Source organism: Stenotrophomonas sp. CASM101, from assembly GCF_049384845.1.
GTDB classification, from domain to species: Bacteria; Pseudomonadota; Gammaproteobacteria; order Xanthomonadales; family Xanthomonadaceae; genus Stenotrophomonas; species Stenotrophomonas hibiscicola.
Map to the genome: position 1 here is coordinate 1 of NZ_JBMRFR010000004.1, position 56,840 is coordinate 56,840.

The window sequence follows — 56,840 nt, forward strand, 5'->3', positions numbered from 1 at the left end:
CCCCCCCCCCCCCCCCCCCCCCCCCGGCCCCTGACAGTTTCCTGCGCGGCCCGCCACGGAATGGAAGAAGAAAATCAAAGGCAAGAGCGGGTCGCGCGCTGCGCTTGCTCGTGTAGAGCCGAGCCCACGCTCGGCTTGCTGTTGCCCACGCCCAAAAGCAGCCGAGCACGGGCTCGGCTCTACAAAAGACCCTCAAACAAAGACGGACGCGGCGAAGCCGCGTCCCTCTTTCAAATTCCGCCCCGACAACCCCACGCTCTTCGATCCGTCACCGGAAATCTGTCAGAGGTGGGGCGGGAGGGGTCAGCGGGACCGTTGGCGCCATGGATGGCGCCATCGAGCCCCCATGGATGGGTTTACGGCGTGTCCCGCTGGCCCCTCCCGGCCCGCCCAGCTAGCAGCAATCCAGAGCCGCTCTTGACGTTGCTATTGCTGTTGCCGTTGCCGTTGCCTGCCGCAGGCAGCGCCCGCGGCCGCCGCCGCAACGGAAACCTCTTAGATCTTCTTCGCCAGCGACTCGGCCAGGCCGGTGTAGCTGCCCGGGGTCATCTCCAGCAGGCGCTGCTTCGCATCCGCCGGCAGCTCCAGCCCCTGCACGAACGCACGCATCGACTCGGCCGTGATGCCCTGGCCGCGGGTCAGCGCCTTCAGCTGCTCGTACGGGTTCGGCAGGCCATGGCGGCGCATCACCGTCTGCACGGCCTCGGCCAGCACTTCCCAGGCCGCGTCCAGATCGGCATCCAGGCGCTGCGGGTTCACTTCCAGCTTGCCCAGGCCCTTGGCCAGCGAATCCAGCGCCACCTGGCTGTGGCCGAACGCGGTGCCCAGTGCACGCAGCACGGTGGAATCGGTCAGGTCACGCTGCCAGCGGCTGATCGGCAGCTTCGCGCTGAAGTGCTCAAACAGCGCGTTGGCGATGCCGAAGTTGCCTTCGGCATTCTCGAAATCGATCGGGTTGACCTTGTGCGGCATCGTCGACGAGCCGACTTCGCCTTCCTTCAGGCGCTGCTTGAAATAGCCCAGCGAGATGTAGCCCCAGATGTCGCGGGCCAGATCGATCAGGATGATGTTGGCGCGGCGTGCGGCATCGCCGATCTCGGCCACGTTGTCGTGCGGCTCGATCTGCGTGGTGTACGGGTTGAATACCAGGCCCAGGCCGGTCACGAAGCGCTCGGCGAAGGCCGGCCAGTCCACGTCCGGGTAGCTGGCCACGTGGGCGTTGTAGTTGCCGACGGCACCGTTGATCTTGCCGGTCAGTTCGACCGCGGCGATCTGCCGGCGCTGGCGTTCCAGGCGAGCGACCACGTTGGCCAGTTCCTTGCCCAAAGTGGTCGGCGAGGCGGTCTGGCCGTGGGTGCGCGACAGCATCGGCTGGCCGGCCTGGGCGTGGGCCAGGGTGCGCAGGGTGCTGGCGATGCCGTCCAGGGTCGGCAGCAGCACCTCGCGGCGGGCCTGTTCCAGCATCAGGCCGTAGCTGAGGTTGTTGATGTCTTCGCTGGTGCAGGCGAAATGCACGAATTCCAGCGCCGGCGCCAGCTCGGCGTCATCCTTCAGCTGTTCCTTGATGAAGTACTCCACCGCCTTGACGTCATGGTTGGTGGTGCGCTCGATCTCCTTCACGCGCGCGGCCTGGGCCGGGCTGAAGCGGGCGGCCAGGTCGCGCAGGCGGGCGACGGCGGCGTCGGAGAACGGCGCCAGTTCGACGATGCCCGGTTCGGCGGCCAGCGCCAGCAGCCATTCCACCTCGACCGTGATGCGGGCCTTGATCAGGCCGTATTCGGAGAAGATCGGGCGCAGCGCGTCGACCTTGCCGGCATAGCGGCCATCGAGCGGGGACAGGGCGAGCAGGGCGGAATCGGACATGTCGGCAGGGCTGGGACGAGCGGCGGGGCCGATATTCTACGACGTGCCGGCGGGGCGTGCCCTGTAGAGCCGAGCCCACGCTCGGCTGCTTCGGAGAATCCGGCGCCCTGCGGGAAGCCGAGCATGGGCTCGGCTCTACAACACGGCCCTGCGGACGGAACGTTCTGGCCCGTCCTCGTCATCCCACGCTGCGGGCAAGGGAGTATCGTTGGCGCAGCCGCCAGCCCGGGAAGCGACACCCTGCCAGCCGCCGCTTCCCTTTCCCCAACTGAAGTAGTGCGGAGTTGATGCAATGAGCAAAGCTGCAAGCAAGGGTTTCAGAATCGAACACGACAGCATGGGCGAGCTGCAGGTGCCTGCGGACGCCCTGTGGGGCGCCCAGACCCAGCGTGCCGTGCAGAATTTCCCGGTGTCGGGCCAGCGCATGCCGCGCGGTTTCATCCGTGCCCTGGGCCTGGTCAAGGGCGCTGCCGCCGGCGTCAACGCCGAGCTGGGCCACCTGCCGAAGAACGTGGCCAAGGCCATCCAGACCGCTGCTGCCGAAGTGGCCGCCGGCAACTGGGACGCGCACTTCCCGATCGACGTCTACCAGACCGGTTCGGGCACGTCGTCGAACATGAATGCCAATGAGGTCATCGCCACCCTGGCCAACCGTGCCGGCAAGGCGGGCAAGACCACCGTGCATCCCAATGACCACGTCAACCAGGGGCAGAGCTCCAACGACGTGATCCCGACCGCGCTGCGCGTGTCGGCGGTGCTGGCGACGCACGAACAGCTGCTGCCGGCGCTGGTGCACCTGCGCAAGACCCTCGACAAGAAGGGCCGCAGCCTGCGCAAGGTGGTCAAGACCGGCCGTACCCACCTGATGGACGCGATGCCACTGACCTTCGAGCAGGAGTTCGGCGCATGGTCGGCGCAGCTGGCCTCGGCGCAGGAGCGCATCGAAGACAGCCTCAAGCGCGTGCGCCGCCTGCCGCTGGGTGGCACCGCCATCGGCACCGGCATCAACGCCGACCCGCGTTTTGGCGCGCAGGTAGCCAAGGCACTGAAGCAACAGACCGGTTTCAAGTTCGACAGCGCCGAGAACAAGTTCGAAGGCCTGGCCGCGCAGGACGATGCAGTGGAGTTGTCCGGCCAGCTCAATGCACTGGCGGTGGCGCTGATCAAGATCGCCAATGATCTTCGCTGGATGAACGCCGGTCCGCTGGCCGGGCTGGGCGAGATCGAACTGCCGGCACTGCAGCCGGGCAGCTCGATCATGCCGGGCAAGGTCAACCCGGTGATTCCGGAAGCAACCGTGATGGCGTGCGCGCAGGTGATTGGCCACCACACCGCGATCACCGTGGCCGGGCAGACCGGCAACTTCCAGCTCAACGTCACCCTGCCGCTGATCGCGGTGAACCTGCTCGATGGCATCGGCCTGCTGGCCAATGTGTCGCGGCTGCTGGCCGACAGCGCGATTGCCGGGCTGAAGGTGCGCCAAGACCGTGTTGCCGAGGCGCTGTCGCGCAATCCCATCCTGGTCACGGCGCTGAACCCGATCATCGGCTACGAGAAGGCAGCGGCCATTGCCAAGCGTGCCTACAAGGAACAGCGCCCGGTGCTGGACGTAGCGCTGGAAGACAGCGGCCTGGAGGAGGCCGAATTGCGGCGCCTGCTGGATCCGACCGCACTGACCGCAGGTGGCATCCACGCGGGGGGCGGTGGCGGCGGCGGTTGATGCGCCGGTCGTAGGGCCGAGCCCATGCTCGGCTGCTTCCTGGACCTGAACCGGGCATGGGCTCGGCTCTACAAGAGGAAACGCCGCCCTGGGGCGGCGTTTCTGCTTCAGCGACGGTCGGCGACGATGTTGCCGAAGGTGTCGGTGTAGTCCTTGAACTCGGGGATGCGCTGGACCAGGTCGGCCGGGATCACTTCCATGCCTTCCGGCGGCTGGATCTTCACCGGTTGCATGTTGGGATCGGCCGGGGCGGCGACCAGGGTGTTCTGGCGCAGTACCTGCAGCCGGCCGAACATCGTCTGCAGCATCTGCTTCTGCCCTTCGTCGAGCGGGATCTGGATCTCGTCCACCTTCATCGTGCCATCGCCGAGGATGATGATGTTCGGTGCCGGCGGGCGACGCACGGTCACCATCCCTTCGCTGACGGAAATCTTGGGCTTGCCGCGCTCGGCGCGGTGGTTGCGGTAATCCTTGTCACAGCCGACCAGGCCCAGGCAGAGCAGGGCGGCCAGCAGCAGGAACAACTTCTTCATGGCATTCGGTTCGGGGGCGTCCGGGGCCGACATTGTAAGCCGGTCGGCACGTTACGGCCGGCAGCGGGGCGCCACTGCCGGCCGGGTGCGCTGATCTGTCACAGGCCTAGCGCTGGACCACGGCGTCCTTGCCGCAGTCGTCGACGTCACTCTGGTCCATCGTGGCGTACGGCCTGAACGCGGGCAGCGATGCGGCCAGCGCCTGCTGGCTGGCCAGCATCGCCGGCATGCGGTTGCAGATGCGCTTGGCCTGGGCTTCGATCTTCTCCGCCTCGGCATTGATCCGCTTCTCGATGCCCTCGCTGTCGCCGCTGAAGATGCCCTTCAGGGCCTCTCCGGCAGCACTGGCGCCGAGCTTGGCACCGGCCAGGCCGACATCCATGCCGTCCATTGCAATGGCAACGACGTGGCCGCGGTATTCCAGCAGCTGCCGGCGCTGGGCCTCATCGGCCGGCACTTCCTTGCCGCCGATCAGCAGCCGCCCGTCCGGCGTGATCTCCGCACGCGGCTGCTTGTCGGCCGAGATCTTGATGTTGCCCTGGGCGATGTCCTTGCGGGCATCGTCCATGGCCTCCTTGACCGTCTGGCCGACCCCGCTGGTCGCCTCGGCCACGCTTTTGCCGACGGTGGTATCAGGCGTGGAGGACGTGCCGCCGCAGGCGATCAGCGGCAGGCACAGCAGGGTGGCAGGCAGCGGGCGCAACAGGTTCATGGTGTTCCCCTGGTAGTGTCTGGAAAAGGGTTACTTGCTGCGCGGCAGGGTGACCCGGCCGCTGACGTTGCGATGATCGACGTCACCGCTGCCGCTGCGATCGACGGTCAGGGTGCCGCGCACCCCGTCGACGTGGATGTCGCCCGAACCGTGGCTGCGGACATGCACATTGCCGCCGATATCGGCCAGATCGACCCCGCCGGAGCCGACCACGCCCACTTCAACGCTGCCCTGCACACGCTTGAACTCGATGTCACCCGAGCCCACGGTATCCAGCCGCGCGTTGCCACGCACATCGGTGATCTTCAGGTCACCGGAGCCGACGGTACCGGTGCTGGCGTCGCCGGTGATGTTGCGTACGGTGACGTCGCCGGAACCCAGCGAGAGCAGGTTCAGGGAGCCGCCGCCATCGATGTTGAGGTCGCCCGAACCCACTGCGGCGTGAATGCTGCCACGGGTTCCGCGGGCCACGGCGTCACCGGAACCGACGTCCACGCTGAGTGACTGCGCGTTTTCCACGCTGGCATCGCCGGAGCCGACCTTGAGCTGCAGCGGCAGGTTGTCCGGCACGCTGCCACGGATGTCCAGCCAGGCATAGCTGCTGCCCAGGCTGATGCCGCTGTCGCGGCCTTCGCGGCGCAGGCTGACCACCAGCTTGTCGCCTTCCTTCCGCTGATCCAGCACCAGCTGGTCCAACCATTCCTGGCTGGAGGCGCAGGCGCGACCATCCAGCTGGCCACCGCCCTTGCTGGCGACCACCTTCAGGTCATGCTGGTTCACCTCGAACACCACCGCCTTGGCGCCGGATGTCTCCAGCTTCAACGTACGGGCAGCGGTGAACTTGCAGTTAGGGGCATCGGCGGCCAGCGCCGACAGCGGCAACAGCAACAACGCAGAACAGGCGAGCAGGGAACGCATGGGTGGTGCCTCCGGATGGGTGGAGTCAGATCTCGCCGGCGCGCTTGCGCAGGCGGATGGCGAGGAAGATGAACACTGCACCGACGGCCGCACCGATCCACAGTTCCGGCATCGCCAGCGACTTCAGCTGCGAGGCAGGGGACATCAGGCTGACCACCGAGTCCAGATCGCGGCGCGACCCTTCACCTGCGCCGAGGCGATACAGCAGGTCCATGCCGGGTACGCCGCCCAGCAGCAGGCGGCCGACGATGTTCTGCCAGAACCAGCCGGTGGTCAGACCGAACAGCGGCATGATCTTGGTGGTGCTGACGATGACGCCGGCAAACAGCGGCAGCATCACCGCCCACAGGAACGGCTTGCTCTTGGCCCAGGCCGAGCACAGCAGCAGCCAGCCGGCGGTGGGCAGGGCCCACAGCGCGTAGACCGGAATCCAGCTCAGGTGGCCGGCAGCCAGGGTCAACGGGCTGGCCGGGCCCCAGATCAGGGTCATCGGGCTGCCACCGTGCATCAGCGCGACGATGCTGATGACCAGCATGAAGCCGAGCATGGTGATGATGCCAGCGATCACCGCGATCAGCGGGGCCACGATCAGCGCACTGATCAGCTTGGACAGCACCGTCTGGGTGTCCGACAGCGGCAGCGACTTCCAGAACAGGATGCTGCGGTCGCGGCGGTCATCGTACAGGGCGCCCAGGCAGTAGAAGAACACCACGAAGGCCAGGACCAGGAATGGCCACGCCGAGCTGAGCACGAGGGTCAGGTCGAGGCCGTTACCGAGATCGGCCAGGTCCTTGGCACTGATGTCGCGGGTGAGCAGCGCCAGGTCCAGGCCATTGATGTTCACATCTTCGCCGTCGATGTGCAGGCCGCCGTCGCGCGCGGCACGATGCAGCGCGAACAGGCCGAACGCGATGCCGATGGTGCTCATCACCAGCGAGATCAGTCCGGCGATCAACGGTGCATAGAGGAAGCCGCCGCGGTTCTCCCAATACTCGCGCTTGAGCAGCCAGCGCAGGGTGCCGATCGGGCTGACGGGGTGGTTGACGGCGTTCATGCGTAGGTCCCCTTCATGATGGCGACGAACAGGTCGGCCAGGCCCGGGATGCGGGTCTCGCCGAGGGAGGAAAGCTGGGCGCGCGGCACGCCATCGAACAGCATCACCGTCTTGCCGAACGCCAGGCTGCGCTCGTCGATCGGCTTCAATGCGCGGGCGGTGTCCAGCTGTTCGGCATTGACCAGCAGCTCGGTATAGCGCTGGCCGACGTCGTCCATTTCAGCGTCGAGCACGATGCGGCCATCACGGATGAACATGACGTCGCTGAGGATATGCTCGATTTCCTCCACCTGGTGGGTAGTGACGATGATCGTCTTCTGTTCGTCGAAGTAGTCTTCCAGCAGGCGCTGGTAGAACTCCTTGCGGTACAGGATGTCCAGGCCCAGTGTCGGCTCGTCCAGCACCAGGATGCGGGCATCGATGGCCATCACCAGCGCCAGGTGCAGCTGCACGATCATGCCCTTGGACAGCTCCCGCACGCGCTGCTTCGGCTGCAGCTTGGTGTTGGCCAGGAAGCGTTCGCAACGGGCGCGGTCGAAGCGCGGGTGAACGCCAGCGACGAAGTCGATCGCTTCGCGGACCTTCAACCAGCGCGGCAGCACGGCGACATCAGCGATGAAGCAGATGTCATTCATCAGTTCGTCGCGGTGCAGTCGCGGGTCACGCCCGAGCACGCTCAGGTCCCCCTCCACCGAGGTCAGGCCAAGAATGGCCTTCAGCGCGGTGGTCTTGCCGGCGCCATTGGGCCCGATCAGGCCGACGATGCGCCCGCTCGGGATGCTGAAGCTGGCGTTGTCGAGGGCGACCGTGGTCTTGTAGGCCTTGCGCAGGCCTCCGGCGGTGATGACCGCTTCACTTGCAGTGCTCTTCATCAGACTTTCCCCTGGGGCAGCAATTCGTCGAGGCTCAGGCCCAGGCGCTGGATGCGCTCCAGGACCGCCGGCCATTCTTCGTTGAGGAAACGGTCGCGCTCGCTGCTTCGCAGCTGCGTAGCCGCCTGCTCGGTCATGAACATGCCCAGGCCGCGGCGCTTCTCCACCAGGCCTTCGTCAGCCAGTTCCTGGTAGGCGCGCGAAACGGTGATGGGGTTGAGTTGATAGTCGGCGGCCACCTGGCGCACCGAAGGCAGGGCATCGCCCGGCTTGAGGATTCCGTCGAGCATCATGGCGATCACGCGCTCCTTCAACTGACGGTAGATGGGAGCGCCGTCGCTCCACTGGATGTCGCTCATGTTCAGCTCCGTGGGATCAGCGGCTGGGCGAACGAGAAATACGGCATGGACAGCGCGCTGTGCAGCCGACGCGGGGGAGGGGGGGAGGAGGGGGTGGCATTCCCTGCCGGGGAGAGCGTCGCGTCCTGCGCACTTTCGACAGCGGCAGAAGCAGGGGCGGTGGGCGTGGCCCACCAGGCCAGCACGAGCAGGGTCGAAACAGCGACGGCCGCGTGTGCGGTGAGGTTGCGACGGATCCGGACGTTCATGGCTTCCCCCTGTCTCAGGTGACTGGTGTTGTATGCAACTATAACACCGGCACGCCGGGGTGCAAGCCCCCACATCACCCAACTGATGGCAGGGGCGGTCAAGAACGCGCCATATCCATCCAGACAATTGATAATAAAGGAAAAATTGGTTGTGAAACCGGCTTCCCTGACCGCCTTCCATTCAGTCACGTCAATCCTATGTCAATGACGACGCGCCGCGGCCGTTTCCCACAGGCTGTCGCCAAGCCCGGCAAAGCTGTGCCACGGCGGGGCCGACAGGTGCCACAGGGCCCGGTGCTATAGTTCGGCCGATTCCCGGCCGATGCTGGCCGGACCCTTGAAACGGCTATTGCGGAACGTTCCCATGCCCCTGTCGACCGCCTTCCCGCACCGCTTCCGCGGCCTGTCCCTGTTGACTCTGCTGGCCCTCGGCCTGGCAGCCTCGGCCAATGCGCTGGCCGCCGACCTGCTCGACGTCAGCTACCGGCCGCTGGCTGGCAAGCAGCAGGTCAACCTGCAGCAGCGCTACCACGGCCAGGTGCTGCTGGTGGTCAATACCGCCAGCAAGTGTGGCTATACCCCTCAGTACGAAGGCCTGGAGGCGCTGCACAGGCAGTACGCCGGCAAGGGCTTCGCGGTGCTCGGCTTCCCGTCCAACGATTTCAAGGGCCAGGAGCCCGGTGACGAGAAGCAGATCCAGGACTTCTGCACCCTGACCTACGGCGTCAGGTTCCCGATGTTCGAGAAAGTGCATGTGGTCGGTCAGCAGGCCACGCCGCTGTACCAGCGGCTGACCGCAGCGACCGGCGTTGCGCCGGCCTGGAACTTCCACAAGTACCTCGTGGGCCGCGATGGGAAGGTCATCGCCCAGTTCGCCAGCAAGGTGACGCCGGACGATCCGCAGCTGATCGCGGCCATCGACAAGGCGCTGGCGGCCGCCGCCACGCATTGATATCCGGCACGCATGCCTCGACATCGACGGCATGCGTGCGACAATGATCCTTTTCGCGCCGACGTCGGCGCCCAGACACTTCCAGGAATGCAGCGAATGAAGATGGGAATGCGCGGCGCCGCGGCGTCGGTTCTGATTCTGGCGATGGGCACTTCGGGTGTCGCTCTGTCGCAACAACCGGCTGCCCCCGCAGCCGCCAAGGAGACCGCAACCTTGAGTTCCCCCAAGCAGAAGCTGGGCTACGCCATCGGCCTGGACGTGGCCAAGTCGTTCACTCCGATCGCCGATGAGATCGACGTGGCCGCGCTGCGCACCGCCGTGGAGCGTTCGTTCGAAGGCCTGCAGCCGCAGATCACCCAGGAACAGGCCAAGGCCACCGACGCGGCCCTGCGCCAGGTCGTGATGGCCCGCAGCGGCCAGCAGGTGCCGGGCGTGGCGCCGGGTTCGCAGCCGCCGAAGGTCGACCGCGTCAAGGTCTCGCAGATGATCGGTTCCTACTCGGTGGGCCCGTCGCTGGCGCAACTGAAGGATGACATCGACGTCGCCTCGCTGTTTGACGCGATCAGCACCGGCCTGAGCAAGGGACAGCCGAAGATGACGGAAGCTGACGCGACCGCCACCATTCAGGCCTTCATGGGCAGCAAGCAGGCCGAAATGCAGGCCAAGGCCGCCGCCGCTGCGCAGACCAACCGCGAGGAAGGCAATGCGTTCCTGGCCAAGAACAAGACCCAGCCGGGCGTGGTGACCACCGCGTCGGGCCTGCAGTACCAGGTGATCCGCCCGGGTAGCGGCGAGCGTCCGCTGCCGAGCAGCAAGGTGCGCGTGAACTACGAAGGCAAGCTGCTCAACGGCACCGTGTTCGACAGTTCCTACGGCCGCCAGCCGGCTGAGTTCGGCCTGGACCAGGTGATCAAGGGCTGGACCGAAGGCGTTGCGCTGATGCCGGTCGGTTCGAAGTACCGCTTCTGGATCCCGGGCGAACTCGCCTACGGTGAGAACGGCACTCCCGGCGGCCCGATCGGCCCGAACGCGACTTTGACGTTCGACGTCGAGCTGCTGGGCGTCCTGCCGTAAGTCATCGAGGAGCGAATACGGATATGCGCGTTGCGATTTTTGGTACGGGTTACGTTGGACTGGTGACCGGTACCTGCCTGGCCGATGTCGGTCATCAGGTGGTCTGCGTCGATATCGACCAGGCCAAGGTAGATGGCCTCAACCAGGGCGTCATTCCCATCTATGAGCCTGGCCTGGAGCCGATGGTGAAGGCCAACCACGCCGCGTCGCGGCTGGCATTCACTACCGATGCCGCGTCGGCGATCGCGCATGGCCAGGTAGTGTTCATCGCCGTGGGTACCCCGCCGGACGAGGATGGCAGCGCCGATCTGCAGTACGTGCTGGCCGTTGCCCGTACCATCGGCCGGCACATGAGCGTGCCCACCGTGGTGGTCAACAAGTCGACGGTGCCGGTGGGTACCGCCGACAAGGTGCGCGCCGCCATTGCCGAAGAGCTGGCCGCGCGTGGCGCGGACATCACCTTCGACGTGGTGTCCAATCCGGAATTCCTGAAGGAAGGCGACGCAGTCGCCGATTGCATGCGCCCGGACCGCATCATCATCGGTGCGACCAGCGATGAGTCGGTAGCGGTAATGCGCCGCCTGTACGCGCCGTTCAACCGCAACCACGACCGCGTGGTCGAGATGGACGTGCGTTCGGCCGAGCTGACCAAGTACGCCGCCAATGCGATGCTGGCAACCAAGATTTCATTCATGAACGAAATCGCCAACATTGCCGAACGCGTCGGTGCCGACGTCGAGCAGGTCCGCCAGGGCATCGGCTCGGACCCGCGCATTGGCTGGCACTTCATCTACCCGGGCGCCGGCTACGGCGGCTCGTGCTTCCCGAAGGACGTGCAGGCATTGGCCCGTACCGCCCAGCAGCATGGCCTGGAGCCGAAGCTGCTCAATGCAGTGGAAGCGGTCAACGATGCACAGAAGGGCCATCTGTTCGCCCTCATCCAGCGTCATTACGACAAGGGCGAGGACGAAGGGGTGCGCGGCAAGACCTTCGCCGTGTGGGGCCTGGCCTTCAAGCCGAACACTGATGACATGCGTGAAGCCTCCAGCCGTCGCCTGCTGGCGCAGCTGTGGGAAGGCGGTGCCACGGTGCGTGCCTACGATCCGGAAGCGATGCACGAATCGCAGCGCATCTTCGGCGAACGCGATGACCTGGTGTTCTGCAGCAATGCTGACGAAGCGCTGCAGGGCGCGGATGCCCTGGTCGTGGTGACCGAGTGGAAGCAGTTCCGCAGTCCCGATTTCCAGAAGCTGCGCGAGCAGCTGAAGGACGCGGTGGTGTTCGACGGCCGCAACCTCTATGAGCCGGCCGAAGTGGAAGCCGCCGGCCTGGCGTACTACGGCATCGGCCGGGGGCGTTCGCTGCATGTCTGATCTACCGACCGAACGCGAGCAGGCGCTGGAAGCGCGCCTGGTCGAGTTGGAGATGCGCGTGTCCTTCCAGGAACAGGCGCTGGCCGAGTTGAGCGATGCGCTGGCTGATGCCCGCATGCAGGGCATGCGCAATGCCGATGTGCTGCGCGTCCTGCTGGAGGACCTGGGCAAGGTCCGCAACGCACTGAATTCTTCCGATCCGGCGAGCGAACCGCCGCCGCCGCACTACTGATCCGAATCCTATGAGCGATACCCTCCGCGACCAGCTGATGGGCCTGGGCTTCAAGCCCGCGCCCAAGCCCGAGCGCAAGAATGATGGCCCCCGCCGTGACGGCCGCCCGCAGGGCAAGGGTGGCAACGGCAATGCAAAGCCGCAGGGCGCAGGCAAGGGCGAGCACAAGCCCGGCGAGCGTCGCGGGCATGGCCATGGTGGGGCGGGCAAGCCCGGTGGGCAGGCGCGTGGTGGCCAAGGGCAGCAGGGGCCGCGCAAGCCGCGCAGCGCCGAAGAGATGGACCTGGCCAAGGCCTATGCGATCCGTGCGCAGCGGGAGAAGGAAGAGCGCATCGAGGCCGAGCGCCTGAAGCAGGAAGAAGCACGCGTGCGCCGTGAGGCGAAGGCCAAGCTGGAAGCGCTGCTGCAGGGCAAAAGCCTCAATGCCGAGGAGGCGGACATTGCCCGCCACTTCCCGTACGGCGGCAAGATCAAGCGCATCTACGTGACCGCCGAACAGCTGACCGCGCTCAATGCCGGTGAACTGGGCGTGGTCCAGCTCAACGGCCGCTACCTGCTGGTGACCGCCGAGGTGCTGGCACAGTGCGAGGCAGTGTTCGCCCCGTCGGTGGCGCTGAAGGTCGATCCGAATGCGCCGGCCGAGGAAGATCCGTACGCGGACCCGCAGTACCAGGTGCCGGACGACCTGGTCTGGTAACTGCATCTGCCGCATGATGAAAACGCCGGGCCCTGCCCGGCGTTTTCGTTACCGGGCGCACGCAGTTCTGCGGCGCGCGCGTATCAGCGGCAGGCTCAGCGCGAAGAAGCAGAGCAGGGCGCCGATCAGGGCAAACCCGCTAGCCGCCAGGAATGCGGTGCGGCCATCGTCGATCTTCCACAGCTGGCCGGCAATAAGCGCGCCCAGCACCCCGCCGACACCCGACGAGAATCCATAGAGCAGTCCCTGGCCGTGGCCATTGAGACGACCGGGGAAGTAGGTCGCCAGCATCTGCATCGCCGCCGCAAAGAACGCGGCAAAGCCCAGCGCGTGCGCGGTCTGCGCCAGCAGCATTACCGGCAGGTTCTCCGGGAACAATGCGGTCACGGCCCAGCGCAGGCAGGAACTGACCAGTGCGATCAGCAGCATCCAGCTGGCGTCGTAGCGGCGGAAGAAGCGGCCGATGGTGAAGAACACGCCCACTTCGAAGACCACGCCGATGGTCCACAGCAGGCCCAGGGCGGAGGTACGGTAACCGTGATGGTCCATGTAGACCGAGAAGAACGTGTAGTACGGGCCGAACGACAGCTGCTCCATGAATGCGGCCAGGAAGAACGCCAGCACCGGCGGTCGGCGCACGATCTGCCAGAAGCCGCTGGCATCCCCCGCCGTCCTGCCGATGTCGCGCGCGTAGTGGTTGCTGAAGGCCGAGGCAACCAGCAGCACGAACAGGGGCAGCATCATCCAGGGCAACAATCCGGCGTGGCTGCCGGCGCCATCGCCTTCGATCAGCCAGCCGAACAGGGTGACCACGGCGATGAAACCGAGCGAGCCCCAGACCCGGATCAGCCCGTAGCGATGGCTGTCGTTGCCCAGGTGGGTGAGGGTGATCGACTCGAACTGCGGCATCACCGCGTTGTAGAAGAAGCAGAACACGATCATCGCCGGGTACATCCACGGCTGCGGCAGGGGCAGCAGGAAGGCGGCGAAGCTGAGCAGGGTCAGCACGCAGCCGACGCGCAGTAGGCGGATCGGTCGCGGTGATGCGGCCGCCAGCGAGGTCCAGGCACTGGGTGCGATGACGCGGGTGGCGTACCACAGGCCCATCATCACGCTGATCGCGGTCACGCTCATCCCGCGCGCGGTCAGGAACAGGCTCCAGTACGGCGTGAACGCGCCGAGCGCCGCGTAGTAGAACAAGTAGAAACTTGAGAGGCGGGCAACGGGAACGGTCATCGCGGGAATAATGCACGGTAGCGCCGGGCATAGTCGGTGACCTGTTCGCGGCTGAGCCGTCCGACAACGAAGTACTGGCTCTGCGGATGGCTGAAGTAGTAGCCGGAGACAGCGGCCGTGGGCAACATCGCGAAGCTCTCGGTCAGTTCCATGCCAGCGTTCTTCTCAGCCTGCAGCAGGTCGAACAGGCGGCGCTTCTCGCTGTGCTCGGGGCAGGCCGGGTAGCCCGGCGCCGGACGGATGCCGCGGTACTGCTCGTCGATCAAGGCTTCGTTGTCCAGCGTCTCGGCGCGGTCGTAGCCCCAGAATTCTGTACGCACGCGCTGGTGCAGGCGCTCGGCCAGTGCCTCGGCGAAGCGGTCGGCGAGGGCCTTCAGCAGGATCGCGTTGTAGTCGTCATGCTCGGCCTCGAAGCGCGCGATGTGGGTGTCGATGCCGATACCGGCAGTGACCGCGAACGCGCCGATCCAGTCCTGCTTTCCGCTGTCGGCTGGTGCAATGAAATCGGCCAGGCAGAAATCCGGGCGCTCGGCCGGCTTGTCCACCTGCTGGCGCAGGAAGTGCAGGGTGGTCTCGCCCTGTGGGTGCTGCACGCGCACGTCGTCGCCGACGCTGTTGGCCGGCCACAGGCCGAACACGGCCTTGGCGGTCAGCCACTTCTCGCCGACGATGCGGTCGAGCATCGCGCGGGCATCGCGGTACAGCTCGCTGGCCTGGCTGCCGACGATCTCGTCGGTGAGGATCGCCGGGAACTTGCCGGCAAGCTCCCAGGCCTGGAAGAACGGCGTCCAGTCGATGTAGTCGACCAGTTCGGCCAGGGGATAGTCGTCGAACACGTGCAGGCCGGGCTGATTCGGTGCCGGTGGCGTGTGACTGTCCCAGCCGCCCTGGAATTTCTGCCCGCGCGCTTGTTCCAGCGTGACCAGACGCTTGGCGTCGCCCCGGTTGCGGTGGCGCGCGCGGATTTCGGCATAGTCGGCTTCGTTGGCGGCAACGAAGGCCTCGCGCAGATCACGCGAGATCAGCGACTGCGCAACGCCAACCGCGCGCGATGCATCCTTCACCCATACCGTCGGCGCCTTGTAGTGCGGGTCGATCTTCAGCGCGGTGTGCGCACGCGAAGTGGTCGCACCCCCGATCAGCAGCGGCAGGTCGAAGCCCTGGCGCTCCATCTCGCGGGCAACGTGGCTCATCTCCTCCAGGGACGGGGTGATCAGCCCGGACAGGCCGATCAGGTCTGCGTTGTGCTCGCGGGCGGCATCGAGGATCTTCTGCGCCGGCACCATCACGCCGAGGTCGACCACGTCGAAGTTGTTGCAGGCCAGTACGACGCCGACGATGTTCTTGCCGATGTCATGCACATCGCCCTTCACCGTAGCCATGATGATCTTGCCGTTGCTCTTGGCGGTGTCACCGCTGCGCGCCTTTTCCGCTTCGATGTAGGGCAGCAGGTAGGCCACGGCCTTCTTCATCACGCGCGCGGATTTCACCACCTGTGGCAGGAACATCTTGCCGGCGCCGAACAGGTCGCCGACGATGTTCATGCCGTCCATCAGCGGGCCTTCGATCACATCCAGCGGGCGGCTGGAGGCCTGCCGGGCCTGTTCGGTGTCTTCCTCGACGAAGGCATCCAGGCCGTGTACCAGGGCATGCGCCAAACGCTGTGCCACCGGCTTTTCGCGCCAGGCCAGGTCTTCGGTCTTCGCCGCGCCCTTCTTGCCCTTGTAGCGCTCGGCGATCTCCAGCAGACGCTCGGTGGCATCGCTTCGGCGGTTGAGGATCACGTCCTCGACGCGCTCGCGCAGGTCCGGCTCCAGGTCGTCGTAGATCGGCATCGCGCCGGCGTTGACGATGCCCATGTCCATGCCGGCGGCGATCGCGTGGTACAGGAACACCGAGTGGATGGCCTGGCGTACCGTTTCGTTGCCGCGGAAGGAGAACGAGACGTTGGAGACGCCGCCGGAGACGTGGCAGTGCGGCAGGGTCTGCTTGATGATGCGGGTGGCTTCAATGAAGTCCACTGCATAGTTGTCGTGCTCTTCGATGCCCGTAGCGACGGCGAAGATGTTCGGGTCGAAGATGATGTCCTGCGGCGGGAAACCGATCTCGTCGACCAGGATGCGGTAGGCACGGGTACAGATTTCGACCTTGCGCGCGCAGGTGTCGGCCTGCCCGTTTTCGTCGAACGCCATCACCACCGCAGCAGCACCGTAGCGCAGCACCTTGCGCGCGTGCTCGCGGAACAGCGCCTCGCCTTCCTTCAGCGAAATCGAGTTGACCACGCTCTTGCCCTGCAGGCATTTCAGGCCGGCCTCGATCACGCTCCACTTGGAGGAGTCGACCATCACCGGGATGCGCGCGATGTCCGGCTCGGACATGATCAGGTTCAGGTAGCGGGTCATCGCCGCTTCCGAGTCGATCAGGCCCTCGTCCATGTTCACATCGAGGATCTGCGCACCGCTGGCCACCTGCTGGCGGGCCACGTCCACCGCTTCTTCGTAGCGGCCTTCCTTGATGAGCTTGCGGAACTGCGCACTGCCGGTGACGTTGGTGCGTTCGCCGACGTTGATGAACAGCAGGTCCGGGGTGATGACCAGCGGTTCCAGGCCGGACAGGCGGGTGAGAGGCGTGCTGCTCATGCGGCGTGCTGCTCCCGTGCGCCCGGCAGGGCACGCGGTGCCAGCCCGGCCACAGCCTGGGCGATCGCGCGGATATGGTCGGGGGTGGAACCACAGCAGCCACCGACCAGGTTCAACAGGCCATCCTCGGCGAAGCCCCGCAGGGTGGTGGCCATCTCTTCAGGGGTTTCGTCGTACTCGCCGAACGCGTTGGGCAGGCCGGCGTTGGGGTGGGCGCTGACGTAACAGTCGGCGACCTGCGAGAGGGTTTCCACATGCGGGCGCATCGCATCGGCGCCCAGCGCGCAGTTCAGGCCGATCGACAGCGGTCGCGCATGCGCCAGCGAGGCGTGGAAGGCTTCGGCAGTCTGTCCGGACAAGGTGCGCCCCGACGCGTCGGTGATGGTGCCGGAGATCATCACCGGCAACCGCGCGCCACGTGCATCAAAGGCCTCTTCCAGCGCATACAGCGCGGCCTTGGCATTGAGCGTATCGAAGATGGTCTCGACCATGAGCGTGTCGGCGCCGCCGTCGATCAGGCCTTCGATGGCTTCGCGATAGGTGTCGCGAAGCTCGTCGAAGCTGGTGTTGCGGAAGCCCGGATCGTTCACGTCGGGACTGATCGAGGCGGTGCGGCTGGTCGGGCCGATCACCCCGATCACGAAGCGCGGCTTGCCGGGCGTGGTCGCTTCCGCCGCGTCACAGCAGGCGCGCGCGACGGCCGCACCGGCTTTGTTCAGTTCGTACACCAGGTGCTCGAGGTGGTAGTCAGCTTGGCTGACCGAGGTGGCATTGAAGGTGTTGGTCTCGACCAGATCCGCGCCTGCCTCCAGGTAGGCGGTATGGATGTCGGCGACGATCTGCGGCCGGGTCAGCAGCAGCAGATCGTTGTTGCCCTTCAGATCATGGCCTTCGGGCACGCCGTGGTCACAGCCGGGGCCATGCGCATGGTCGTAGCCACCGGCGAAGCGCTCGCCACGGTAATCGTCTTCCTGCAGGCCATGGCGCTGGATCATCGTGCCCATCGCGCCGTCGATGATCAGGATCCGCTCGCGCAGGGCGTCGAGCAGCGTGTTGGCACGATCGGGATGCAACCAAGGCAGGGCAGGCATGGCGGTCTCGGGCTCAGGGCTTGTTGGCGATCAGCGAAATCACTTCAAAGTGCGGCGGGCGTTTCTCGCGGGTGACCGTCTCCAGGCTGGACACCTGCAGGCCGGCCTTGTCGACGAACCTGCGCAGCTCCTTGTCGCTGAAGCCGAGGTTGACATGGCCATAGGCCTCCACGGCGGCCTTGTGCTCGTGGCGCGCCAGGCTGCACAGCAGCAGCCGGCCACCGGGCCGCAGCACGCGCGCGGCTTCGGTCACCGCCTGCGCCGGCTTGCTGGCGTAGGTCAGCGCGTGCATCAGCACGACCAGATCGAAGCTGGCATCCTTGAACGGCAGTGCATGCATGTCGCCCTCGCGCACTTCCACATTGGGCAGCCGCCGCAGGCGCTCGCTGGCGGCGGCAACCACGCGCGCGCTGGTATCGATGCAGATGTAGCGCTTGGCATGTGGGGCTACCAGTTCGGCCAGCACGCCATCACCAGAGGCGATATCCAGCACGTCGCCGGTCTCCAGCAGCGGCAGCGCGGTGCGGGCCAGCGCCTCCCAGGTACGGCCCGGAGAGTAGTGGCGTTCCATGTCGCCGGCCACGCTGTCGGCCCAGTTCTGGTCCGAGGCGCGGTGCGCCAGCACGGCGGCGACGCGTTCGGCATCCTGGCGCAGCAGCGGGTCATCGCTTCCGTTGCTCAAGGCATGCCACAATGCACGCTGCGCCGGGTCCAGCTGGGCCTCGTCGAAGCGGTAGTAGGCCGACACGCCGGCACGGCGGTCGCGGACCAGGCCGGCTTCCTTCAGGCGTGCCAGGTGGGTGGACACGCGCGGCTGCGCCAGCCGGGTGATCGCCGACAGTTCGGCCACGGTCAGTTCCTCCTGCTCCAGCAGCGCCAGCAGGCGCACGCGAGTGGCATCGGCGAACACCTTCAGGCGGGTCGACCAGTCTTCCAGATCCATAAACATCTACCTATCGCGATATAGAGATATATTCGCTGAAGGGGCTGTCGCGGTCAAGTCGCCAGCGTACGGAAACTGCCGGGCCCCGGTACAATCGGAGCACCTGGGCGCGCCGTATGCGGCCCATAACTTCATGTACCCGGGAGGGTGTTGTGGATTTCAGCTTTACCGAAGAGCAGTTGATGCTGCAGGACGTGGCGCGGCGCATCGCGCAGGAAAAGATCGCCCCCAGTGCGGAGCATCATGACCGCACCGGCGAGTTCCCGCTGGACAACATCCGCCTGCTGGGCGAGAACGGCCTGATGGGCATTGAAGTGCCGACCGAATACGGCGGTGCGGGCATGGACCCGGTTGCGTACGTGCTGGCGATGGTGGAGGTCGCCGCCGCCGACGCAGCCCATTCGACCATCATGTCGGTCAACAATTCGCTGTTCTGCAACGGCATCCTGACCCACGGTACCGAGCAGCAGAAGCAGACCTACGTACGTGCCATCGCCGAAGGCACGGCCATCGGCGCGTTCGCGCTGACCGAGCCGCAGTCCGGTTCCGATGCCACCGCCATGCGCTGCCGCGCGGTGAAGCAGGCCGACGGCACCTTCGTCATCAATGGCAAGAAGAGCTGGATCACCTCCGGTCCGGTGGCCAAGTACATCGTGCTGTTCGCGATGAGCGAGCCGGACAAGGCCGCGCGCGGCATCACCGCCTTCATCATCGATACCGACAAGGCCGGTTTCGGTCGTGGCAAGACCGAGCCCAAGCTGGGCATCCGCGCCTCGGCCACCTGCGAGATCGAGTTCAACGACTACGTGGCGCAGGCCGAAGACGTGCTGGGCCAGGAAGGCGAGGGATTCAAGATCGCCATGAGCGTGCTCGATGCCGGTCGCATCGGCATCGCTTCGCAGGCCGTCGGCATCGCCCGAGCCGCCTATGAAGCGACGATTGAATACGTCAAGGAGCGCAAGGCATTCGGTGCGGCCATCGGTACCTTCCAGATGACCCAGGCCAAGATTGCCGACATGAAGTGCAAGCTGGACGCCGCGCTGCTGCTGACCCTGCGCGCGGCGTGGGTGAAGGACCAGGGCAAGCGCTTCAGCAATGAGGCTGCCATTGCCAAGCTGACCGCCTCTGAGGCGGCAATGTGGATTACCCACCAGGCCGTGCAGATCCACGGCGGCATGGGGTATTCCAAGGAAATGCCGCTGGAGCGCTACTTCCGTGATGCCAAGATCACCGAGATCTACGAAGGTACTTCGGAGATCCAGCGCCTGGTGATCGCACGCAACGAGACCGGGCTGCGCTGATGGACACGACGGGGCGGCGATTGCCGCCCCGTTTCCTCTGCGCTGTCAACGTGGCAACCGGCAAACGATATCCTTTCCATTCCATTCACAGACGATCTGAAGGGATTCCCGTGGCATTCCCGGATGCATGGTCACGCCGTAGAGCCGGGCGGAGTCAACCCATCGTTCGAGCTCGCCGGCATCGTCAAAGCGATAGTTGCCGATGAAGCGCCGGGCCATCTCTGGATCGGTTGCCGCACCATCCGGAATCTTGTTGCCCTTGGCGTCACGGCTTTCACCTTGCACATAGCGGGCTTGATCAACCGCAGAAGGCGTGATGACCAGCGTGGTTTTTGAACCATCGCGCCATGTGATCCGATAGATGGCGCTGTCAATGCCGACGGTCTTGCTGACGAAGCTCAGGCCGATCGAGGAAAGGAATGTTGCCATGCCGTTCCAGGCGGCCGACGATGTTGTCGCCCCCGTGAAGGCCTTGCCGATGTCAGCTTCCAGCCTTGATCGCTCAGTGGCCATCTGAACGACATCGTAGGCGTTGAGGTTCTTGTGCTCTTCCGGGAAGCTTATGCCGTTGGCGTATTGCGGGTCATCAGGATGAACCTCGTACTGGACTCCTCTTCCGGCCCGCTGCCGCGGCGCGAACTGTACGGTTGGCACGTTGTTGTCGAGCATGCCCATGATCCGATTGAAGGATGCGTTGATTGGCCCGGGAATCTGCGCCCTTGTTGCGCGATAGCGCCGTAGCTCGCGATCGTATTCCACATCGAAACCATGGATCCGGCGCTGCTGGAGGTCGGCGACGATGGTCGGCCCCGTACCCGAGGAAAGCGCCAATGCGCGCGGGTCACGACAGTTGTCGCAGACGAGGACGCCTGCCGCGTGGCTGTCCTGGATGCTGCTGGCCGCGAAGAGCGCGCCAAACAGCAGGGCAGGGCAGCTGAAGAATCGTAGTGGTGCTCTTTCCATGATCAGTCTCCTGGAGGGCTTCGGATCGATTGCCGTCGAGACATCTGGATAGCAGCGATCCGGGCGTGCCGCATTTCTGTGTGCCCATGAATCCGGGGTGGGTGGCTTTCTGCGAACACGGTAGACGCCTTGAGCGCTTCGGTGTCGGGTGATGCCTTCCGGCGCAGCGGTCGAGGCTTCTCAATACAGGCCGTATGCGACCGGTCTCCGTGCAGTCGATGTGTCAGCGATCCATTGGCATTCCGGCTCGATGAGCGCAGAATGCTCCGCCGTTCATGGACACCACCACATGCTCATCTATCGAGGCGCGGGGCTGCTGATCCTGCTCACACCGATCGCTGCCGTGCTGCTCATCCTCATCCTGTTCCCGGATCCAGTGGTGGGTCGCGGCAATACTTCACTCGGCCAGGTCCTGCTGGCGTTCGGCCTTGGCTCGGCAATCAATACGGTGCTGGGTTTTGTGCTCAATCGAAAGCCGCGTGCACATGGCCTGCATGCTCCGCATCACTTCTTCTTCCTGCCGATGCAATGGCCTGCGATGGCGGTTGTGGCGGTGTGCGTGGTGGTGGCGCTGCTGCGCTGAGACGTTGCCCGAACAGCGCCAACCGAGGTTGGCATGGATGCAGAAGCGGCAACAAAAAAGGCCCCGGATCGCTCCGGGGCCTTTTCGTTTCAGCGCACCGCCGGATCAACGATCCGGGCGGTGGGCGGACTCTGCGTCGCGCTGGCGCTCCATGAACTCCTTCGACGGTTCATCCAGCTTGTCGCCCAGCATGCGGCGCACGACCACGAAGAACACCGGGATCATCAGCAGGCCGAGCAGGGTGGCGAACAGCATGCCGCCGATCACGCCGGTGCCGATGGCGTGGCGGGAGTTGGCGCCGGCGCCGGTGGAGATCGCCATCGGGATCACGCCCATGATGAACGCGAACGAGGTCATCAGGATCGGGCGGAAACGCAGGCGGGCCGCTTCGATGGTGGCATCACGCAGGTTCTTGCCTGCTGCGCGCTGCTCCACCGCAAACTCCACGATCAGGATCGCGTTCTTCGCCGCCAGGCCGATCACGGTGATCAGGCCGATCTTGAAGAACAGATCGTTGGGCAGGCCGCGCAGCATCGACAGGCCGAGGGCACCCAGCACGCCCAGCGGCACGACCAGCAGCACCGCCACCGGGATCGACCAGCTTTCATACAGGGCGGCCAGGCACAGGAACACCACCACGATCGACAGCACCAGCAGCAGGGTCGCCGCGTTGCCGGCCAGGATTTCCTGGTAGGACATGCCCGACCAGTCGTAGCCGAAGCCGGCCGGCAGGTCGTCGTTGACGATGCCTTCCATGGTCTGCATCGCCTCACCCGAGCTGGTACCCGGTGCCTGCGAACCGACGATGTTGATCGCCGAATAGCCGTTGTAGCGGCTCAGCGACGGCGGCGCCGACACCCATTCGGACTTGACCACCGTGTTCAACGGGATCATCGCGTTGGTGCCATCGGCGTTCTGGGTCAGGCTGGACGGGCTGTAGAAGCTCTTCAGCGATTCCTGGCCAGTGCGGTACGGACCATCGGCCTGCATGGTCACGCGCTTGATGCGGCCTTCGTAGAAGAAGTCGTTGACGTACACCGGGGCCAGCATCAGCTGGATGGTGCTGTACACGTCCGACACCGACATGCCCATCGACTGCGCCTGCACGCGGTCCACGTGCAGCTGCAGTTGCGGCGCGTTTTCCAGACCGTTGGGGCGCACGCCAACCAGGTGGTCCGGCTTCTGCGCGGCCTGGCCGAGCAGGATATTGCGGGCCTGGGTCAACTGTTCGTAGCCGGCACCGCTACGGTCCTGCAGCCACATGTCAAAGCCACCGAACTGGCCCAGGCCCTGCACGGTGGGCAGGTTGACCACGAAGATCTGCGCTTCCTTGATGCCGTAGAACGCGCCGTTCATGTTCTGGATGAACTCGGGCGCGGTGAACTTGCGTTCCTCCCACGGCTTCAGGCGGATGAAGCCCATGCCCACGTTCTCGCCGGAACCGACGAAGCTGAAGCCGGCCACCTGCAGCATGCCTTCATAGCCATCCTGCTTTTCCAGGATGCCACGCATCTGCGCGAACACTTCGTTGGTCTGGCCCTTGGTCGAGCCCGGCGGCAGCTGCACGATCGCCAGCGCATAGCCCTGGTCTTCTTCCGGCAGGAAGCTGCCCGGCATGCGGGTGAACAGGAAGCCGCACAGCGCGGTCAGCACCACGAACAGGATCATCCAGCGCGGCGCATGGCGCACCGCAGAGGTGATGTGGCCCACATAGGTGTGGCTGATCTTGTCGTAGTACTTGTTGAAGGTGCGGTAGACGATGTTCGGGTTATCGTTGTGCGTCGGCTTGAGGAAGGTCGCGCACAGCGCCGGCGTGAAGCCCAGGGCCAGGAACGCCGAGAATGCCATCGAGATGGCGATGGTCAGCGCGAACTGCTTGTAGATCTCACCGGCGGCACCGCCCTGCAGGGCGGAGGGGATGAACACCGCGGCCAGCACGACGGTGATCGCCACCACCGCACCGGTGATCTGGGTCATCGCTTTCTGCGTGGCAGGCTTGGGCGCCAGGCCCTCCTCGGTCATGATACGTTCGACGTTCTCGATCACCACGATCGCGTCGTCGACCACGATGCCGATCGCCAGCACCATCGCAAACAGCGTCAGCTGGTTGATGGTGAAGCCGATCATCCACATGCCCAGGAAGGTACCGAGCAGGGCGACCGGGATCACCAGGGTCGGGATCAGGGTGGCGCGGAAGTTCTGCAGGAAGATCAGCATCACCAGGAACACCAGCAAGACCGCTTCAAACAGGGTCTTGACCACTTCCTGGATCGAGATCTTGACGAACGTGGTGCTGTCGTACGGCGAGAACCAGGTCACCCCGGACGGGAAGCTGGGCTGCAGCTCGTCCATCTTGGCGCGCACCGCTTCGGCCACGTTCAGGGCATTGGCGCCCGGCAGAAGCTGGATGGCGAAGGCGCCGGTCGGCTTGCCGTTGTACTGGGTGTCGAAGCCGTAGTTGTTGGCACCGAAGGCGACGCGGGCGATGTCCTTCAGCAGCACGCGCGAACCGTCAGCGTTGGCGCGCAGGATGATGTTCTCGAATTCCTGCGGCGAGCTGAAGCGGCCTTCGGCCGAGACCGTGGCGGTGAAGTGCTGGCCTTCCGGCGACGGGTCCGAACCCAGCGCACCGGCGGCGAACTGCACGTTCTGCGCACGTACCGCGGCCAGTACCTGGCTGGCCGACAGGCCATAGCCCTGCATCTTCTCCGGGTTCAACCAGATGTTCATGGCGTACTCGGAACCGAACTGCTGGGTGCTGCCGACGCCGGGGATGCGCGAGACCTGGTCGAGCACGCGCGAACCGACGATGTCGTTCAGGGCGTCACGGTTGATGGTCGGGGTATCGGACTGCAGCGCCACCACCATCAGGAAGCCGGCGTTGGCCTTGGCCACCACCACGCCCTGCTGGGTCACTTCCGAGGGCAGGCGCGGCGTGGCCAGCGAGACCTTGTTCTGCACCTGCACCTGGGCGATGTCCGGATCGGTACCGGTCTCGAAGGTCAGGGTGATCTGCGCACGGCCGTTGGACGCGGACGAGGAACTGAAGTACAGCAGGTGATCGATACCGGTCAGCTGCTGCTCGATCACCTGGGTGACCGATTTTTCCGTGGTGTCGGCACTGGCACCCGGGTAGGTCGCCGAGACGGTGACCTGCGGCGGGGCGATGTTGGGATAGGACTCCACGCCCAGGTTGAGGATCGCGATCACGCCGCTGAGCGAGATCAGGATCGCAACCACCCAGGCGAAGACTGGATGTTCGATGAAAAATTTAGGCATGACGGAAGGTTCCCGTTACTGCTTGTTCGAATCGGTGGCGGCCGGCTTGGCCGCATCGGCCTGCTCGGGCTTGGCAGCGTCGGCCGGTGCCTTGCCTGCGGCCGGTGCAGCGCCCGCCGGAGCGGCGCCGCCTGCGGCAGGCTTGCCGTTGGCGTCTTGCCCCGGGGTCCACGGCTTGGCCACCGCCGGTGCACCTTCCTTGACCTTCTGCACGCCGGCCACGATCACCTTGTCACCGGCGGCCAGGCCGTCGCTGACCAGCCAGTTGCCGTTCTGCGCGCCATCGGTCTTCACGTTCTTGCGCACGACCTTGCCGTTGGCGCCGACCACCATCACGTAGCCGCCGGTGGTATCGCGCAGCAGGGCCTGCTGCGGTACCAGGTAGGCGTTGTTGCGCTCGCCCAGGTTGGCCTGGAAGCTGACGAAGGCACCTGGCAGCAGGATCTGCTGCGGGTTCGGCAGCACAGCGCGCAATGACACTGCACCGGTGGCCGGGTCGACCGTAGTGGAGGAGAAGTCCAGCGTGCCCGGCTCGCTGTAGGTGCTGCCATCGGCCAGCTTCACTGCCACCGTCGCCTTGCCGTCGCCGGACAGCGCCAGCGCGCCCTTGGCCTGCTGCGCGCGCAGCTGGGTCAGTTCGTCCACGCTCAGCGAGAAGTTCACGTACAGCGGGTCGAGCTGATCGACGGTGGTCAGCAGGGTCACATCGCCCTGGCCGACCAGCGCGCCCTCGGTGACCTGCTGCTTGTTGGCCACGCCACTGATCGGCGCGGTCACTTCGGCGTAACCCAGGTTGATCCGCGAGGAGGTCACGGCGGCTTCGGCCTGCTTGACCGCGGCCAGCGCGGTGCGCTCGGCCGACTCGGCGTTGTCCAGGTCGGACTTGGAGACGAACTGCTGCGGCGCCAGCGAGCGTGCACGGTCGGCGGCCACCTTGGCGTTGGCGTAGGTCGCGCGGGCCGAGGCCAGCTGCGCTTCAGACGCATTGAGCGAGGCACGCAGCGGCGCCGGGTCGATCAGGAACAGGGTCTGGCCCTGCTTGACCTGCGAGCCTTCCTGGTAGACGCGCTTGAGCAGCACGCCCGGCACCCGCGCGCGCACGTCGGCACTGCGGAACGGCGACAGGCGGCCGACCAGCTCACGCTGCAGCGGCAGGGTCTGCGGCTTGGCGTCGATCACGCCCACCTCCGGCGGCGGGGGCGTCTGCTGTTCCGGCTTCTTGCAGGCAGCCAGCGCGACAGCAACGGCGCACGTCAAGGCAAGGGTGCGGAGTGGGGCGGTCATCAGGAGGAACTCCGGGGTTGGTTTGTAGACGGGGCCGCCGACGGCTGTGGCGCGAAGGCGCGCAGGAAGCTGTCGACGGAGAACTCTGCCCAACGCCGACGCAGCAGTGCGTCATCACGGTGGGGGGTATGGAAACGCTGTTTGTCGAAATCCTGACCGGCAATCATGCTCAGCAGCAGTTCGGCCATGAAGTGCGGGTCGTCATGCCGGAGCTGGCCACGCATGCAAACGGTTTCAATCCATTCAGCAAGATGAAGCGTCAGCGCGCCGGCACCGTGCCGGTACAGCGTACGCGCCTCTTCGGGAAACTGGGCCGCATCGGCGGCAATCAGCCGGCAGGCCTGGCCCACGTGCGGTTGGTTGAAGTGCTCCAGGAAGTCAATGGCGAACTGGAGCAGGCTGGCACGCAGGTCGTCAGTGCGGAGTGCACGGACCATGGCGCCGGTGGCGTGGCCGACATGGCGCTGCATCACCCGGCGCAGCAGCTCCTGCTTGCTGCCGTAGCGCGAGTACAGGGTCTGCTTGGAGCAGCCCGCATGCTGGGCCACTGCGTCCATGCTCATCTGCATGCCCTGCTGGGCCAACAGCTGGCGTACGGCTTCGAACACGCGCTCATCGCGTGCGTCGAGGGCAACGGGGAGGTAGGCCGGATTCACGCGGTGGACTATACCGTCCAGTTCAGGATTGTGGAATCGAAACGGCGTTGCCGCGTGTGTCTTCCGGTAACACGCTTTGCCGATCCTGTCGCCAGAGCCGAACCGGGCGCCATCACCCTACCGGCGCGAACTGAATAGGCGTCTAAACCGCAGCAAACCCGAATCTGCTTATTCCGTCCTGCAGCAAGGCCTTTTCCCGCGGTAGGGCTACAATTTCATTTTCCCAACTGAGCAAGCGCATCGCTCTGCCATGAAACCGCAAAAAACCGCAGCCAAGACCGTGAAAAACAAGACCAAACCAGCAGAAGCGGAGGTCGCAGTGACCGCTGGTTTCTCCCTGGAGCCGGTGTACACGGCCTTGCGCAAGCGCTACCCCGCGGCCGCACAGGCCGAAGCAGTGGCCTTTGCCACTGACTTCTACAAGCGTATGGAGGCGGACGAGTTCCCGCACCACAGCGCTGAAGAGTGGGCCGCTCTCGCGGCTGAGACGCTGGAATTCGCCCGTGCCCGCAAGGCTGGCAAGGCCAACGTCCGCGTGTTCAATCCGACCGCGAAGGCCAACGGTTGGGAATCGCCGCATACCGTGCTGCAGATCGTCAACGACGACATGCCGTTCCTGGTCGACACCGTCACCATGTCGCTGGCCGAGCAGGGCGTGGGTGTCCACGTGCTGGGCCACCCGGTGCTGCGCTTCACCCGCGACAAGGCCGGCAAGCTGGTCAAGGTCGGCGAGGGTGATGCCGAGTCGGTGATGCTGCTGGAGATCGACCGCCAACCGGCCGACGCCATGGCCGCCATCGAACAGGCCATCAACAAGGCGCTGGATGAAGTGCGTGCGATCGTGCGCGACTGGCAGCCGATGAAGGACAAGGCGCTGGCACTGGCCGACGACCTGGGCAGCCGCCAGCTGCCGGTCGACGACGCGTCGCGCGAGGAAGCACAGGAGTTCCTGCGCTGGGCCGCTGACAACCACTTCACCTTCTTCGGCTACCGCGAGTACCGCGTCGAGAAGCAGGGCAAGGAAGAGGTGCTGGCGCCGCTGAACGACACCGGCCTGGGCCTGATGCGCGGCAAGGACAAGTCCGCCGCCCGTCCGGTCAAGACCCTGGCCGCGCAGGGCCTGAACACCACGTCCGGTTTGAAGGACGCGCTGATCCTGACCAAGACCAATGCCCGTTCGCGCGTGCACCGCGCCGGTTACATGGACTACATCGGCGTGCTGGAGTTTGACGCCAAGGGCAAGATCATCGGCGAGCAGCGTTTCCTCGGCCTGTTCACCTCCAGCGCCTACAACCGTCGCCCGTGGGAAATCCCGCTGGTGCGCCAGCGCCACGAGCACGTGATGAAGCAGTCCGGCCTGGCCCCGGCCAGCCACAGTGGCAAGGCCCTGCGCCATATCCTGGAAACCCTGCCGCGCGAAGAACTGTTCCAGTCCAGCGAGGACGAACTGTTCCGCACCGCGATGGGCGTGCTGGGCCTGCAGGAACGCGTGCGCAGCCGCCTGTTCCTGCGCCGCGACAAGTACAGCCGTTTCATCTCCGCGCTGGTCTACCTGCCGCGCGAGCGCTTCAACACCGACGTGCGCCTGCGCATCGAGGCGATGCTGAAGGACGCGCTGCACGGCGAGTACGTGGACAGCTCGGTGGTGCTGGGCGAATCGCCGCTGGCCCAGGTGCACCTGATCGTGCGTCCGAAGCCGGGTGAAATGCTCGACGTCGATACCGCCGAACTGGAGCAGAAGCTGGCTCAGGTCCTGCGCAACTGGCAGGACGACCTGCGCGAGGCGCTGGTGGCCCGCCATGGCGAGACCGAAGGCCTGCGGATCGCCGCCCGCATCGGCAAGGCGCTGCCGGCCGGTTACATCGAAGACAACAGCACGGCTGTTGCGGCCAACGATGTCAGCCAGCTCGACGCGCTGACCGGCCCGGACGACCTGCGCCTGAGCCTGCAGGCCGTGCCGCGCGAAAGCGGTGATGGTCTGCGCCTGAAGCTGTATCGCCAGCTGGACGACATCCCGCTGTCGGACGCGCTGCCGATGATGGAAAACATGGGCCTGCGCGTGATCGCCGAGCGTCCGTACCGCCTGTCGGTCGACAACGCCCCGGTATACGTGCAGGACTTCGAGGTCGAGTCCACCGCTGGCGCGATCGATGCCGCCAGTGTCGATGAAGCCTTCGGCGAGACCTTCGCCCGCGTCTGGCACGGCGATGCCGAGAACGATGGCTTCAACCGCCTGGTGCTGGCGGCCGGCCTGCACTGGCGCCAGGTCGCCATGCTGCGTGGCTACTGCAAGTACCTGCTGCAGACCGGCGTGCCGTTCTCGCAGGCCTACGTGGAAGGCACGTTCGCGCGCTACCCGCTGCTGGCCCGTCTGCTGGTCGAGCTGTTCGAAGCCCGCTTCGATCCGGCCACCGGCCACGAGAGCAAGGACGACATCGCCGCCGGCCAGGCCCAGCTGAAGGCCCACTTCGATGTGCTGGCTGCTGGCGACGAGGCCACCCTGAAGGTGCTCAAGACCGTGGTCGACGCCCGCAAGGGCGACCGTGACGCGCAGATGCAGGCCGCGCGCGATGCGCTGCTGAAGCTGATGGACCGCGTGTCCAGCCTGGACGAGGACCGCATCCTGCGCTCGTTCATGGGCGTGATCGACGCGACCCTGCGCACCAGCTACTACCAGACCGATGCCAACGGCCAGCACGGCCATGTCATCAGCTTCAAGTTCGATTCGGCGCTGGTGCCGGACCTGCCGAAGCCGCGCCCGTACCGCGAGATCTTCGTGTACGGCCCGCGCGTGGAAGGTACCCACCTGCGCTTCGGTGCGGTTGCGCGTGGCGGCCTGCGCTGGTCGGATCGTCGCGAAGACTTCCGTACCGAAGTGCTGGGCCTGGTCAAGGCACAGATGGTCAAGAACACCGTCATCGTGCCGGTCGGCGCGAAGGGTGGCTTCTTCGCCAAGACCCCGCCGGTGAACGGCGACCGCGATGCGATCTTCGCCAACGGCGTGGCCTGCTACAAGCTGTTCATCCAGGGCCTGCTGGACATCACCGACAACATCGTCAACAACAAGATCGTGCCGCCGGTGGATGTCGTGCGCCACGACATGGACGATCCGTACCTGGTGGTGGCCGCCGACAAGGGCACCGCGACCTTCTCCGACATCGCCAACGGCCTGGCCGTCGCGCACGGCTTCTGGATGGGCGATGCGTTCGCCTCCGGTGGTTCGGTCGGCTACGACCACAAGGGCATGGGCATCACCGCGCGCGGTGCGTGGGAATCGGTCAAGCGCCACTTCCGTGCGCTGGGCCGTGACAGCCAGAGCCAGGACTTCACTGCGGTCGGCGTCGGCGACATGTCCGGCGACGTGTTCGGCAACGGCATGCTGCTGTCGCGCCACATCCGCCTGGTCGCTGCGTTCGACCACCGCCACATCTTCCTGGACCCGAATCCGGATGCGGCCACGTCGTTCATCGAGCGTGAGCGCCTGTTCACCCTGCCACGTTCGAGCTGGGCGGACTACGACACCAAGCTGATCAGCAAGGGCGGCGGCGTGTACCCGCGCAGCCTGAAGTCGATCGAGATCACCCCGCAGGTGCGTGAGGCGCTGGGCCTGGACGAGAACGTCAAGGCGCTGTCGCCGAATGATCTGATGAGTGCGATCCTGAAGGCACCGGTCGACCTGCTGTGGAACGGTGGCATCGGTACCTACGTCAAGGCCGCCAGCGAACAGCACAGCGACGTCGGCGACCGTGCCAACAACGCGCTGCGCGTGAACGGTGGCGAGCTGCGCTGCAAGGTGGTGGGCGAGGGCGGCAACCTGGGCATGACCCAGCTGGGCCGCATCGAAGCTGCCCAGGCTGGCGTGCTGCTCAACACCGACTTCATCGACAACTCGGCCGGTGTCGACACCTCCGACCATGAAGTCAACATCAAGATCCTGCTCAACGATGTGGTGCGGGCCAAGAAGCTGACCGTCGAGCAGCGCAACAAGCTGCTGGCGTCGATGACCGATGAAGTCGCCGAGCTGGTGCTCAACGACAACTACCGCCAGAACCAGGCGCTGAGCCTGATGGAGCGGATGGCGGTCAAGCGCCTGGGTTCCAAGCAGCACTTCATCCGCACCCTGGAACAGCAGGGCCTGCTGGATCGCCAGATCGAGTTCCTGCCGTCCGACGCCGAGCTGTCCCAGCGCAAGGCGCGCGGCCAGGGCCTGACCCGTCCGGAACTGTCGGTGCTGCTGTCCTACTCCAAGCTGGTGGCGTTCAACCAGCTGCTGGATTCGGACATCCCGGAAGATCCGTACCTGTCCAAGGAACTGCAGCGCTACTTCCCGACCCCGCTGCAGAAGAAGTACGCCGACGCGATGGAGCGTCACCGCCTGAAGCGCGAAATCATCGCCACGGCCGTGACCAACCAGACCATCAACCGCATGGGCGCCACCTTCCTGATGCGCATGCAGGAAGACACCGGTCGTTCCATCGCCGAGGTCGCCAAGGCGTACACCATCAGCCGTGAAACGCTGGATGCACGCGCGCTGTGGGCGCAGATCGATGCCCTCGACGGCAAGGTGCCGGAGTCGGTGCAGATCGACGCACTGGAAGTGATCTGGAAGCTGCAGCGTTCGTTCGTGCGCTGGCTGCTGTCGCGCCCGGGCGCGATGCCGGGCATCACCGAAGCGGTCAACCGCTACCAGGGACCGTTCAACGACATCCGCGTTGCCTCGGGCGTGCTGCCGGATTCGCAGCGTCCGACCTACGAGGCCCTGGTGGCCGAGTGGAAGGAAAAGGGCCTGCCGTCTGCACTGGCACAGCAGCTGGCCGAACTGCACTTCCTGGAACCGGCGTTCGACATCATCGAACTGGCCCGCACCCGCAAGCTGAAGCCGGTGGACGTGTCCAAGGTCCACTTCCGCCTGGGCGATGCCCTGCAGCTGCCGTGGCTGTTCGAGCAGGTCGATGCGCTGGAGGTCAATGGCCGTTGGCACGCCGTGGCACGTGGCGTGCTGCGTGACGAACTGGCAGCCAACCACCGCAACCTGGCCGGGCAGGTGCTGGGCACCAAGGGCAACAGTGCCGAGGCCAAGGTCGCTGCCTGGATGGGCCGTGATGACAACAGCCTGCGCTTCACCCTGGCGATGCTGGCCGAACTGGCCGAGCAGAAGACCCTGGACTACCCGACCGTCTCGGTCGCGGTGCAGCGCCTGGGCCAGCTTGCTGCCCACGGCGCGTAAGTGACGTAGCGCCGGGCCATGCCCGGCCTGCGTGGAGAAAAGGAGCGGCCCCGCGAAAGCGGGGCCGTTCTGCATTGCCTTGGTAGTGCCGGCCGCTGGCCGGCAACTGCATGAACCGTTATCGGCTGAAGCTGCCGGCCAGCGGCCGGCACTACCGGGTATGCTCTTGCTGGCACACCCACCCGGATCCACCGATGAGCGACACCCCCCGCATCGCTTTCCTGGCCAGCAACACCGAACCGGCGCAGATGGCGCGCGCGGCCATGATCTCGCGTTATGGCGATCACGCGCCTGAGCAGGCCGACGTGCTTTGCCCGCTGGGGGGCGACGGTTTCATGCTGCAGACCCTGCACCGGCACGGGCACCTGGGCAAGCCGGTGTTCGGCATGAAGCTGGGCACCGTGGGCTTCCTGATGAACCAGTACCGCGGCGACGATGACGTGCAGGCGCGCATCGCCCGTGCCGAACCGGCCAACCTGCGCCCGTTGGAGATGGTGGCGCTGACCGAATCGGGCACCAGTACCGGGTCGCTGGCCTACAACGATGTTTCACTGCTGCGCCAGACCCGGCAGGCTGCGCATATCGGCATCGACCTGAACGGCCAGGAGCGTGTGGCCGAACTGATCGGTGACGGCGTGCTGGTCGCCACCCCGGCCGGCAGCACCGCCTACAATTATTCCGCGCACGGCCCGGTGTTGCCGCTGGGGTCGCATACCATCGCGCTGACGCCGCTGGCCCCATATCGGCCGCGACGCTGGCGCGGGGCGATCCTCAAGGCCGATACCGAAGTGCGCTTCCGCGTGCTCGATCCCTACAAGCGTCCGGTCAGCGTCACCGCTGACTCGCACGAGACCCGCGACGTAGTGGAGGTGACCATCCGCGAGTCCAGGGACCGGCGCGTGACCCTGCTGTTCGACCCGGAACACAACCTGGAAGACCGGATCCTGAGCGAACAGTTCGTTTTTTGAGGACAATGGGCGGCCGGCCCTGCCGACCGCTTGAAGGACCCCCACCGATGGGCGACAACTCCCCCCGTTTGCTGACCGTCGCGGTCACCTCGCGCGCGCTGTTCGACCTCGAGGAAAGCCATGCGCTGTTCGAGAGCGATGGCGTGGCGGCCTATGCAGAATTCCAGCGCCAGCATGAGGACGACATCCTCGGACCTGGCGTGGCCTTCCCGGTAGTGCGCAAGCTGTTGGCCCTGAACCAGGGCGCCAGCCCGGAGGACCCGCGGGTCGAGGTGATCCTGCTGTCGCGCAATTCGGCCGACACCGGCCTGCGCATCTTCAATTCGATCCAGCACTATGGCCTGGGCATCATCCGCGCGACGTTCACCGCCGGCGAGCCGACCTGGCCCTACGTGAAGCCGTTCGGCACCGACCTGTTCCTGTCGGCCAACCCCGAATCGGTGCGCAGCGCGCTGCGCCATGGCATCGCGGCGGCGACCATCCTGCCCAAGCCGCCTGGCGAGACCGCAGCCGCAGCGGCCGACCAGATCGACATCGGTCGCCCTGCCGGGCAGCTGCGCATCGCCTTTGACGGTGACGCGGTGATCTTTGGTGACGAGAGTGAACGCATTTCGCGCGAGCAGGGCGTGGAAGCCTTTGGCCGCCATGAGCGCGAACGGGCCCGCGAGCCGCTCAGCGGCGGTCCGTTCCGTGGCTTCCTGTCAGCGCTGCACACGCTGCAGGAAGTATTCCCTGCCGGCGAGAGCGCGCCGATCCGTACCGCACTGGTGACTGCGCGTTCGGCGCCGGCCCATGAGCGGGTGATCCGCACCCTGCGCGAGTGGGGCGTGCGCCTGGACGAAGCGCTGTTCCTCGGCGGCCGGCACAAGGGGCCGTTCCTGCAGGCGTTCGGCGCCGACATCTTCTTCGACGATTCGCAGCACAACATCGACAGCGCCCGCGAGCATGTGGCTGCCGGCCACGTACCGCACGGCGTCGCCAACGAGGGATAGGGCGGATTCGACCGGCAGGTGCCAACCGTTGGTTGGCACTGCCGTCAGGCCACGGGTCCGATTAAGGGCTGCCCGACATCCCCAGCTGCAGATCCACCACCTTCCAGCGCAGCCCCTGCGGCTCCAGTACCACCTTCATCGGCGGCTGGCCCGGACCGCGATCGACATCGATCACGAAGCGGTCCAGCGCTTCGAAACGGTGTTCGGCATTCTTCAACGGTCGCGCCGGTTCGGTCGGGCCGAAGGCATCGCCGCCCTGCAGTTCATTGCGGCCGCGCTTCCACAGCACGTGGCCCTGCAGCATCGCGCCGATCCCGGTGGGGGTCACCATGGTGTCCACCGCGGCACCGCCCAGCTGGTCGCCCAGCCCGTACAGCAGGGCACCGAAGGGACTGGCCGCCACGTCCGGGCCGGCCTGGCGCACCAGGTAGTCATTGAGCTGCGCGCGCAGGCTGCTGCGCACGCGCGGGAAATCGACGTAGCGTTCCAGGCGCGCGGTGTCGCGCTGCTCGATGGCCTTGGAAAGGCCATTGACGGTCAGGTAGGGGCCGCCGAACCACCAAGCCGCCAGGGCCAGGACCAGCAGCACAACCAGTGCGGAGAGCTTCTTCATGGCGGACAGACTGCCGCAACGGCGGCAGTGCGGGGTGAAGACTCAATGACTGGGCGAACCACGGCCATCACCGAAGGCATCGACCAGCTGTTGCCGTTCCGCCGGGGTCAGCGCCTCAAGGCGCGTCGCCAGCACTTCGTCCAGGCTGCCGGTGCGGGTGGTGCCCAGAATGCCGCTGGCGACGCCGCGATGGCCCAGGGCGTAGGCAAACGCGGTCTGGGCGGGGCGCTGGCTGTGGATGGCGGCGATGGTGTGGCGCATCCGGCGTGCGCTGTGCATCAGGGAGCGGCTGCTTGGCTTGAGCCAGGCTCTGGCCAGGTACCAGGCGTCGGCCGGGCGCGGCAGGCGGGCCCGTGATGGCAGCAGGTGGCCCTGCGCCAGCACGGTGCCGGCCAGCACGCCGATACCGGCCGCGTGCAGCCGGTCGATGAGGGGTTCACGATCCTGCTGCAGGGCGTTGTAGTCCAGAAGCACCACGTCGAACAGCGTGGGATGGTCGATCATCCAGCACAGGGTCGACGCCGTGTGCGTATTGATGCCGGTGTGCCGGATCAGCCCGCGTTCGCGCAGTCGCTGCAGTGCGGCCAGCAGGTCATCGTTGATGTCGTGCTGGCTGGCACCGTGCAGCTGGTAGATATCGAGGTAATCCAGGCCGAGGTTGCGCAGCGAGGCTTCGCAGCTGGCGGTGATGGCCGCTGGCGAAAAATTGCGCTGCTCGGCGCCGCTGACGCCGGCCTGGCCGGTCAGCGTGCCGCCCTTGCTGGAGATCACCAGCGAATCGCGCGGGTATTGCTTGAGCAAGGAGCGCAGGATGCGGCCCAGCCGCGGCTCGGCGTGGAAACCGGAGTAGTTGTGACCGGTGTCCAACAGGTTCACGCCCTGTGCCAGTGCATGCTCGACGACGTGCGCGGCCGACTGCTCCGGGAAGCGCCGATGCCCCCAGAAGCCGGAGCACCCAAGTCCGACCGGCGAAACCGCCAGGCCGGTGCGGCCCAGCGTGCGCCGTTGGTGCGCCAACGGCATCAGAATTCCAGGTCCAGCGCTGCGCACAGATAGTCGACGAACGGGCCGAGCGCGGCCAGATCCTTGCCCAGCGTGGACAGCAGGCGTGGGCCGGTCATCGTGGCGTCATCCAGCGGGCGCCACATCACCCAGTTGCGGTGCTTGAGGTCGTCGATGAACTCGAAGTCGGCCGGGAAGCCGCGCGGCGGACGCACCAGCTTTTCGCTCTCCTCGAACTCGAAGCGCCTGCGCAGCGCAGGTGCATGAGCCGCGGCCTTCCAGCTGCCCGGATTGTCGAGGATGAAGTGGCGCACGCGGCGCTGGGTTTCCGGTTCCGGGTGCCACAGGCCGGCACCGACAAAGCTCTCGCCTGGCTGCAGGTGCACATAGAACGAGGGCGCGGCCACTTCGCGACGGCGCTCATGGAACAGGCGCGCACCCTGCCAGGTCTTGTAAGGCGATTTGTCGTTGGAGAAACGCGCGTCGCGGTGGATGCGGAACAGTGAGCCGCCGACGCCGCGGGTATCGGCGCGGAAGTGTTCGCTGACCTCGGCAAGGGCTGGCTGAAGGTCACCCAACAGGCGCAGGAACGGCTGTCGCACATGCTCTTCGTACTGCTGGCGGTGGTCGTTGAACCACGCCTTTTCGTTGTGGCGCGCCAGGCTGCGCAGGAACTTGAAGCTGGCGTCCGAGAAATAGGTACTCACAAGGTCTCCTGCAGGTGCTGGCCCCAGTCGCGCAACGATTGCAGCAGGGCCTGGCGCCGCGCGTCGTCGGGCGACTCGGCGGCCAGCGCATCGAGCTGCTGCTGGTACTGGGGCAGGTTGAGTTCGCCCAGGCCGCCGTCTCCCAGCAGGCGCTGGCGCCGGTAATCCTGCCAGCGCTGGCGTTCAGCCGGCGCGAGGCTGTCGGGATGATTGCGCGCACGGTAGCGGAACAGCAGCTCCGGCAGGCGCGGGTCGCGGAAGCGGCCTTCCAGCGCGGCCAACTGCTCCGGTGCGGTCGTGCGGGCCAGCGCCAGCAGCGGTTTGTCGCCGTTGCCGAGGAAGCCGTCGTACAGGGAGGCATCGACGTCGGCCACGGTGGCCGCGCGCGGCTGGTTGTAGACCTGGCGCGCCTTCTCGGCAAGCTGAGGGGCGAACCCGCGCAGCCGTTCAACCTTGGCCTCGATCGCGGCCACGTCCAGGCCCAGGCGCGCGTGGTCGTCGCCACGAAGGTGGTTCCAGGCGACCAGGGCGGGCACCTTGTTCAGGTGCACTTCCTTCAGCGGCACCCGTGCCACGCCCTCGGGCAGTTCACTGGCGCGCAGGTACAGGCGCTGTGCGATCACCTCGGCCGGCAGGGCCAGCAGGTCGTCGATGTCGCCGTCCAGGTCGAACACGATCACCCGGTTGCTGATCGTCGGGTGCACGGCCAAGGGCAGCACCGGCGCCGCGCACAGACGGCTGGCGGGGTAGCGCATGGAAATGTGCAGCACCGGCGTCATCGTGGTGACATCCAGCAGGGTGCCGACGAAACGCTTGTCGCGCAGCTTCAGGGCGTAGTCCCACAGGCGCGGCTGCGACTGCTTGAACAGCCGTGCCATGCCGATCGTGGCTCGCACGTCGGATAGCGCTTCGTGCGCATCACCCTCGCGCACGTTGTTGGCTTCGGCCAGGTGCTCGAGTTTGAACGAGGTGGCACCGTCCTCGCGCAGCGGCCACTGGATGCCATCCGGGCGCATCGCGCGCATCAGCCGCAGCATGTCCAGCAGGTCCCAGCGCGAATTGCCGTTGCGCCACTCGCGTTCGTATGGGTCATGGAAGTTGCGGAACAGGCCGTAGCGGACGAATTCATCGTCGAAGCGCAGCGTGTTGTAGCCCAGCGCGCAGGTGCCGGGTCGCGACATCAGTTCGTTGATGCGGTCGAAGGCTTGGGACTCGCTGATGCCTTCGGCCAAGGCCTGCTGCGGGGTGATGCCGGTGACCAGGGTGGCCATCGGCGAGGGCAGCAGGTCATCGGCCGGGCGCACGAAGAAGCTGACCGGCGTGTCGATCTCGTTGAGGTCGGCGTCGGTGCGGATGGCGGCGAACTGCGAGATGCGGGTGCGCCGTGGATCCTGGCCGAAGGTTTCCAGGTCGTAGAACAGGAAGCTGTCAGCCATCAGTGCGCACCCTCCAGGACCGGTAGCTGCGCGTGGATCTGCGCTTCCAGCGCCGCCCAGTCGATGTTGTCCAGCGACTCGTGGCCGACCGTGGCCGCCGCCAGCAAATCGCGCTGCAGTTCGGTGCGGCGCAGCGCTTCGGCGTACGGCGTGTGCAGGAAGGTGACCATCGTGTAGTGCGGGACGAAGCGGGTCGGCCAGCGCCGCTGCAGTTCCTGCTCCAGTTCGCGCTGCAGCAGGAACGAGGGATCGGCCACGCGGTCGCGCATTTCCAGGTAGTTCTCCAGCGCCATCTGCTGGATCGCGCGTGCATTGGGTTTGCGCTCGGCCTCGAACGCAGCGAACGCACTTTCCAGGTCATCCGCCTCCATCAGGTGACGGGCCAGCGCAACGCAATCCTCGAACGCGCAGTTCATGCCCTGGCCGTGGAACGGCACCATTGCATGCGCGGCGTCGCCGATCAGTACGGCGCGACCCTGCTGGTGCCAGCGCTCCAGGGTGAGCGTGCCGAGCAGGCCCGGCGGGTGCTGTTCCCAATCCACGCGCAGGTTCGGGATCAGCGGCAGCGCGTCCGCGAACTCGCGAGCGAACAGCGCCTCGGCCTGCGCACCGGTATTGATCGTGGCAAAGCTGGGATCGCCCTGGTTGGGCAGGAACAGGGTGACGGTGAAGGTGCCTTCATGATTGGGCAGGGCGATGCACATGTAGTGGCCGCGTGGCCAGATGTGCAGCGCGTTGCGCTCGATGCGGAAGCCCCCGTCTTCGGCCGGCGGAATCTCCAGCTCCTTGTAGGAGTGATCGAGGAAGGCGATGTCCTCGCCCAGCGGCGCGCGCCGGTTCATTGCCGCACGCAGCGCCGAACCGGCACCGTCTGCACCGATCAGGGTGTCGAAGCGGATGTCGTGCGGGCTGTCATCGCGGTCATCGATGAAGCGGGCGTAGCCGGCATCGAAATCAACGGTGTGCAGGCGGCGATGGAAATGCACGGTGGCCCCTGCCTGTTCGGCCAGTTCCAGCAGCGTGGTGTTCAGGTCGCTGCGGTGGATCGACCAGATCACTTCGCTGTCATCACGGCCATAGCGCTGCAGCTGCGGTTCGCCGTCGCGTGGATGCACCATGCGTCCGCGCATCATCACCGCGCGCGCCATCACCTCGTCTTCCACACCGGCCTGGCGCAGGGCGTTGCGCCCACGCTCGGCCAGCGCCAGGTTGATCGAGCGGCCGCTCTCGTAGTCGGCCACGCGCGGATCGCCGCGGCGTTCGTACAAGGTGATGCGCCAGCCCTGGCGTGACAGCAGGATGGCCAGCAGGGAGCCGGCGAGGCCGGCACCGATAATGCTCAACGAGCGGGAGGCGTGTGCGATCAACGAACTGTCCAGCAGTAGGGGAGGGACCGGCTCAAAGGCCTGCCCAGGCTTCCACTTCCTCGACGAAGTGGTGCACGTCCAGGTAGCGGTTGTAGAGCGGGGTGGGCGAGATGCGGATCACGTCGGGCTCGCGCCAGTCGCCGAGCACGCCGATGCTGCGCAGGTGCTCGAACAGGGCGCGCCCGCGCTCGCGGCCGCCGATCACGCGCAGCGACAACTGGCAGCCGCGGCGCTGCGGGTCTGCCGGGGTGATGATCTCCAGCACCTGCGGCAGGCGTGCGCGCACCAGTGCTTCGAGCATGCCGGTCAGCGCCAGCGATTTGCTGCGCAGCGCGTCCATGCCGGCTCGCTCGAACAGGTCCAGCGAGGCGCGCAACGGTGCCAGCCCCAGAATGGGCGGATTGCTCAGCTGCCACCCTTCGGCACCGATGGCCGGGGTGAACTGCGGTGCCATCTGGAAACGGGTGGCTTCCTCATGGCCCCACCAGCCAGCGAATCGGGGCAGGGTGGTGTCGCGATGGTGGCGCTCGTGCACGAAGGCGCCGGCAACCGCGCCCGGGCCGCTGTTGAGGTATTTGTAATGGCACCACACCGCAAAGTCCGGCGCCACGTCATGCAGGCGCAGCGGCAGGTTGCCCACCGAATGCGCCAGGTCGAAACCGATGCGCGCCCCCTGCAGGCGTGCGGCGCGGGTGATTGCATCGAGGTCGAAGGCCTGGCCGGTGCGGTACTGCACGCCGGGCCACAGCACCAGCGCCAGGCGCGGGCCGTGCTCGGCGATGGCGCGTTCGATCGCGGCCAGCGAAATCGTGCCGTTGGCTTCGTCCGGCTGCACTTCCACCAGACACTCGGCCGGGTCGAAACCATGGAAGCGGATCTGAGCTTCCACCGCGTGGCGGTCGGTCGGGAATGCGCCGGCTTCCATCAGGATCACCGGGCGCTGCGTGGTCGGCCGGTAGAAGCTGACCATCATCAGATGCAGGTTCACGCTCAGCGTGTTCATCGCCACCACTTCGCTGGGCAGCGCACCGACCACGCGGGCCAGCTGCGCGCTCACCAGGCGGTGGTAGGACAGCCACTGGGTAGGGCCGGTGAAGTGGCCTTCCACCGCCAGCTCGCCCCACTGCTTCATCACTTCCTGCACCGCGGCCTGAGCGCCACGCGGCTGCAGGCCCAGCGAGTTGCCGACGAAGTAGGTCTGCTCGCCGCCGCCATGGCGCGGAATCAGGAATTCGTTACGCATCGGACGCAGCGGATCGGCGGCGTCCAGGGCAATGGCGTGGGTGCGGCTGAGCAGGTCGGACATGGTCGGGCAACAGGCTGCAACGGGACCGCCAGTGTAGCGCTTGGCGGCGTGCCTGCCGCCGAACCTGTAGAGCCGAGCCCATGCTCGGCTGCCGGGCCACGAAGCCGAGCATGGGCTCGGTTCTACAGGGGCAGGTGCTCAGCCCGCCGCCGGCACCGGCAGCGGATCCACGTGCCCGCACTGGCTGCAGGTGCGCAGTTCCAGGCTGGCGTGGTAGCGCGCGAACACCTTGGGCAGGTCGGTCTCGATGTTCTGCAGCGCGAAGAACTCTTCGTGCAGCTTGTGGTTGCAGCGTTCGCAGTGCCAGATCACCCCGTCCTTCTCGTGCGGCAGGCGCTTGCGCTCGACCACCAGGCCGATGCCCCCGGGCGGGCGGCGCGGCGAGTGCGGCACCTTCGCCGGCAGCAGGAAGACCTCGCCGGCGCGGATCGGGATGTCACGTACCGCACCGTCCTCCTGCACCTTCAGCACCATCTCGCCCTCGAGCTGGTAGAACCACTCCGGGCCTTCGTCGTAGTGATAGTCGGTGCGCGAATTCGGCCCGCCGACCACCATCACGATGAAATCGCCGTTGTCGATCATCTTGTTGCCCACCGGCGGCTTCAGCAGGTGGCGGTTCTCTTCGATCCAGGCGTGCAGGTTGATCGGCGAAGCGAGCATGGTGGTCATCCGTGGGGGATCAGTCGCGACGGCCCTTGCGCGGCACGAAGGATAGTGCCTTCTCATATGCCGGCTGCAGCTCTTCCAGCGAGCCTACGTCGATGCCCATTTCACGCACGCGACCGTCCTTCAGGCTGTACACCCAGCCATGCACCATCAGCTTCTGGCCGCGGGCCCAGGCGTCCAGCACGATGGTCGAGCGACAGAGGTTGGCGACCTGCTCGATCACGTTCAGCTCGCACAGGCGGGCGTGCTTGAGTTCATCGTCTTCGATCGCATCGAGGATGCCCTGGTGCTTCTGAACGACGTCGCCGACGTGGCGCAGCCAGTTGTCGGCCAGGCCGACGCGGGTATTGTGCAGGCAGGCGTGCACGCCGCCGCAGCCGTAATGGCCGACGATCAGGATGTGCTTGACCTTCAGCTGGTCCACCGCGTACTGCACCACGCTCAGGCAGTTAAGGTCGGTGTGGGCGACCACGTTGGCGACGTTGCGGTGCACGAACACTTCGCCCGGCGCCATGCCGATGATCTGGTTGGCCGGCACGCGCGAATCGGAGCAGCCGATCCACAGGTACTCGGGATGCTGCTGCTTGGCCAGCTGGTGGAAGAAGTCGGGGTCCTCCTTCTCGATGCGGTCGGCCCAGTCGCGGTTGTTCTGCAGCAGCTTGTGGATGTCTTTCATGTTCGGGTCCCTGGCGTCGGGTGGGGGCGCGCCGCAGCCGTCCGGCTGCGTCGTCGCGGGAATCGGGGGCGTTCAGCCGCTGCGGGTGGCCTGTTCGCGGTGCCAGCGCATCCACTGCGCCAACTCGGTGGAGTAAGGGGTGCCCAGCTGTTCCAGTTCGGCGATCACGGCACGCTGGTTCGCATCGGGGTGGTTCTGGCTCAGCTTCAGCTTCAGCTGCACGTGTTCAACCTGGAAGCGGAAGCCGACGATGGCGCGCAGCTCCGGGCCGTGTTCGGCGCGCGCGGCATCGAAGCGCCAGGCCTGGCCGACGCTGGCTTCGAAACGGTCGCTGATCGCGCCGACCAGTTCGGCCAGCGCATCGGTGTCGTCGAAGGTGTGCAGCTGGCCGCGCAGCTCGGCGGCCGCATAGTTCCAGGTCGGCACCCGCGCGGCGGGCTCCTTGTCCGGATACCAGCTGGCCGAGACGTAGCCGTGCGGGCCATCGACCAGTACCTTGGCCGCACCGCTGTGGCGCGACTGCGGGTTGGCGCGGGCCCAGTGCCCGCGCAGCTCGATGCGCTCGCCCTCGCGCCGGTACAACACCGGCATCCGCGTCAGCTCCGGCAGGCCATCGCTGCCCGGGGTGAGCACGGTGACGAACGGATCGCGCGCCAGCAGGCGGTCCAGCCAGAGCAGGTCGGTCTCGGCGAAGGCGCGCGGGGTGAACATGCCAGGGTCAGGCGCGCCCGCCCAGCGACTGGATCATGCGGCCACGCAGGCCCTCGTCGCTGTCGGCCTGCGGCGGCTGCACTTCGTGCAGGCTGAAGCCGCGCACCAGCGCGTCCTCCTCGTCCAGGCCGTCATACTCGACGAATTCAGCGTCGAACAGCTGCGAACGGGCGGTGTCTTCACTGTCATAGCTCAGCGTGTTGCCGTCGCTGTCGAGCACTTCGGCGGTGCCGGCAGGGCGCACCCGCAGGCGTGCCCAGATCAGGGTGTTGCCGAGGCTGGCCAGCCACCAGCTGTCGCGCGAAGTGGTGATGTCATTCATGGATGTGTTACCAGAGCGAGGCCAGCCAGAGCAGGGCAGCCATGCCCAGTCCGGCCAGCAGGGTCAGCAGCGATACCCAGGCCGGCGTCGCCAGCCCGGACAATGATCGGTCCGGCTGCTGGCGATAGTCGCGGCGCAGCAGCCAGGCCAGGGCATCGGGCTTGAGGAAGGCGCCGCTGCCGAAGCGCTCGGCGAGCGCCGGATGGCGGTCGCGCACGTGCACCAGGGTCAGCGGCCAGAAGATCACGAAGGCACTGAACCCGGCCACTGCAACGCCAACGAAACAGAGGGCGAAGAACAGGGTCATGGGGGCAGCACCTCCGTGGTCGTTTGGGGCTTAGAAGTCCGCGCTGCCCGGGGCGCGCGGGTAGGGGATCGCATCGCGGATGTTGGACAGCCCGCAGACGTACACCACCAGGCGCTCGAAGCCCAGGCCGAAGCCGGCGTGCGGCACCGAACCATAGCGGCGGAAATCGCGGTACCAGCTGTAGTGCTCGCGATCCAGGCCGAACTGGGCCATGCGCGCATCCAGCACGTCCAGGCGCTCTTCGCGCTGGCTGCCGCCGATGATCTCGCCGATGCCCGGGGCCAGCACGTCCATCGCGGCAACGGTCTTGCCGTCGTCGTTCAGGCGCATGTAGAAGGCCTTGATGTGCTCCGGGTAGTTGGTCACCACCACCGGGCGGCCGACGTGTTCCTCGGTCAGCCAGCGCTCGTGCTCGGTCTGCAGGTCCAGGCCCCATTCCACCGGGAAGTCGAACTTCCTGCCGGACTTCTGCAGCAGGCTGACCGCATCGGTGTAGTCGATGCGCTCGAACGGTGCGTTGATGAAATCTTCCAGCTTGGTGATCGCGTTCTTGTCCACGCGCTCGGCGATGAAGGCCAGGTCGTCGCTGCGCTCGTTCAGCACCGCGCGGAACAGGTACTTCAGGAACTCTTCGGCCAGGCGTGCGTCTTCGGCCAGGTCGGCGAAGGCGATTTCCGGCTCGATCATCCAGAACTCCGCCAGGTGGCGGGTGGTGTGGCTGTTCTCGGCGCGGAAGGTCGGGCCGAAGGTGTAGACCTTGCTCAGCGCCAGGCAATAGGCCTCGACGTTCAGCTGGCCAGACACGGTCAGGAAGGTTTCCTTGCCGAAGAAGTCGCGGCTGAAATCGATCGCGCCCTTCTCGTCGCGCGGCAGGTTCACCATGTCCAGGGTGGACACGCGGAACATCTGGCCGGCGCCTTCGGCGTCGGAGGTGGTGATGATCGGGGTGCTGATCCAGTTGAAGCCGTTCTCGTGGAAGAAGCGGTGCACGGCCTGGGCCAGGCAGTTGCGGATGCGGGTGACCGCCCCGAACAGGTTGGTGCGCGGGCGCAGGTGCGCCACTTCGCGCAGGAACTCCGGCGACATCGGCTTGGGCTGGATCGGATAGGTGAGCGGGTCTTCGACCCAGCCGACCACTTCAAGCGTGCTGGCCTGGATCTCGAACGACTGGCCCTTGCCCTGCGACTTCACCAAGGTACCGGTGCCGATGACCGAGCAGCCGCTGGTCAGTCGCTTGATCTCGTCGAAGTTGCCCAGGGTGTCGTTGGCCACGACCTGGATCGGGGCGAAGCAGGAGCCGTCGCTCACATTCACGAAGGCCAGATTCGCTGAACCGCGCACCGTGCGCACCCATCCGCGTACCGTGACTTCGCCGCCTTCCGGGATCTTCCCGGCAAGCGCATGTTCAACGCTGACCACCGTCATGACTTGAATCCTCTGCTGATCGACTCGATCTGTGAACACGGGAGTTTACCGGTTGCAGCGTTCTGCTTGCGAGGCATTTTTCGCAGCCACAGCTCCTTATAATGTCCCCGTACCTCTGGAGTAGCCCCATGGCCGTCAGCCTGACCCCCGTTGCCTTCGAGCGCGTGCAGCGCTTTGTCGCCCAGACCCCCGGCGCGCTGGGCCTGCGTTTCGGCGTGACCAGGACCGGCTGCTCCGGCTGGGGCCACATCACCGACCTGGCCCGCGATGAGCGCGAGGGCGATACCGTGTTCGAGCAGGACGGCGTGAAGATCTATGTCGACGCCAAGAGCCTGGCGCTGGTGGACGGCACCGTGATCGACTTCGGCAAGCACGGCCTGAGCGAGACCTTCACGTTCAGCAACCCGAACGCCACCGCCGAGTGTGGCTGCGGCGAGAGCTTCACCACCGACGCCGACAAGGCCTGACGGCCGGCCGGGGCCTGATCGTTCTGGTAGCGCCCAACCCGGGTTGGGCGCTCGCCCCCGGTTCAGGGTGTCAGGTGGCCCACCGGTTGCCCGGCCACCCCATCTGCGCCATAATGCGCGGCTTCCTGCCTCCCTGGCGGGAACCCTTGCCCCACCGCGGTCTCAACGGCGGGGGGCTGTCCGGCCGCAAGGCCACATCCGAAAGGTAGAAAAAAACATGAGTCGTCATTACGAAATCGTGTTCATGGTCCACCCGGACCAGAGCGAGCAGGTCCCGGCCATGATCGAGCGCTACAAGTCGCTGGTCGAGAACGGCAACGGCACCATCCACCGTCTGGAAGACTGGGGCCGCCGCCAGCTGGCGTACCCGATCCAGAACCTGGTGAAGGCCCACTACGTGCTGATGAACATCGAAGCCGACCAGGCCGTTCTGAACGAACTGACCGAGAGCTTCCGCTTCAACGACGCCGTGCTGCGCAACCTGGTCATCAAGCGTGACGAGGCTGACACCGAGCAGTCGCTGATCATGAAGAGCAAGGACGAGAAGGGTGACAAGCCGGAGCGCGGTGAGCGCCGTCGTCGTGACGACGAAGAAGGCGAGTCCAACAACACCGCTGACAACGAAGCCGGCGACGACGCCGCTTCCGCCGCCTAAGGAGCCTTCCCATGTCCAAGTTCTTCCGTCGCCGCAAGTTCTGCAAGTTCACTGCTGAAGGTGTGAAGGAGATCGACTACAAGGATCTCAACACCCTGCGCCAGTACCTGACCGAGAACGGCAAGATCGTGCCGAGCCGCGTCACCGGTACCAAGTCGAAGTACCAGCGCCAGCTGGCGACCGCCGTCAAGCGCGCTCGCTTCCTGGCCCTGATCCCGTACACCGACAACCACGACGTCTGATGCAGGCGGGGCGGCCCGACGCCGCCCCCCGCTGTGCCAGCTATTCGGACAGCCTTTGTTGCGGGGCGTTGCCTCGCTAACGAATAACTTATCTGGAGCAATACCATGCAGTTGATCCTCCTGCAGAAAGTCACCAACCTCGGCAACCTGGGCGACCTGGTCGACGTGAAGCCGGGCTACGGCCGTAACTTCCTCGTGCCGCAGGGCAAGGCCGTGCCGGCCACCGAGAGCAACAAGGCCGAGTTCGAAGCCAAGCGCGCCGAATACGAAGCCAAGGCCCAGGCCATCCACGCCGACGCTGAAGGCCGCAAGGCCAAGCTGGAAGGCGCGAGCGTGACCATCGCCGCCAACGCTTCGACCGAAGGCAAGCTGTACGGCTCGGTTGGCCCGCGCGACATCGCCGAGGCCTTCACCGCCGCCGGCCTGCCGCTGGAAAAGAGCGAAGTCATCCTGGGCGAAGGCGCCTTCCGCAACATCGGCGAATACGACGTGCTGGTCCACCTGCACGCCGACGTCGAGACCACCGTCAAGGTCGTCGTCGTCGCCGAAGCCTGATCCCGCGCCGCAAGGCCTGGCATCACCGCAGAACGGGCGCCCGCAAGGGTGCCCGTTTTGTTTTGTGGCCCCGTTTCATGGCGTCGATCCATGTTCGCCTGGCGGCAGGGGACCGGTAATGTTCCACGCCCATTCGTAGAACACGGCCACATCGGTATACTCAGGGCGTCACACCCGTTCCACGGGCATCGATCCCAGCAGGATCAATGACTTGGAGGGTACACGCAGGCCGCTTGCCGGCCCCAGTCCGGAACCCCTATGCGTCTTTCCACGATCAAGCTGTCCGGCTTCAAGTCGTTCGTCGATCCGACCACCCTGCACCTGCCGACCAACATGACCGGCGTGGTGGGGCCCAATGGCTGCGGCAAGTCGAACATCATCGACGCCGTGCGCTGGGTCATGGGCGAGAGTTCGGCCAGCCGCCTGCGCGGCGACTCGCTGACCGACGTGATCTTCTCTGGTTCCAATGCCCGCAAGCCGGTGTCGCAGGCCACGGTCGAGCTGATCTTCGACAACTCCGACCACACGATTTCCGGCGAGTACGCCTCGTTCAACGAAATCTCGGTCAAGCGCACGGTCAGCCGCGACGGCACCAGCAACTACTACCTCAACGGCACCAAGTGCCGTCGCCGCGACATCACCGATCTGTTCCTCGGCACCGGCCTGGGGCCGCGCAGCTACTCGATCATCGAGCAGGGCATGATCAGCCAGATCATCGAGGCACGCCCGGAAGACCTGCGCGTGTACCTGGAAGAGGCGGCCGGCATCTCCAAGTACAAGGAGCGCCGCAAGGAGACCGAGACCCGCATCCGCCACACCCGCGAGAACCTGGACCGGCTGGGCGACCTGCGCGACGAGATCAGCAAGCAGCTGGAGCACCTCAAGCGCCAGGCCAGGCAGGCCGAGCAGTACCAGGCCCTGCAGGAAGAGCGCCGGGTCAAGGACGCCGAGTGGAAGGCGCTGGAATTCCGCGGCCTCGACGGACGCCTGTCCAAGCTGCGCGAAGGGTTGTCGCAGGAAGAAACGCGGCTGCAGCAGCTGATCGCCGACCAGCGTGATGCCGAAGCCCGCATCGAAACCTCGCGCGCGCGGCGCGAAGAGGCTGCCGACGCGCTCAACACTGCGCAGGCGGCGGTCTACCAGGTCGGCAGTACGCTGGCGCGCCTGGAACAGCAGATCCAGCACCAGCGCGAGTTGTCGCAGCGCCTGCACAAGGCACGCGATGAAACCCAGCAGGCCCTGGCCGAACTGGGGCAGCACATCAGCGGTGATGAGGCCAGGCTGAGGGTGCTGCGTGAGGCGGTGGAGGCCGCCACTCCGCAGCTGGAAGCACTGCAGGAAGAAAACGAGATCAAGCAGGAAAGCCTGCGCGAGGCCGAAGAGCGGCTGGCCAGCTGGCAGCAGCGCTGGGAACAGCACACCTCGCAGAGTTCGGAAGCCTCGCGCGCCGGCGATGTCGAGCGCACGCGCGTGGACTATCTGGACAAGCAGATCCTGGATGCCGACCGGCGTCGTGAGGCCCTGGCCGCCGAGCGCGCCGGGCTGGATGTGGATGCGCTGGAAGAGGCCTTCGAGCAGCTGCACCTGCAACACGACACGCAGAAGGCTGCGCTGGATGAGCTGAGCGAAGACGTCGAGCTGCGCAAGCAGGGCGTGGCGGCGGTGCAGGAACAGCAGCGCAATGGCCAGAACGAGCTGGCCGAACTGCGCAAGCAGGCCAACGGCCTTCGTGGCCGCCTGGCCTCGCTGGAGGCCCTGCAGCAGGCCGCGCTGGGCCAGGAGCAGGGCGCGGCAGTCGCGTGGCTGAAGGCGCGGGGGCTGGATTCTGCGGCGCGTGTCGGCGAGCGCCTCGACGTGGATGCCGGCTGGGAAAACGCGGTGGAAAGCGCGCTCGGCCACTTGATCGAAGGTGTGCTGGTCGATGACCCGGCCAGCCTGGTCGATGCCCTGGGTGAGCTCGGCGATGGTCACCTTGCGCTGGTCGCCAACGGCGATGACGACCTGAAGGTCGCACCGACCTCGCTGGCCGCGCGCGTGCGTGGTCCGGTGGCGATCCGTCGCCTGCTGGCACACCTGCATGCTGCCAAGGACCTTTCCGAAGCGAAGGCGTTGCAGGGCAGCCTGCCGGAAGGTGATTCGGTCATCACCCAGGGTGGCGAGCGCCTGGGCCAGGGCTGGCTGCGTGTATCGCGCTCCGGCGCGGCCCAGCAGGGTGCGCTGCTGCGCGAACGCGAGATCCAGGAGCTTCGCGAGCAGATCGAACAGCTGCAGGACCGCGAGGCCGAGCTGGAAGAACAGCTGGCCGGTTTCCGTGAGCAGCTGCACGCTGCCGAACAGCAGCGTGAAGACGCGCAGCGCGCGCTGTACCAGGCCCATCGTGCGGTCTCCGAACTGGCCGGCCAGTTGCAGGGCCAGCAGGGCAAGGTGGAGGCGGCGCGCACGCGCATCGACCGCATCGAAGGCGAGCTGAAGCAACTGCAGGAAACCATTGAAGCCAACAACGAGCAGGCGCGTGAAGCACGCTCGCGGTTGGAGAGTGCGGTCAGCAGCATGGGCGACCTGGAGTCGACCCGGCAGCGGCTGGAGGGCGAACGCCGCCAGCTGACCGAAGCCCGCGACCTGGCCCGCGATGCCGCCCGCGCGGTACGCGAGCGCGCGCATTCGTTGGCCCTGACTTTGGAATCGCAGCGGGCGCAGCTGGCCTCGTTGAGCCAGGCGCTGGAACGCATGGGCACCCAACGTGGACAGTTGGATTCGCGGCTGGGCGAACTGCATTCGCAGCTGGACGAAGGTGATTCGCCGATCGAAGCACTGCAGGCCGAGCACCAGAATGCGCTGGAGGAGCGTGTGCGCGCCGATCGCGTGCTGACCGAGGCGCGAACGCTGCTGGACGGCATCGACGCCGAGCTGCGCAATTACGAGCAGACCCGCCACCAGCGCGACGAGCAGGCGTTGGTCCAGCGCGAGCGCATTTCGCAGCGCAAGCTCGACCAGCAGGCGCTGGTGCTCAGTGCCGACACCCTGCAAGCGGCGGTGGAAAAGGCCGGCTTCGTGCTGCAGGACGTGCTCAACGCACTGCCCGAGGATGCCCGCCTGGGCGACTGGGAGCAGGCGGTCCACCAGATCGATGCTCGCATGCGCCGGCTGGAGCCGGTCAATCTGGCGGCCATCCACGAGTATGGCGAGGCGTCGCAGCGCTCGGACTACCTGGATTCGCAGCACGCCGACCTGACCACAGCGCTGGAAACCCTGGAAGACGCGATCCGCAAGATCGACCGCGAGACCCGCGGCCGCTTCAAGGACACTTTCGACCGCGTCAACGCCGGCGTGCAGGCGCTGTACCCGCGCCTGTTCGGTGGCGGCCACGCCTACCTGGAATTGACCGGTGAAGACCTGCTCGACACCGGCGTGACCATCATGGCGCGCCCGCCGGGCAAGCGCGTGTCCAGCATCTCGCTGCTGTCCGGCGGTGAGAAAGCGATGACCGCGGTGGCGCTGGTGTTCGCCATCTTCCAGCTGAATCCGGCGCCGTTCTGCCTGTTGGATGAGGTGGACGCACCGCTGGACGAAGCCAACGTCGGCCGCCTGGCCAACATGGTCAAGGAAATGAGCGAGAAGGTGCAGTTCCTGTTCGTCAGCCACAACAAGGCGACGATGGAGGCCGCGCACCAGCTGTCCGGCGTGACCATGCGCGAGCCGGGCGTCAGCCGCCTGGTCAGCGTGGACCTGGAAGAAGCCGCGCGATTGGCGGGCGCGGCCTGACGTGCCATCCTAGTTACCTGAATGAACTAGCCGGAGAACCTATCGAATGTCCGACACGGCACTGTTGCGCATCGGCATCCTGGCCGCCGGCCTGCTGTTGATCGCCGCGATCTTCCTGTTTGGCCGTCCGAAGAAGAAGCCCCAGGGGCGCCGCGTGGAAAGCGCGGAGCCCACCAGTGGCGAGCGCCGTGAGCCGGTGCTGGGCAACGACGGCGTCGCCGTGGCCGAGGGTCGCGGCGAACCGGGCATGGGCACGGAGGGCGAGCAGGCCGAACTCGGCCTGACCGATACCGACCCGGGCGCCAGCGACCTCGGCAAGCGCGCCACCCAGGATTTCGACAAGATCGTCTCGCTGTTCGTGGCCGCCCGGGCCGGCGAGCAGCTGCGTGGCGAGGACATCGTGGTGGCCGCAGAGAAGACCGGCCTGGTGTTCGGCCACATGAACGTGTTCCACCGCCTGGTGGAAGGCTACCCCGAACGCGGGCCGATCTTCTCGATGGCCAGCATCATGAAGCCGGGCAGCTTCGACATGGCCAACATCCGCGCCATGGAAACCCCGGCCATCGCATTCTTCCTGACGCTGCCGGCGCCGCTGACCGCGCTGGACGCCTGGGAGAAGATGCTGCCGACCGTGCAGCGCATGGCCGAGCTGCTCGATGGCGTGGTGCTGGATGACAGCCGCAACGCCCTGGGGCGCCAGCGCATCGCGCACATCCGTGACGAGCTGCGCGCCTACGACCGCCAGCACCAGGCACCGCCGCTGACCAAGACCCCGCGCTGGTGAGCGCCATGGTGTGCCGACCAACGGTCGGCACCCACCCCGACCAACGGTCGGCACCCACAACAGTAGATGCACGCCATGCGTGGATGGGGCGAACCAAGGTTCGCCCCCACCAACAGGGTCAGGCCGGTACGCCGGCCACCTTGGCGAACGCACGGCGGAATGCGGCCATCTCCTCTTCGGTGCCGACCGTTACGCGCACGCGCTGCGGCCAGATCGGCCAGCTGCGCCCGATCACCACGCCGTTCTCCGCCATTGCCTTGGCGAACGCGCTGCCATCGCGCTGCACATCCACCACGAAGCAGTTCGCTTCCGACGGGACGCAGCTGAAACCACGCTTGCCCAGCCACGCGATGGTGGCCTGCCGCACCTGGGCATTCTGCAGGCGCCGCTGCGCGATCAACTGGGGATCCTGCAGGCTGGCCAGTGCTGCGGCCAGTGCTGGCACGGGCAGTGGGTTGTCGCCCAGGCTGGCCAGTTCGCGCAGGCGGTCGGGATGTGCGGCCGCCACGCCCAGGCGCAGGCCGGCCATGCCGTACAGCTTGGAGAACGTGCGCAGCACGATCAGGTCATCGCGCTGCGCTACCTGCGCGATCAGGCTCGGCTGCTCGCTGTACTGCAGGTAGGCCTCGTCGACCAGCACGCGGGTCGATGCGGGCTTGTGGGCCAGCAGCCAGGCGAGCTCATCGGCAGGGCTGATCGAGCCGGTCGGATTGTTCGGGTTGCACACGTACAGCAGGCCGGTCGGCTGCGCATGCGCCGCCGCCACCATTGCGCGCAGGTCATGTGCGCCGTCGTCGCGCAATGGCACTTTCTGCACGTGGGCGCCGTGGGCCGCAGCTACCTCGCCCAGCGTCTCGAAGGTCGGGTCGGCTACCACCAGACCCGCCTGCGGGCCCGTCCACACGATGGCGGCGCGATTCAGCGGCTCGCTGGAACCCGGATAGAGGCGCACGTGATCGGCCGGAATGTGTGCCTGTTCGATGAAGGCGTCGCGCACCTGGCCGGCCAGCTCGAAACGGTAGCGGCCGCTGCCGGCGATGCTGTCGCGTGCGGCCTGCTGGGCTGCAGGCGATGGGCCGTAGGGGCATTCGTTGAAGTTCAGCAGCACCGCGCCTTTGCCTGATGCAGGGGCTGCTGTCGCGGCTGCAGCGGGCTGGGCATCGGCAAGGCGGGGTACGCCGGTGCCGGCAAGGGCGAGACTGGCACCGGCCAGTTGCAGGAAATGGCGGCGGGAGGCGGGCAGGGGCACAGGCAGGATTCCGAAGGGCAGCCAGCGCACGCTAGCGCTGGTGGTGGCGCGCGGCAAGCTGCTTTCTGTAGCGTCGAGCCATGCTCGACTGCAGGCGTGCCAACCAAGGTTGGCACCTGCCGGACCGGGAGCGAAAGTTGGCACCTGCCAAAGCGGGGGCGCACCCTCGGGCACGGGCCGACGCTACACAGGCGCCGGCGTTACGGGGCCTGACAGCCGGGCGCGGTAGAATTCCCGGCCATCCCAGAACCACCGGATCCCGATGAGCCCCAGCCCCGCCGAACGCGCCGAAGACCTTCGCCGGCAGATCGCCCAGGCCAACCGTGCCTATCACGAGCTGGATGCGCCGGAGATCCCCGACGTCGACTACGACCGGATGGTGCGCGAGCTGGAAGCTCTGGAGCGCGAGCACCCGGAACTGGCCCGTGCGGACAGCCCGACCCAGCAGGTCGGTGCGCGTCCTTCCAGCCGCTTTCCAGAGGTTCGTCACGCGGTGCCGATGCTGTCGCTGTCCAACGCCTTCAGCGACGAGGAGGTGGCTGATTTCGTGCGCCGCATTGACGAGCGGCTGGGGCGTCGCAGCCTGCGGTTTTCGGCCGAGCCGAAGATGGACGGGCTGGCGATCAGCCTGCGCTACGAGGACGGTCATTTCGTGCTCGGCGCGACCCGTGGCGATGGCACGACCGGCGAGGACGTGACGGCCAATCTGCGCGAGATCGGCGACATTCCCAAGCGCCTGCACGGCAAGGACTGGCCGGATGTGCTGGAGGTGCGCGGCGAGGTGTACATGGCCCGCGCCGACTTCGAGGCCTACAACGAGCGTGCGCGCCTGCACGGCGGCAAGGTGCTGGCCAATCCGCGCAACGCGGCGGCCGGTTCGCTGCGCCAGCTCGACCCGAAGATCAGTGCGCAGCGCAGGTTGAGCTTCTTTGCCTACGGTACCGGTGAAGTGCAGGGCGGCGAGCTGCCCGATACCCATTCGGGCACCCTGGCCCAGCTCGGCGCCTGGGGCTTCCCGGTCAGCGAGCTGTGCAAGGTGGTGGAGGGCACTGATGGCCTGCTCGGCTACTACCGCGATATCGGTGAGCGCCGCGATCGCCTGCCGTTCGACATCGACGGCGTGGTCTACAAGCTGGATGACCGCGCCGGCCAGCAGGCCATGGGCTTCGTTTCGCGCGCGCCGCGCTGGGCCATCGCGCACAAGTTCCCGGCGCAGGAACAGAGCACAACGGTAGAGGCCATCGAGATCCAGATCGGCCGCACCGGTGCCGCAACACCGGTCGCGCGACTGGCACCGGTGGCCGTGGCCGGCGTGATCGTGTCCAATGCCACCCTGCACAACGCCGACCAGATCGCACGCCTGGATGTGCGCGTGGGCGACAGCGTGATCGTGCGCCGTGCCGGCGACGTGATCCCGGAAGTGGTCAGCGTCATCCTTGATCGCCGCCCACAGGGCACTATGCCGTGGCAGATGCCGACGCGCTGCCCGGTGTGCGGCTCGGAGATCGTGCGCGAGGAAGGGGCAGCAGCATGGCGCTGCTCGGGCGAACTGTCCTGCCCGGCGCAGCGCAAGGAAGCCATTGCCCATTTCGCCTCGCGTCGCGCGATGGACATCGATGGCCTGGGCGACAAGTACATCGAAACCCTGGTCGACGCCGGCATCGTCAGGAGCGTGGCCGACCTGTACCGGCTCAGTCGTGACCAGCTGCTGCACCTGAAGCTGGTGCTGGATGCGGAAGACCCGTCCGCACTGGCCGCTGCGCTGAAACCGCATCTGCCCGCCGAGGGCAGTGGCGCGGTACTCAACGCCGTGCTGAAGCTGGACGGCAGCGATCCGGGCTGGCGCGCGCAGGCGCTGGCACAGCCCGCCAGCTTCGAATGGAACACGAAGAAGATCGCCACCAAGTGGGCCGATAACCTGATCGCAGCAATCGACGCCAGTCGTGCCGCCACGCTGGAACGCCTGCTGTTCGCGCTCGGCATCGAACACGTTGGCGAGAGCACCGCCAAGGCCCTGGCGCAGTGGTTCGGCGACCTGGAACTGATCCGCCATCTGCCGTGGCCGCTGTTCAAGCGCGTGCCGGACATCGGTGGCGAAGTGGCGCGCTCGCTCGGTCACTTCTTCGAACAGCAGGGCAACCAGCAGGCCATCGATGACCTGCTGCAGGTCGGCCAGGTGCGCATCAGCGATGTACATGCCCCCAGTGCCAAGCTGCGCGAGGGACTGGACCTGGCGCAGCTGCTGGTCGAATCGGAGATCCCCGGCATCACCCGTCTGCGTGCCGAAAAACTGGTGGCAGCGCTCCCGGGGGCACAGGCGGTGCTCGATGCCGAGCATGGCCAGTTCGTCAATGCCGGCTTGCCCGATGACACCGCGCGCGGACTGGCGGAGTGGCTCGATGCCGATGGCCATGGCGAGATGTTGCTGGCGGCCGAGAAGGCGATGCAGCAGATCCTGGCCAAGGCGCCGGCGCTGGCCGAGATCGTGGCGGGCCCGCTGGACGGGCAGACCGTTGTGCTCACTGGCACCCTGGCCCAGCTCACCCGCGATGTCGCCAAGGAGCGCCTGGAGGCGCTGGGCGCCAAGGTTTCCGGCAGCGTGTCGAAGAAAACCAGCTTCGTGGTCGCCGGCACCGAGGCCGGCTCCAAGCTGGACAAGGCGCAGTCGCTGGGCGTGCCGGTGTGGGACGAGGAACGCCTGCTGGCCTACCTTGCCGAACACGAATGACGATCCCGCCGGGTGCCGCGCCTGGCATGCAGCACAAAGGAACACCGATGCAGACCGCCCCACTGGATTTCCGCCTGGCCACCCGTGCCGACGAGGAATTGTTGATCACCTTGATGCGCGAGTTCTACGCCGAAGACAGGATCGACTTCGATGACGCGCGCGTGCGTCGCGGCGTGGACGCGCTGCTGGCCGATCCGCGCAATGGCGAAGTGCTGTTGTGGCTGGACGAGGCGGGCGAGGTGGTCGGCTACGCGGTGATCGCGATGGGCTTCAGCCTGGAACAGGGCGGCCATTTCATGCTGCTGGACGAGCTGTACCTGAGCAATCGCGCGCGTGGGCGTGGCCGCGGCAAGCAGGCGCTGGCCATCTGCGAACAGCGCGCTCGCGGTCGTGGCGTCAGCCGCCTGCGCCTGGAAGTGAACCACCACAACGAACTGGCACGGCGCCTGTACCTGGCCAGCGGCTACATCGACGATACGCGCGATCTGCTGACCCTGCCGCTCGACCATCCGCGCCCGGAGGGCATCCTGTGAGCGAGGCCCTGCTGCGCGCGCTGCAGCAGCGCGCCGCGCTCAATGCGCTGGTGCGCCGCTTCTTTGCAGAGCGCGATGTGCTCGAGGTGGAGACGCCGATCCTGTCGGTCGCGGGCAACACCGAGCCGAACATCGACAGCTTCCATACCGACTTCACCGGCCATGTCGATGCCGGCGGACGCCGCCGATGGCTGCGCACCTCGCCGGAGTATCCGCTCAAGCGCCTGCTCGCTGCCGGCGTGGGCGACTGTTATGAACTGGGCCGGGTGTTCCGCAATGGCGAGGCCGGCGGCCGCCACAACCCGGAGTTCACCATGCTTGAGTGGTACCGGGTCGGCTGGGACCACCACCGGCTGGTGCAGGAAACCGCCGAGCTGGTAGGCCAGGCGTTGGCCCTGGTCGGGCGCCATGCGACGCTGCATGTGCTCAGTTACCGGGAGCTGTTCCAGCAGTACGTGGGCGTGGATCCGTTCGAGGCCGATGAGGCCGCGCTGCGTGCCGCGTTGGGCGAGGTGCACATTGACCCGGTCGGGCTGACCCGCGATGACTGGCTGGATCTGCTGATGACCCACCGTATCCAGCCGCGCTTCGACGGCGATGTCATGACCGTGGTCCACGACTGGCCGGCCAGCCAGGCAGCATTGGCCCGCATCCGCCCGGGCACGCCCCCGCTGGCCGAACGTTTCGAGCTGTACCTGGGCGCGGTGGAACTGGCCAACGGCTACCACGAACTGAACGACGCCGACGAGCAGCGCGCGCGCTTCCAGCGCGATCTGCAGCGCCGCCACGAGCGCGGCCAGGTGCTACCGGCCGTGGACGAGGCGCTGCTGTTGGCGCTGCCGTCGATGCCCGCCTGCGCCGGGGTGGCGGTGGGTGTCGACCGCCTGTTGATGGCGATGAACCGCACGCCGCGGATTGCTGATGTGCTGGCCTACGACTTTGCCCACGCGTGAGTGCGGCGCACGTTCCTGAACGTTGAAGACTGAACGGATTGCCGCGTTTCCGCGCTTGCTTCGGTAAGCGGGATGATGCTCTTATCACGGCAGATGCGGGACACTGGCATCGGAATTCGTCCACTCCTGTTGGGGAAGGCATTGGTCAAGTGGTTTGCGGTCGTGGCGGCACCGGTGTACTCCATCGCGCTTTGGGGTGCCTGGCTGCCGTCATCGGCGTCGGCCCAGCAGGCAGGCTATGACGGCGAAGTGGTGACCTGCGAATCGCGCGACATGGGCTGGGTGCACTGCGATATCGATGTGGACAATGGCGTCGATCTGGTGCGCCAGCTGTCGAGCAACAGCTGCATCCGCGGCAGCGAGTGGGGCACCGACCGCAGCGGCGTGTGGGTCACCCTTGGCTGCCGCGCCGAATTCCGGGCGCGCCGTGCGCAGGGTGCGGCGCCTGCGGCAACGGAAGGCAAGCGCCTGGTGCGCCGCGTGGTGCGCTGCGAATCCAATGGCCGTCCGCAGAGTTGCCCGGTACGCCTGGATGGCGCGCCGGTGCGCCTGCTTCGCCAGTTGTCGGTGCTGCCGTGCCGCGAAGGCCAGGGATGGGGCTACAA

General features: G+C 66.4%; 49 protein-coding genes and 1 pseudogene (1 of these 50 running past the window's edge). 21 read left to right on the forward strand and 29 right to left on the reverse strand.

What is annotated here, in order from left to right; translation table 11 throughout:
• Window positions 1–495: 495 nt before the first annotated feature.
• Window positions 496–1,863 carry an adenylosuccinate lyase gene (purB, locus tag VG543_RS08220; protein WP_019660407.1) on the reverse strand — a complete coding sequence of 456 codons (1,368 nt, stop codon included), beginning with the start codon at window positions 1,861–1,863 and terminating at the stop codon, window positions 496–498.
• A 292-nt stretch (window positions 1,864–2,155) separates the two neighbouring features.
• Between purB and VG543_RS08225 the strand changes: the two genes are divergently transcribed.
• Window positions 2,156–3,583, forward strand: a complete 1,428-nt coding sequence (locus VG543_RS08225; RefSeq protein WP_111099344.1) for a class II fumarate hydratase — start codon at window positions 2,156–2,158, stop codon at window positions 3,581–3,583.
• A 107-nt stretch (window positions 3,584–3,690) separates the two neighbouring features.
• On the opposite strand, the gene VG543_RS08230 is transcribed toward VG543_RS08225, so the two are convergent.
• From VG543_RS08230 to VG543_RS08260, 7 genes are all read right to left on the reverse strand, one after another.
• A complete protein-coding gene (locus VG543_RS08230; RefSeq protein ID WP_032953534.1) occupies window positions 3,691–4,116 on the reverse strand; it encodes a hypothetical protein in 426 nt (141 codons plus the stop codon).
• Window positions 4,117–4,222: 106 nt separating this feature from the next.
• Window positions 4,223–4,828 (reverse strand): hypothetical protein, encoded by a 606-nt coding sequence (locus VG543_RS08235; RefSeq protein ID WP_423178475.1) that lies wholly within the window; start codon window positions 4,826–4,828, stop codon window positions 4,223–4,225.
• A gap of 30 nt (window positions 4,829–4,858) precedes the next feature.
• A complete protein-coding gene (locus VG543_RS08240; RefSeq protein ID WP_111099345.1) occupies window positions 4,859–5,746 on the reverse strand; it encodes a DUF4097 family beta strand repeat-containing protein in 888 nt (295 codons plus the stop codon).
• Window positions 5,747–5,771: 25 nt separating this feature from the next.
• Window positions 5,772–6,800, reverse strand: coding sequence for an ABC-2 transporter permease (locus VG543_RS08245; protein ID WP_019660402.1), 1,029 nt, complete (start codon window positions 6,798–6,800; stop codon window positions 5,772–5,774).
• Window positions 6,797–7,672: an ABC transporter ATP-binding protein gene (locus VG543_RS08250; protein WP_423178474.1), complete on the reverse strand. Its 876-nt coding sequence runs from the start codon at window positions 7,670–7,672 to the stop codon at window positions 6,797–6,799. Before VG543_RS08250 ends, VG543_RS08245 begins: the two co-directional genes overlap by 4 nt.
• Window positions 7,672–8,031 carry a GntR family transcriptional regulator gene (locus tag VG543_RS08255; protein WP_006453095.1) on the reverse strand — a complete coding sequence of 120 codons (360 nt, stop codon included), beginning with the start codon at window positions 8,029–8,031 and terminating at the stop codon, window positions 7,672–7,674. Before VG543_RS08255 ends, VG543_RS08250 begins: the two co-directional genes overlap by 1 nt.
• 2 nt (window positions 8,032–8,033) lie before the next feature.
• Window positions 8,034–8,279 carry a hypothetical protein gene (locus VG543_RS08260; protein ID WP_423178481.1) on the reverse strand — a complete coding sequence of 82 codons (246 nt, stop codon included), beginning with the start codon at window positions 8,277–8,279 and terminating at the stop codon, window positions 8,034–8,036.
• A 364-nt stretch (window positions 8,280–8,643) separates the two neighbouring features.
• Between VG543_RS08260 and VG543_RS08265 the strand changes: the two genes are divergently transcribed.
• The 5 genes from VG543_RS08265 (at window position 8,644) to VG543_RS08285 (ending at window position 12,607) form a co-directional block, all read left to right on the forward strand.
• The gene (locus VG543_RS08265) at window positions 8,644–9,231 is read left to right on the forward strand and encodes a glutathione peroxidase (RefSeq protein WP_058981265.1); all 588 of its coding nucleotides are present in this window, start codon (window positions 8,644–8,646) and stop codon (window positions 9,229–9,231) included.
• A 96-nt stretch (window positions 9,232–9,327) separates the two neighbouring features.
• Window positions 9,328–10,305: an FKBP-type peptidyl-prolyl cis-trans isomerase N-terminal domain-containing protein gene (locus VG543_RS08270; RefSeq protein WP_423178473.1), complete on the forward strand. Its 978-nt coding sequence runs from the start codon at window positions 9,328–9,330 to the stop codon at window positions 10,303–10,305.
• 23 nt (window positions 10,306–10,328) lie between these two features.
• A complete protein-coding gene (locus tag VG543_RS08275) occupies window positions 10,329–11,678 on the forward strand; it encodes a UDP-glucose dehydrogenase family protein (protein WP_019660398.1) in 1,350 nt (449 codons plus the stop codon).
• A complete protein-coding gene (locus tag VG543_RS08280) occupies window positions 11,671–11,910 on the forward strand; it encodes a SlyX family protein (protein WP_019660397.1) in 240 nt (79 codons plus the stop codon). The genes VG543_RS08275 and VG543_RS08280 overlap by 8 nt, the downstream gene beginning before the upstream one ends.
• A 10-nt stretch (window positions 11,911–11,920) precedes the next feature.
• Window positions 11,921–12,607 (forward strand): DUF2058 domain-containing protein, encoded by a 687-nt coding sequence (locus VG543_RS08285; protein ID WP_021202714.1) that lies wholly within the window; start codon window positions 11,921–11,923, stop codon window positions 12,605–12,607.
• A gap of 48 nt (window positions 12,608–12,655) precedes the next feature.
• On the opposite strand, the gene VG543_RS08290 is transcribed toward VG543_RS08285, so the two are convergent.
• The 4 genes and pseudogenes from VG543_RS08290 to VG543_RS08305 form a co-directional block, all read right to left on the reverse strand.
• Entirely contained in the window at window positions 12,656–13,843 is a 1,188-nt protein-coding gene (locus VG543_RS08290) for an MFS transporter (protein WP_143994109.1), read from the reverse strand.
• A gap of 20 nt (window positions 13,844–13,863) precedes the next feature.
• Window positions 13,864–16,482, reverse strand: a pseudogene (gene metH, locus VG543_RS08295) (methionine synthase); the annotation flags it as partial.
• Complete coding sequence (locus VG543_RS08300) at window positions 16,479–17,573, reverse strand: homocysteine S-methyltransferase family protein (protein WP_058981275.1); 1,095 nt, start codon at window positions 17,571–17,573, stop codon at window positions 16,479–16,481. The gene VG543_RS08300 and the pseudogene metH, both read right to left, overlap by 4 nt.
• A 13-nt stretch (window positions 17,574–17,586) precedes the next feature.
• Window positions 17,587–18,516 carry an ArsR/SmtB family transcription factor gene (locus VG543_RS08305; RefSeq protein WP_019660391.1) on the reverse strand — a complete coding sequence of 310 codons (930 nt, stop codon included), beginning with the start codon at window positions 18,514–18,516 and terminating at the stop codon, window positions 17,587–17,589.
• Between the two features lie 152 nt (window positions 18,517–18,668).
• Between VG543_RS08305 and VG543_RS08310 the strand changes: the two genes are divergently transcribed.
• The gene (locus VG543_RS08310; protein WP_312544367.1) at window positions 18,669–19,817 is read left to right on the forward strand and encodes an acyl-CoA dehydrogenase family protein; all 1,149 of its coding nucleotides are present in this window, start codon (window positions 18,669–18,671) and stop codon (window positions 19,815–19,817) included.
• A 45-nt stretch (window positions 19,818–19,862) separates the two neighbouring features.
• Here the strand turns inward: VG543_RS08310 and VG543_RS08315 are convergent, their stop codons facing one another.
• Window positions 19,863–20,780, reverse strand: a complete 918-nt coding sequence (locus VG543_RS08315) for a hypothetical protein (protein ID WP_312544369.1) — start codon at window positions 20,778–20,780, stop codon at window positions 19,863–19,865.
• Window positions 20,781–21,069: 289 nt separating this feature from the next.
• Between VG543_RS08315 and VG543_RS08320 the strand changes: the two genes are divergently transcribed.
• Window positions 21,070–21,363, forward strand: a complete 294-nt coding sequence (locus VG543_RS08320; RefSeq protein ID WP_019660388.1) for a hypothetical protein — start codon at window positions 21,070–21,072, stop codon at window positions 21,361–21,363.
• Between the two features lie 105 nt (window positions 21,364–21,468).
• Here VG543_RS08320 and VG543_RS08325 read toward each other — a convergent pair whose 3' ends face one another.
• The 3 genes from VG543_RS08325 to VG543_RS08335 are packed head-to-tail and all read right to left on the reverse strand — an operon-like array spanning window position 21,469 to window position 26,582.
• Window positions 21,469–24,642: a multidrug efflux RND transporter permease subunit gene (locus VG543_RS08325; RefSeq protein WP_019660387.1), complete on the reverse strand. Its 3,174-nt coding sequence runs from the start codon at window positions 24,640–24,642 to the stop codon at window positions 21,469–21,471.
• A 15-nt stretch (window positions 24,643–24,657) separates the two neighbouring features.
• The gene (locus tag VG543_RS08330; RefSeq protein ID WP_423178471.1) at window positions 24,658–25,926 is read right to left on the reverse strand and encodes an efflux RND transporter periplasmic adaptor subunit; all 1,269 of its coding nucleotides are present in this window, start codon (window positions 25,924–25,926) and stop codon (window positions 24,658–24,660) included.
• Complete coding sequence (locus VG543_RS08335; protein ID WP_019660385.1) at window positions 25,926–26,582, reverse strand: TetR/AcrR family transcriptional regulator; 657 nt, start codon at window positions 26,580–26,582, stop codon at window positions 25,926–25,928. Before VG543_RS08335 ends, VG543_RS08330 begins: the two co-directional genes overlap by 1 nt.
• 250 nt (window positions 26,583–26,832) lie before the next feature.
• Between VG543_RS08335 and VG543_RS08340 the strand changes: the two genes are divergently transcribed.
• The 3 genes from VG543_RS08340 to VG543_RS08350 all read left to right on the forward strand — a co-directional run bounded on the left by VG543_RS08340 (window position 26,833) and on the right by VG543_RS08350 (window position 33,769).
• Window positions 26,833–31,809, forward strand: coding sequence for an NAD-glutamate dehydrogenase (locus VG543_RS08340; RefSeq protein WP_423178470.1), 4,977 nt, complete (start codon window positions 26,833–26,835; stop codon window positions 31,807–31,809).
• 194 nt (window positions 31,810–32,003) lie between these two features.
• Window positions 32,004–32,777: an NAD kinase gene (locus VG543_RS08345; RefSeq protein WP_021202724.1), complete on the forward strand. Its 774-nt coding sequence runs from the start codon at window positions 32,004–32,006 to the stop codon at window positions 32,775–32,777.
• A 47-nt stretch (window positions 32,778–32,824) separates the two neighbouring features.
• Window positions 32,825–33,769 carry a 5'-nucleotidase gene (locus tag VG543_RS08350; RefSeq protein ID WP_021202725.1) on the forward strand — a complete coding sequence of 315 codons (945 nt, stop codon included), beginning with the start codon at window positions 32,825–32,827 and terminating at the stop codon, window positions 33,767–33,769.
• Between the two features lie 61 nt (window positions 33,770–33,830).
• On the opposite strand, the gene VG543_RS08355 is transcribed toward VG543_RS08350, so the two are convergent.
• The 12 genes from VG543_RS08355 to asnS all read right to left on the reverse strand — a co-directional run bounded on the left by VG543_RS08355 (window position 33,831) and on the right by asnS (window position 44,307).
• Window positions 33,831–34,382 carry a DUF2939 domain-containing protein gene (locus VG543_RS08355; protein WP_423178469.1) on the reverse strand — a complete coding sequence of 184 codons (552 nt, stop codon included), beginning with the start codon at window positions 34,380–34,382 and terminating at the stop codon, window positions 33,831–33,833.
• A 42-nt stretch (window positions 34,383–34,424) separates the two neighbouring features.
• Window positions 34,425–35,405, reverse strand: coding sequence for an aldo/keto reductase (locus VG543_RS08360; protein WP_423178468.1), 981 nt, complete (start codon window positions 35,403–35,405; stop codon window positions 34,425–34,427).
• Window positions 35,405–36,091 (reverse strand): DUF2461 domain-containing protein, encoded by a 687-nt coding sequence (locus VG543_RS08365; RefSeq protein ID WP_021202728.1) that lies wholly within the window; start codon window positions 36,089–36,091, stop codon window positions 35,405–35,407. The genes VG543_RS08360 and VG543_RS08365 overlap by 1 nt, the downstream gene beginning before the upstream one ends.
• Window positions 36,088–37,527, reverse strand: coding sequence for an exodeoxyribonuclease I (sbcB, locus tag VG543_RS08370; RefSeq protein ID WP_423178467.1), 1,440 nt, complete (start codon window positions 37,525–37,527; stop codon window positions 36,088–36,090). Before sbcB ends, VG543_RS08365 begins: the two co-directional genes overlap by 4 nt.
• On the reverse strand, window positions 37,527–38,894 hold the full coding sequence (locus tag VG543_RS08375) for an FAD-dependent oxidoreductase (RefSeq protein WP_155029810.1): 1,368 nt from the start codon (window positions 38,892–38,894) through the stop codon (window positions 37,527–37,529). The genes sbcB and VG543_RS08375 overlap by 1 nt, the downstream gene beginning before the upstream one ends.
• 31 nt (window positions 38,895–38,925) lie before the next feature.
• Window positions 38,926–40,200: a kynureninase gene (gene kynU, locus VG543_RS08380; RefSeq protein ID WP_423178466.1), complete on the reverse strand. Its 1,275-nt coding sequence runs from the start codon at window positions 40,198–40,200 to the stop codon at window positions 38,926–38,928.
• A 138-nt stretch (window positions 40,201–40,338) separates the two neighbouring features.
• The gene (locus VG543_RS08385) at window positions 40,339–40,860 is read right to left on the reverse strand and encodes a 3-hydroxyanthranilate 3,4-dioxygenase (RefSeq protein WP_026347065.1); all 522 of its coding nucleotides are present in this window, start codon (window positions 40,858–40,860) and stop codon (window positions 40,339–40,341) included.
• Between the two features lie 19 nt (window positions 40,861–40,879).
• Entirely contained in the window at window positions 40,880–41,542 is a 663-nt protein-coding gene (gene can, locus VG543_RS08390; protein ID WP_005417406.1) for a carbonate dehydratase, read from the reverse strand.
• 72 nt (window positions 41,543–41,614) lie between these two features.
• Window positions 41,615–42,253: an FMN-binding negative transcriptional regulator gene (locus tag VG543_RS08395; RefSeq protein ID WP_251103008.1), complete on the reverse strand. Its 639-nt coding sequence runs from the start codon at window positions 42,251–42,253 to the stop codon at window positions 41,615–41,617.
• Window positions 42,254–42,260: 7 nt separating this feature from the next.
• A complete protein-coding gene (locus VG543_RS08400) occupies window positions 42,261–42,575 on the reverse strand; it encodes a hypothetical protein (RefSeq protein WP_019660373.1) in 315 nt (104 codons plus the stop codon).
• Window positions 42,576–42,582: 7 nt separating this feature from the next.
• Window positions 42,583–42,882, reverse strand: a complete 300-nt coding sequence (locus tag VG543_RS08405) for a hypothetical protein (RefSeq protein ID WP_005417403.1) — start codon at window positions 42,880–42,882, stop codon at window positions 42,583–42,585.
• Between the two features lie 30 nt (window positions 42,883–42,912).
• A complete protein-coding gene (gene asnS, locus VG543_RS08410; protein ID WP_134730866.1) occupies window positions 42,913–44,307 on the reverse strand; it encodes an asparagine--tRNA ligase in 1,395 nt (464 codons plus the stop codon).
• Window positions 44,308–44,435: 128 nt separating this feature from the next.
• Here asnS and VG543_RS08415 point away from each other — a divergent pair, with 128 nt between their 5' ends.
• The 6 genes from VG543_RS08415 (at window position 44,436) to zipA (ending at window position 50,772) form a co-directional block, all read left to right on the forward strand.
• A complete protein-coding gene (locus VG543_RS08415; protein WP_019660371.1) occupies window positions 44,436–44,774 on the forward strand; it encodes a HesB/IscA family protein in 339 nt (112 codons plus the stop codon).
• A 217-nt stretch (window positions 44,775–44,991) separates the two neighbouring features.
• Window positions 44,992–45,429, forward strand: a complete 438-nt coding sequence (rpsF, locus tag VG543_RS08420) for a 30S ribosomal protein S6 (protein ID WP_005410228.1) — start codon at window positions 44,992–44,994, stop codon at window positions 45,427–45,429.
• Window positions 45,430–45,440: 11 nt separating this feature from the next.
• A complete protein-coding gene (gene rpsR / locus VG543_RS08425) occupies window positions 45,441–45,671 on the forward strand; it encodes a 30S ribosomal protein S18 (protein WP_002804494.1) in 231 nt (76 codons plus the stop codon).
• 105 nt (window positions 45,672–45,776) lie between these two features.
• Complete coding sequence (rplI, locus tag VG543_RS08430) at window positions 45,777–46,226, forward strand: 50S ribosomal protein L9 (RefSeq protein WP_005410227.1); 450 nt, start codon at window positions 45,777–45,779, stop codon at window positions 46,224–46,226.
• Between the two features lie 258 nt (window positions 46,227–46,484).
• A complete protein-coding gene (gene smc, locus VG543_RS08435; protein ID WP_423178465.1) occupies window positions 46,485–49,988 on the forward strand; it encodes a chromosome segregation protein SMC in 3,504 nt (1,167 codons plus the stop codon).
• A gap of 46 nt (window positions 49,989–50,034) precedes the next feature.
• A complete protein-coding gene (gene zipA / locus VG543_RS08440) occupies window positions 50,035–50,772 on the forward strand; it encodes a cell division protein ZipA (RefSeq protein ID WP_423178464.1) in 738 nt (245 codons plus the stop codon).
• 118 nt (window positions 50,773–50,890) lie between these two features.
• Here the strand turns inward: zipA and VG543_RS08445 are convergent, their stop codons facing one another.
• The gene (locus VG543_RS08445) at window positions 50,891–52,021 is read right to left on the reverse strand and encodes a pyridoxal phosphate-dependent aminotransferase (RefSeq protein ID WP_423178463.1); all 1,131 of its coding nucleotides are present in this window, start codon (window positions 52,019–52,021) and stop codon (window positions 50,891–50,893) included.
• Window positions 52,022–52,277: 256 nt separating this feature from the next.
• On the opposite strand from VG543_RS08445, the gene ligA reads away from it, so the two are divergent.
• The 4 genes from ligA to VG543_RS08465 all read left to right on the forward strand — a co-directional run.
• On the forward strand, window positions 52,278–54,749 hold the full coding sequence (ligA, locus tag VG543_RS08450) for an NAD-dependent DNA ligase LigA (protein WP_423178480.1): 2,472 nt from the start codon (window positions 52,278–52,280) through the stop codon (window positions 54,747–54,749).
• A 47-nt stretch (window positions 54,750–54,796) separates the two neighbouring features.
• On the forward strand, window positions 54,797–55,282 hold the full coding sequence (locus VG543_RS08455; protein ID WP_111098198.1) for a GNAT family N-acetyltransferase: 486 nt from the start codon (window positions 54,797–54,799) through the stop codon (window positions 55,280–55,282).
• Window positions 55,279–56,235: an EF-P lysine aminoacylase EpmA gene (gene epmA, locus VG543_RS08460; RefSeq protein ID WP_019660364.1), complete on the forward strand. Its 957-nt coding sequence runs from the start codon at window positions 55,279–55,281 to the stop codon at window positions 56,233–56,235. The genes VG543_RS08455 and epmA overlap by 4 nt, the downstream gene beginning before the upstream one ends.
• Window positions 56,236–56,376: 141 nt before the next feature.
• On the forward strand, window positions 56,377–56,840 hold the 5' portion of the coding sequence (locus VG543_RS08465; protein WP_058981310.1) for a DUF3011 domain-containing protein. It continues 265 nt past the right edge of the window; only the first 464 of its 729 coding nucleotides appear in the window; its start codon is at window positions 56,377–56,379; the stop codon falls past the right edge of the window.

What these genes read in the sequence shown, in the direction of transcription:
- purB (WP_019660407.1), bottom strand. Translation starts at nt 1,863, where the DNA reads ATGTCCGATTCCGCCCTGCTCGCCCTGTCCCCGCTCGATGGCCGCTAT.
- VG543_RS08225 (WP_111099344.1), top strand. Translation starts at nt 2,156, where the DNA reads ATGAGCAAAGCTGCAAGCAAGGGTTTCAGAATCGAACACGACAGCATG.
- VG543_RS08230 (WP_032953534.1), bottom strand. Translation starts at nt 4,116, where the DNA reads ATGAAGAAGTTGTTCCTGCTGCTGGCCGCCCTGCTCTGCCTGGGCCTG.
- VG543_RS08235 (WP_423178475.1), bottom strand. Translation starts at nt 4,828, where the DNA reads ATGAACCTGTTGCGCCCGCTGCCTGCCACCCTGCTGTGCCTGCCGCTG.
- VG543_RS08240 (WP_111099345.1), bottom strand. Translation starts at nt 5,746, where the DNA reads ATGCGTTCCCTGCTCGCCTGTTCTGCGTTGTTGCTGTTGCCGCTGTCG.
- VG543_RS08245 (WP_019660402.1), bottom strand. Translation starts at nt 6,800, where the DNA reads ATGAACGCCGTCAACCACCCCGTCAGCCCGATCGGCACCCTGCGCTGG.
- VG543_RS08250 (WP_423178474.1), bottom strand. Translation starts at nt 7,672, where the DNA reads ATGAAGAGCACTGCAAGTGAAGCGGTCATCACCGCCGGAGGCCTGCGC.
- VG543_RS08255 (WP_006453095.1), bottom strand. Translation starts at nt 8,031, where the DNA reads ATGAGCGACATCCAGTGGAGCGACGGCGCTCCCATCTACCGTCAGTTG.
- VG543_RS08260 (WP_423178481.1), bottom strand. Translation starts at nt 8,279, where the DNA reads ATGAACGTCCGGATCCGTCGCAACCTCACCGCACACGCGGCCGTCGCT.
- VG543_RS08265 (WP_058981265.1), top strand. Translation starts at nt 8,644, where the DNA reads ATGCCCCTGTCGACCGCCTTCCCGCACCGCTTCCGCGGCCTGTCCCTG.
- VG543_RS08270 (WP_423178473.1), top strand. Translation starts at nt 9,328, where the DNA reads ATGAAGATGGGAATGCGCGGCGCCGCGGCGTCGGTTCTGATTCTGGCG.
- VG543_RS08275 (WP_019660398.1), top strand. Translation starts at nt 10,329, where the DNA reads ATGCGCGTTGCGATTTTTGGTACGGGTTACGTTGGACTGGTGACCGGT.
- VG543_RS08280 (WP_019660397.1), top strand. Translation starts at nt 11,671, where the DNA reads ATGTCTGATCTACCGACCGAACGCGAGCAGGCGCTGGAAGCGCGCCTG.
- VG543_RS08285 (WP_021202714.1), top strand. Translation starts at nt 11,921, where the DNA reads ATGAGCGATACCCTCCGCGACCAGCTGATGGGCCTGGGCTTCAAGCCC.
- VG543_RS08290 (WP_143994109.1), bottom strand. Translation starts at nt 13,843, where the DNA reads ATGACCGTTCCCGTTGCCCGCCTCTCAAGTTTCTACTTGTTCTACTAC.
- VG543_RS08300 (WP_058981275.1), bottom strand. Translation starts at nt 17,573, where the DNA reads ATGCCTGCCCTGCCTTGGTTGCATCCCGATCGTGCCAACACGCTGCTC.
- VG543_RS08305 (WP_019660391.1), bottom strand. Translation starts at nt 18,516, where the DNA reads ATGGATCTGGAAGACTGGTCGACCCGCCTGAAGGTGTTCGCCGATGCC.
- VG543_RS08315 (WP_312544369.1), bottom strand. Translation starts at nt 20,780, where the DNA reads ATGGAAAGAGCACCACTACGATTCTTCAGCTGCCCTGCCCTGCTGTTT.
- VG543_RS08320 (WP_019660388.1), top strand. Translation starts at nt 21,070, where the DNA reads ATGCTCATCTATCGAGGCGCGGGGCTGCTGATCCTGCTCACACCGATC.
- VG543_RS08325 (WP_019660387.1), bottom strand. Translation starts at nt 24,642, where the DNA reads ATGCCTAAATTTTTCATCGAACATCCAGTCTTCGCCTGGGTGGTTGCG.
- VG543_RS08330 (WP_423178471.1), bottom strand. Translation starts at nt 25,926, where the DNA reads ATGACCGCCCCACTCCGCACCCTTGCCTTGACGTGCGCCGTTGCTGTC.
- VG543_RS08340 (WP_423178470.1), top strand. Translation starts at nt 26,833, where the DNA reads ATGAAACCGCAAAAAACCGCAGCCAAGACCGTGAAAAACAAGACCAAA.
- VG543_RS08345 (WP_021202724.1), top strand. Translation starts at nt 32,004, where the DNA reads ATGAGCGACACCCCCCGCATCGCTTTCCTGGCCAGCAACACCGAACCG.
- VG543_RS08350 (WP_021202725.1), top strand. Translation starts at nt 32,825, where the DNA reads ATGGGCGACAACTCCCCCCGTTTGCTGACCGTCGCGGTCACCTCGCGC.
- VG543_RS08355 (WP_423178469.1), bottom strand. Translation starts at nt 34,382, where the DNA reads ATGAAGAAGCTCTCCGCACTGGTTGTGCTGCTGGTCCTGGCCCTGGCG.
- VG543_RS08360 (WP_423178468.1), bottom strand. Translation starts at nt 35,405, where the DNA reads ATGCCGTTGGCGCACCAACGGCGCACGCTGGGCCGCACCGGCCTGGCG.
- sbcB (WP_423178467.1), bottom strand. Translation starts at nt 37,527, where the DNA reads ATGGCTGACAGCTTCCTGTTCTACGACCTGGAAACCTTCGGCCAGGAT.
- kynU (WP_423178466.1), bottom strand. Translation starts at nt 40,200, where the DNA reads ATGTCCGACCTGCTCAGCCGCACCCACGCCATTGCCCTGGACGCCGCC.
- VG543_RS08385 (WP_026347065.1), bottom strand. Translation starts at nt 40,860, where the DNA reads ATGCTCGCTTCGCCGATCAACCTGCACGCCTGGATCGAAGAGAACCGC.
- can (WP_005417406.1), bottom strand. Translation starts at nt 41,542, where the DNA reads ATGAAAGACATCCACAAGCTGCTGCAGAACAACCGCGACTGGGCCGAC.
- VG543_RS08395 (WP_251103008.1), bottom strand. Translation starts at nt 42,253, where the DNA reads ATGTTCACCCCGCGCGCCTTCGCCGAGACCGACCTGCTCTGGCTGGAC.
- VG543_RS08400 (WP_019660373.1), bottom strand. Translation starts at nt 42,575, where the DNA reads ATGAATGACATCACCACTTCGCGCGACAGCTGGTGGCTGGCCAGCCTC.
- VG543_RS08405 (WP_005417403.1), bottom strand. Translation starts at nt 42,882, where the DNA reads ATGACCCTGTTCTTCGCCCTCTGTTTCGTTGGCGTTGCAGTGGCCGGG.
- asnS (WP_134730866.1), bottom strand. Translation starts at nt 44,307, where the DNA reads ATGACGGTGGTCAGCGTTGAACATGCGCTTGCCGGGAAGATCCCGGAA.
- VG543_RS08415 (WP_019660371.1), top strand. Translation starts at nt 44,436, where the DNA reads ATGGCCGTCAGCCTGACCCCCGTTGCCTTCGAGCGCGTGCAGCGCTTT.
- rpsF (WP_005410228.1), top strand. Translation starts at nt 44,992, where the DNA reads ATGAGTCGTCATTACGAAATCGTGTTCATGGTCCACCCGGACCAGAGC.
- rpsR (WP_002804494.1), top strand. Translation starts at nt 45,441, where the DNA reads ATGTCCAAGTTCTTCCGTCGCCGCAAGTTCTGCAAGTTCACTGCTGAA.
- rplI (WP_005410227.1), top strand. Translation starts at nt 45,777, where the DNA reads ATGCAGTTGATCCTCCTGCAGAAAGTCACCAACCTCGGCAACCTGGGC.
- smc (WP_423178465.1), top strand. Translation starts at nt 46,485, where the DNA reads ATGCGTCTTTCCACGATCAAGCTGTCCGGCTTCAAGTCGTTCGTCGAT.
- zipA (WP_423178464.1), top strand. Translation starts at nt 50,035, where the DNA reads ATGTCCGACACGGCACTGTTGCGCATCGGCATCCTGGCCGCCGGCCTG.
- VG543_RS08455 (WP_111098198.1), top strand. Translation starts at nt 54,797, where the DNA reads ATGCAGACCGCCCCACTGGATTTCCGCCTGGCCACCCGTGCCGACGAG.